The organism is Hyunsoonleella flava (assembly GCF_004310325.1).
GTDB classification, from domain to species: domain Bacteria; phylum Bacteroidota; class Bacteroidia; order Flavobacteriales; family Flavobacteriaceae; genus Jejuia; species Jejuia flava.
Map to the genome: position 1 here is coordinate 57672 of NZ_SIRT01000002.1, position 57671 is coordinate 115342.

49 protein-coding genes (2 of these 49 cut by a window edge) are annotated in these 57671 nt (G+C 37.5%); 18 read left to right on the forward strand and 31 right to left on the reverse strand.

Features of this window, described 5'->3' with window-relative positions; translation table 11 throughout:
• The 3 genes in view from EYD45_RS03420 to EYD45_RS03430 are tightly spaced (at most 36 nt apart) and all read left to right on the forward strand, a layout consistent with a single transcriptional unit that may run on beyond the window.
• Positions 1–585 carry the 3' end of an AAA family ATPase gene (locus EYD45_RS03420; protein WP_130962958.1) on the forward strand. The gene continues 1566 nt to the left of window position 1, outside the view, so 585 of the gene's 2151 nt are visible here — the last part of the coding sequence; its start codon lies off the left edge, out of view; the stop codon is at positions 583–585.
• Position 586: 1 nt separating this feature from the next.
• A complete protein-coding gene (locus EYD45_RS03425) occupies positions 587–1114 on the forward strand; it encodes a hypothetical protein (RefSeq protein ID WP_130962959.1) in 528 nt (175 codons plus the stop codon).
• 36 nt (positions 1115–1150) lie between these two features.
• Positions 1151–2530, forward strand: a complete 1380-nt coding sequence (locus EYD45_RS03430) for an RNA-binding domain-containing protein (protein WP_130962960.1) — start codon at positions 1151–1153, stop codon at positions 2528–2530.
• A gap of 14 nt (positions 2531–2544) precedes the next feature.
• Here the strand turns inward: EYD45_RS03430 and EYD45_RS03435 are convergent, their stop codons facing one another.
• From EYD45_RS03435 to EYD45_RS03475, 9 genes are read right to left on the reverse strand one after another with little or no spacing between them, the layout of a single operon-like run.
• Entirely contained in the window at positions 2545–2907 is a 363-nt protein-coding gene (locus EYD45_RS03435; protein WP_130962961.1) for a nuclear transport factor 2 family protein, read from the reverse strand.
• Positions 2908–2914: 7 nt separating this feature from the next.
• The gene (locus tag EYD45_RS03440; RefSeq protein ID WP_130962962.1) at positions 2915–3745 is read right to left on the reverse strand and encodes a DUF4138 domain-containing protein; all 831 of its coding nucleotides are present in this window, start codon (positions 3743–3745) and stop codon (positions 2915–2917) included.
• Between the two features lie 31 nt (positions 3746–3776).
• Positions 3777–4706, reverse strand: coding sequence for a conjugative transposon protein TraM (traM, locus tag EYD45_RS03445; protein ID WP_130962963.1), 930 nt, complete (start codon positions 4704–4706; stop codon positions 3777–3779).
• A gap of 30 nt (positions 4707–4736) precedes the next feature.
• A complete protein-coding gene (locus tag EYD45_RS03450; RefSeq protein ID WP_130962964.1) occupies positions 4737–5351 on the reverse strand; it encodes a conjugal transfer protein TraK in 615 nt (204 codons plus the stop codon).
• A gap of 20 nt (positions 5352–5371) precedes the next feature.
• Complete coding sequence (locus tag EYD45_RS03455; RefSeq protein ID WP_130962965.1) at positions 5372–6214, reverse strand: hypothetical protein; 843 nt, start codon at positions 6212–6214, stop codon at positions 5372–5374.
• Positions 6215–6216: 2 nt separating this feature from the next.
• Positions 6217–6807 (reverse strand): conjugal transfer protein, encoded by a 591-nt coding sequence (locus EYD45_RS03460; protein WP_130963281.1) that lies wholly within the window; start codon positions 6805–6807, stop codon positions 6217–6219.
• Between the two features lie 46 nt (positions 6808–6853).
• Positions 6854–9256, reverse strand: a complete 2403-nt coding sequence (locus EYD45_RS03465) for a TraG family conjugative transposon ATPase (RefSeq protein ID WP_130962966.1) — start codon at positions 9254–9256, stop codon at positions 6854–6856.
• Positions 9243–9527, reverse strand: coding sequence for a hypothetical protein (locus EYD45_RS03470; RefSeq protein ID WP_130962967.1), 285 nt, complete (start codon positions 9525–9527; stop codon positions 9243–9245). Before EYD45_RS03470 ends, EYD45_RS03465 begins: the two co-directional genes overlap by 14 nt.
• Positions 9528–9563: 36 nt before the next feature.
• Positions 9564–9851 carry a hypothetical protein gene (locus tag EYD45_RS03475; protein ID WP_073243663.1) on the reverse strand — a complete coding sequence of 96 codons (288 nt, stop codon included), beginning with the start codon at positions 9849–9851 and terminating at the stop codon, positions 9564–9566.
• A 189-nt stretch (positions 9852–10040) separates the two neighbouring features.
• Between EYD45_RS03475 and EYD45_RS03480 the strand changes: the two genes are divergently transcribed.
• From EYD45_RS03480 to EYD45_RS16915, 4 genes are all read left to right on the forward strand, one after another.
• On the forward strand, positions 10041–10670 hold the full coding sequence (locus EYD45_RS03480) for an N-acetylmuramoyl-L-alanine amidase family protein (protein ID WP_130962968.1): 630 nt from the start codon (positions 10041–10043) through the stop codon (positions 10668–10670).
• A 236-nt stretch (positions 10671–10906) separates the two neighbouring features.
• A complete protein-coding gene (locus tag EYD45_RS03485) occupies positions 10907–11278 on the forward strand; it encodes an ArsR/SmtB family transcription factor (RefSeq protein WP_130962969.1) in 372 nt (123 codons plus the stop codon).
• Between the two features lie 10 nt (positions 11279–11288).
• Positions 11289–11894 carry a mercuric transport protein MerTP gene (gene merTP / locus EYD45_RS03490; protein WP_130962970.1) on the forward strand — a complete coding sequence of 202 codons (606 nt, stop codon included), beginning with the start codon at positions 11289–11291 and terminating at the stop codon, positions 11892–11894.
• Positions 11894–12100 carry a GDCCVxC domain-containing (seleno)protein gene (locus tag EYD45_RS16915; RefSeq protein ID WP_130962971.1) on the forward strand — a complete coding sequence of 69 codons (207 nt, stop codon included), beginning with the start codon at positions 11894–11896 and terminating at the stop codon, positions 12098–12100. Before merTP ends, EYD45_RS16915 begins: the two co-directional genes overlap by 1 nt.
• Before the next feature lie 75 nt (positions 12101–12175).
• Here the strand turns inward: EYD45_RS16915 and EYD45_RS03500 are convergent, their stop codons facing one another.
• The 22 genes from EYD45_RS03500 to EYD45_RS03605 form a co-directional block, all read right to left on the reverse strand.
• Entirely contained in the window at positions 12176–12838 is a 663-nt protein-coding gene (locus EYD45_RS03500; RefSeq protein WP_130962972.1) for an ATPase, read from the reverse strand.
• Positions 12822–13574, reverse strand: coding sequence for a hypothetical protein (locus tag EYD45_RS03505; RefSeq protein ID WP_130962973.1), 753 nt, complete (start codon positions 13572–13574; stop codon positions 12822–12824). The genes EYD45_RS03500 and EYD45_RS03505 overlap by 17 nt, the downstream gene beginning before the upstream one ends.
• 3 nt (positions 13575–13577) lie before the next feature.
• The gene (locus EYD45_RS03510) at positions 13578–13862 is read right to left on the reverse strand and encodes a helix-turn-helix domain-containing protein (protein ID WP_130962974.1); all 285 of its coding nucleotides are present in this window, start codon (positions 13860–13862) and stop codon (positions 13578–13580) included.
• 320 nt (positions 13863–14182) lie between these two features.
• Complete coding sequence (locus EYD45_RS03515; protein ID WP_130962975.1) at positions 14183–15019, reverse strand: RteC domain-containing protein; 837 nt, start codon at positions 15017–15019, stop codon at positions 14183–14185.
• Between the two features lie 259 nt (positions 15020–15278).
• Positions 15279–16196, reverse strand: coding sequence for a LuxR C-terminal-related transcriptional regulator (locus tag EYD45_RS03520; protein ID WP_130962976.1), 918 nt, complete (start codon positions 16194–16196; stop codon positions 15279–15281).
• A gap of 9 nt (positions 16197–16205) precedes the next feature.
• A complete protein-coding gene (locus tag EYD45_RS03525; protein WP_130962977.1) occupies positions 16206–16691 on the reverse strand; it encodes an asparaginase domain-containing protein in 486 nt (161 codons plus the stop codon).
• A 92-nt stretch (positions 16692–16783) separates the two neighbouring features.
• Positions 16784–18748 (reverse strand): heavy metal translocating P-type ATPase, encoded by a 1965-nt coding sequence (locus EYD45_RS03530; RefSeq protein WP_130962978.1) that lies wholly within the window; start codon positions 18746–18748, stop codon positions 16784–16786.
• The gene (locus EYD45_RS03535) at positions 18748–19119 is read right to left on the reverse strand and encodes a DUF3703 domain-containing protein (protein ID WP_130962979.1); all 372 of its coding nucleotides are present in this window, start codon (positions 19117–19119) and stop codon (positions 18748–18750) included. Before EYD45_RS03535 ends, EYD45_RS03530 begins: the two co-directional genes overlap by 1 nt.
• An 11-nt stretch (positions 19120–19130) precedes the next feature.
• Positions 19131–19487 (reverse strand): SpoIIAA family protein, encoded by a 357-nt coding sequence (locus tag EYD45_RS03540; RefSeq protein ID WP_130962980.1) that lies wholly within the window; start codon positions 19485–19487, stop codon positions 19131–19133.
• A gap of 57 nt (positions 19488–19544) precedes the next feature.
• Positions 19545–19961: a Fur family transcriptional regulator gene (locus EYD45_RS03545; protein ID WP_130962981.1), complete on the reverse strand. Its 417-nt coding sequence runs from the start codon at positions 19959–19961 to the stop codon at positions 19545–19547.
• Between the two features lie 22 nt (positions 19962–19983).
• Entirely contained in the window at positions 19984–21183 is a 1200-nt protein-coding gene (locus EYD45_RS03550) for an efflux RND transporter periplasmic adaptor subunit (RefSeq protein ID WP_130962982.1), read from the reverse strand.
• Positions 21183–25526, reverse strand: a complete 4344-nt coding sequence (locus EYD45_RS03555; protein ID WP_130962983.1) for a CusA/CzcA family heavy metal efflux RND transporter — start codon at positions 25524–25526, stop codon at positions 21183–21185. Before EYD45_RS03555 ends, EYD45_RS03550 begins: the two co-directional genes overlap by 1 nt.
• 124 nt (positions 25527–25650) lie before the next feature.
• Positions 25651–25959, reverse strand: coding sequence for a DUF6660 family protein (locus tag EYD45_RS03560; protein ID WP_130962984.1), 309 nt, complete (start codon positions 25957–25959; stop codon positions 25651–25653).
• 44 nt (positions 25960–26003) lie between these two features.
• Positions 26004–27776 carry an efflux RND transporter periplasmic adaptor subunit gene (locus EYD45_RS03565; RefSeq protein ID WP_130962985.1) on the reverse strand — a complete coding sequence of 591 codons (1773 nt, stop codon included), beginning with the start codon at positions 27774–27776 and terminating at the stop codon, positions 26004–26006.
• Positions 27777–27782: 6 nt separating this feature from the next.
• Positions 27783–28271 carry a DUF305 domain-containing protein gene (locus tag EYD45_RS03570; RefSeq protein ID WP_130962986.1) on the reverse strand — a complete coding sequence of 163 codons (489 nt, stop codon included), beginning with the start codon at positions 28269–28271 and terminating at the stop codon, positions 27783–27785.
• Between the two features lie 26 nt (positions 28272–28297).
• On the reverse strand, positions 28298–30799 hold the full coding sequence (locus EYD45_RS03575; protein ID WP_130962987.1) for a heavy metal translocating P-type ATPase: 2502 nt from the start codon (positions 30797–30799) through the stop codon (positions 28298–28300).
• Positions 30800–30803: 4 nt separating this feature from the next.
• A complete protein-coding gene (locus EYD45_RS03580) occupies positions 30804–31526 on the reverse strand; it encodes an acetolactate decarboxylase (RefSeq protein ID WP_130962988.1) in 723 nt (240 codons plus the stop codon).
• A 6-nt stretch (positions 31527–31532) separates the two neighbouring features.
• Positions 31533–32048 (reverse strand): DUF3347 domain-containing protein, encoded by a 516-nt coding sequence (locus EYD45_RS03585; protein ID WP_130962989.1) that lies wholly within the window; start codon positions 32046–32048, stop codon positions 31533–31535.
• Between the two features lie 15 nt (positions 32049–32063).
• Positions 32064–33284 (reverse strand): TolC family protein, encoded by a 1221-nt coding sequence (locus tag EYD45_RS03590; protein ID WP_130962990.1) that lies wholly within the window; start codon positions 33282–33284, stop codon positions 32064–32066.
• Positions 33281–37027, reverse strand: coding sequence for an efflux RND transporter permease subunit (locus EYD45_RS03595; RefSeq protein WP_130962991.1), 3747 nt, complete (start codon positions 37025–37027; stop codon positions 33281–33283). Before EYD45_RS03595 ends, EYD45_RS03590 begins: the two co-directional genes overlap by 4 nt.
• 118 nt (positions 37028–37145) lie before the next feature.
• A complete protein-coding gene (locus EYD45_RS03600) occupies positions 37146–37565 on the reverse strand; it encodes an HYC_CC_PP family protein (RefSeq protein WP_130962992.1) in 420 nt (139 codons plus the stop codon).
• Positions 37566–37673: 108 nt separating this feature from the next.
• Positions 37674–38888 carry a site-specific integrase gene (locus tag EYD45_RS03605; protein ID WP_130962993.1) on the reverse strand — a complete coding sequence of 405 codons (1215 nt, stop codon included), beginning with the start codon at positions 38886–38888 and terminating at the stop codon, positions 37674–37676.
• 380 nt (positions 38889–39268) lie between these two features.
• Here EYD45_RS03605 and EYD45_RS03610 point away from each other — a divergent pair, with 380 nt between their 5' ends.
• The 11 genes from EYD45_RS03610 to EYD45_RS03660 all read left to right on the forward strand — a co-directional run.
• A complete protein-coding gene (locus EYD45_RS03610; protein WP_130962994.1) occupies positions 39269–42070 on the forward strand; it encodes a helix-turn-helix and ligand-binding sensor domain-containing protein in 2802 nt (933 codons plus the stop codon).
• Between the two features lie 223 nt (positions 42071–42293).
• Positions 42294–45320 (forward strand): SusC/RagA family TonB-linked outer membrane protein, encoded by a 3027-nt coding sequence (locus tag EYD45_RS03615; protein WP_130962995.1) that lies wholly within the window; start codon positions 42294–42296, stop codon positions 45318–45320.
• A 19-nt stretch (positions 45321–45339) separates the two neighbouring features.
• Positions 45340–46872, forward strand: coding sequence for a RagB/SusD family nutrient uptake outer membrane protein (locus tag EYD45_RS03620; protein WP_130962996.1), 1533 nt, complete (start codon positions 45340–45342; stop codon positions 46870–46872).
• Positions 46873–46879: 7 nt separating this feature from the next.
• Entirely contained in the window at positions 46880–48658 is a 1779-nt protein-coding gene (locus tag EYD45_RS03625) for a LamG domain-containing protein (protein WP_130962997.1), read from the forward strand.
• Between the two features lie 99 nt (positions 48659–48757).
• Positions 48758–50113, forward strand: a complete 1356-nt coding sequence (locus EYD45_RS03630; protein ID WP_130962998.1) for a glucoamylase family protein — start codon at positions 48758–48760, stop codon at positions 50111–50113.
• 4 nt (positions 50114–50117) lie between these two features.
• Positions 50118–51488, forward strand: a complete 1371-nt coding sequence (locus EYD45_RS03635) for a glucoamylase family protein (RefSeq protein ID WP_130962999.1) — start codon at positions 50118–50120, stop codon at positions 51486–51488.
• A gap of 11 nt (positions 51489–51499) precedes the next feature.
• Positions 51500–52303, forward strand: coding sequence for a carboxylesterase family protein (locus EYD45_RS03640; protein WP_130963000.1), 804 nt, complete (start codon positions 51500–51502; stop codon positions 52301–52303).
• Complete coding sequence (locus EYD45_RS03645; RefSeq protein WP_130963001.1) at positions 52296–54551, forward strand: glycoside hydrolase family 3 N-terminal domain-containing protein; 2256 nt, start codon at positions 52296–52298, stop codon at positions 54549–54551. The genes EYD45_RS03640 and EYD45_RS03645 overlap by 8 nt, the downstream gene beginning before the upstream one ends.
• A gap of 137 nt (positions 54552–54688) precedes the next feature.
• Positions 54689–55573, forward strand: a complete 885-nt coding sequence (locus EYD45_RS03650) for an alpha/beta hydrolase (protein WP_130963002.1) — start codon at positions 54689–54691, stop codon at positions 55571–55573.
• Complete coding sequence (locus EYD45_RS03655; protein WP_130963003.1) at positions 55570–57234, forward strand: sulfatase family protein; 1665 nt, start codon at positions 55570–55572, stop codon at positions 57232–57234. Before EYD45_RS03650 ends, EYD45_RS03655 begins: the two co-directional genes overlap by 4 nt.
• On the forward strand, positions 57224–57671 hold the 5' portion of the coding sequence (locus EYD45_RS03660; RefSeq protein WP_130963004.1) for a family 43 glycosylhydrolase. The gene runs 1403 nt beyond the window's last position; only the first 448 of its 1851 coding nucleotides appear in the window; the start codon lies at positions 57224–57226; its stop codon lies beyond the right edge, outside the window. Before EYD45_RS03655 ends, EYD45_RS03660 begins: the two co-directional genes overlap by 11 nt.

The window sequence follows — 57671 nt, forward strand, 5'->3', positions numbered from 1 at the left end:
GCAAATTCATTCTTGATTAAAACAAGGAATATATTGCGAGATATTGAAACTATCTTTTTAGATACCAAAGAGAAAAAGTTTGATGAATTTATTGAAAAGCTGCAAACAAAATCTAATAGCTTTTTCAAGAAAATTAATATTGACGCTTTCACAGGTACAATTATTTTCACTAGACGAAATAAAGTAAATCGAACTATAGTTGAAGTCGAGTTGCAGGAGGATGGTAGAGTTTTTTATAAGCCAAATCAATCCCTACTGACTTCAATGCATATCTCAATTCTTTTTGCTATTTCAGAATTAGCCACCGAAACAAAAGAAGAAAATTTCCCAATGATTTTTGATGCGCCCACATCATCGTTTGGGGAAAATAAAACTGCACAGTTCTTGAATTTAATTTTTGAAACCGATAACCAGAAAATCTTACTCATTAAAGATTTCCTTCACACCGACAGAGCGTCAAAAACACTATCAATCAAAAACGAATTTGAGAGCGTTAGACGAGATAAAGCTTTTTGGGTAAAACTAGAAAGACCTTTTGATCCCAATAATTTGAAGACAATTAACTCTCAGGTAATTACATTATAGTATGAATAATTTATTTGAAAAATGGAAAACTAAAATTCCAAAATATAGTGAGGTTCATAAAGATTTGTTCGCTTCGCTTTCTCAAAAGTTTGGGGCAGAAGGCGAAAAAAAAATTAATCTGGGAAAACACTTCAGTACTAACTACGAATTATACACCTACGCCTTTTTTCTAGGACTCTACAATGATGAATATAGTCCAATTCCTGATAAGGAAAAGAAAACGGACTTTAGCCATCATATCCAGCATTGGGGAAGTAAGACAACAATTTCTTCGCGTAAGGACTTTACTAATTTGCAGGAAAATATATTTATAGCACTAGTGGCCAAAACAGATTTAGACTTGATTGATTTGGAGAAAGGAGAACTTGATGAGGACCAGGCAGTCAAATTGATCCTTAAAACAATGGAGTCATTCACAAATGGAGGTCTTATCCTTATTAAAGAAAAGTTAGAGGAAAATCCAAATTATTTCTTGCAACCGACATCATTTTTAAATTTGATTTTGGAGAAAAATGTGATATCACACTAGATGCCAATAGAATTTTAAATTTATTTTTCAACTAGAATGCCAGAAACAAACCGCATAGAATACAAACGAGAATTGACCGATGGACTTGAAAAAGAGGTCGTTGCTTTTCTGAACTACCGTGAAGGTGGCATTCTATACATTGGTGTCGATAAAGAGGGAAATACCTACGGATTGACAGATGCAGATGGCGACCAGTTGAAGATTAAGGATAGACTCAAAAATAATATCCGTCCTTCTGCATTGGGTTTATTTGACATTGTGAGCGAGGAAAGAGATGGTAATGATATCCTGAAAATCATTGTAGCTAGCGGTCCAGAAAAACCATATCATCTTAAAAAGTATGGTATGAGTGAAAAGGGATGTTTCATTCGTTTAGGTTCGGCAGCTGAACCGATGACACAAAAAATGATTGATGAGCTCTTTGCTAAGCGCACCCGAAATTCCATTAACAAAATTAAAGCTGGCAGACAGGATTTAAGCTTTAGCCAGTTGAAAATTTACTATGAGGAATCTGGATATAAGCTAGGAAAAGCATTTTCAAAGAATTTAGAATTACTAACCGAGGATGGCGCGTTCAATTATGCCGCCTATCTTTTAGCAGATAAAAACAATACCTCTATAAAGGTTGCCAAGTATTCCGGCACAACTCGAACAGACCTAATAGAAAGTAACGAGTACGGACACGAATGTTTGATAAAAGCTACAAAACAAGTAATTGATAAAATTGCCGTAGAGAACAGAACTACTACAAAAATTACTTCAAAAGAAAGGCAGCAGGCCAATCTTTGGAATCCCATTGCGTTACGCGAGGCTATCATTAACGCCTTTGTGCATAATGACTACACAAATGAGATTACCCCAAAGTTTGAAATTTTTACCGATAGAATTGAAATTACTTCGGCAGGCGGTCTACCAGAAGGATTAAGCAAACAAGAATTTTTTGAAGGCTTTTCAGTTCCTCGCAATAAGGAACTGATGCGAATTTTTAAAGATTTGGAACTGGTAGAACAATTAGGTTCTGGTATTCCTCGTATTTTAGGACATTATGGAAAAGAAAGTTTTAGTTTTTCTGATAATTTCCTAAGAATGACTTTTGCCGTTAAAGAAGAAACTAATGAAACTGCTGTTAAAGTTGATGATGAAGAAGCTAGTCAAAAAGGTGGTGTAATAGGTGGTGTAATAGGTAGTGCAAAAGGTGGTGCAATTGATGCTACTGAAGCTCTAACTAAAAGACAAAAAGAAGTACTTAAGCTAATTGCTGCTAATCCTTCAATAACATATAATGATATAGCTGAAGCTTTAGGCATTAATGAATCTGCCGTAGGGAAACATATTACAGCAATAAAGAATAAAGGATTTTTAGTACGTCACGGCGATACAAGAGGCTATTGGGAAATCAAACTTGAGAAAAATTGAATTAAAACTTCCTTTTAAAAAGGCCCTTTCTCTCTCGGTCCTTTGCTCGTCACTTTCCATTGACCATCTTCTTTGATGAGTTTAAAGATACCAGGCTTATTATCATAATTAGAACTGTATTTGACCCACGCAGTATCAGTCTCTATAACTTCATCTGATATTGTAACCTTTGCATCATTATCTGCATCTGGCACTAAACCTTGAATCATCATTAAACTATCATAACCATCAGAAGTTGTATGTTTTTTTAAGGTGTTATTATCTTTAGCATAAAAGCTTTCAACAACAATCTTTACAGTTTCAGATGGCGACATATTCTTGGTTTCAGAACAAGAAATGAATAAAAGTACGAGTGAGCAAATGACTAATCTTTTCATAATATTATTAATTTGGGTTATTGATATACCTATGTGATATGTTCAGTTTTATATTGCGCTCGCCATTCTTCTCATTCAATTCCAAAATTGCTCTACGGTCATTGGACAAAGAGAATTTGGGCATTACATAAACCAATCTTACCATTTTACCTTCTGCAATTTTTGACGATAAATGGTGCTTGTAAATAGGTTCTTGATATAAACTCTGTAAGGATTTCCTTTTCCCTTTTTGTCGAGTCTCGATGGAAAGGTTCAAGAAATTCAAATCGTAATCCAACGTAGAATTATTCTCAATCTGGATGACAAAGTAGAGTTCTTCTTTATCAAAAACAATATTATCAACGGTCAAGACGATGCCTTGCGTACGCTTCTTAATCCGACCGACACGTTGGTTTCTGTTAAGAAGATAGGTGCAGAATTTTTGATAATAGTAGGTTCTGTTATCTATATTTTTTTCAGAAGTTACAACCTGAATCGAATCGGCTACGATTGGCTTCTCATTACCAATACTATTTGATAATGGGATAAAATAATTGAGCTTTGACAGCTGCTTTTTATATCTTACAATATACGAAAAAATTGCACCATTTCTATTGACTACCAGTAGATTACTTTCCTTTCCGGGCTTTGCCTGAAGTAATCCAAAATACTGTTCTTTTTCACGATTATAACTAAAGACAAAATTATCCGAACCGGTTATGCCTTGTCTTATGGGTTCTGGAAAAAATAGCGCAACGTTTTTTGTATCGTTTGCATAAATGGTATCTAATGCTACGTTTATTTGTGCTTTCCCGAAAGCGGAAATAATGAGGGCTGAAATTATAATATACTTTTTCATAAGAGTGCGTTTTAAATGCCCATTATGGGTCTCATAATTTTGGTTTTAGAATTAATTTGTAGTTGTTGAGCACAGTTACCTTCACACTTCGATTGCGTCGTCTAAATACCTGTGTAATTCCGCCTACTTGCGGAACAGTTGGGATATTGATATCACCAATTACATCATCCAAAACTTCAGTAGTAGCCTCTGCTCTAAAATTGTTCTGTACATAGATGCCTTCGCTACCATCGAGCAAATCGAATGCCTTTAGTTTGGTAGGATGATGCTTTATGTTCTCAATTTCGATTAAGGCACGATTTGGCTGAAAGCTGATAAAACCAAAAACTGGCGTATTCTTTGGCATCGGCTTACCATTAATAGTAGCCGATTTGGTTAGGCGCATCCGTAATCTAGTGTTCGCTTTGACAATCTGGTCGCCATCGACAACCACATATATCGTTTCATCTGTATTACCAATAATTGAAACTTCATTGGGTTTAGGCGAAGCAGCAAAGAATAACTGATGTTCTAATCCTAATTCTTTGGCTTCAATTTTTTGTTCTCGTATTATTTCGGCTGAATCGATTTGTTGTGCGCTCTTTTGCGCAACTTTCTTTTGCCCTAAGTTTCTGTATTTCTTGTCAGAGTATTGAATTTTACCTGCATTGTATATACTATCCACAATGCGTTTTTTTTCAAGTTCCGGCAAATTAGGATTGTAAAGACCTGTGGAATCCAAAAGCTTTTCATCGTAGATGCTGGGTGCGTTATTCTCGCGCACTTCCTTTAAGTCATTGATGGCATCGAGCTTGGAATCATACTCTTTTTGATTTTCGTCCAAGTCCGGTACTAAGGTCTGTTCAAGGTTTTCGTTCTCGTTTTCATCATCACCCATAACCATCATAGAATAGGAAATAAGGAATATGAAAATTACAGCTAGTACAGCTGCAAAAACTATTTTGTTCTTTTCTACTTTCATAATCGTGGTTTTAAAGTGCCGATTATCGGCTCAACTTTCATCGTTTAATTTTTTTAAGGTGTTCTCGAAATAGTTTGTAATCAACAAACCGTGTGGATTGTTTGGAAAGTTTCTATCAACGGGAATTAAGTTTCCACTAGAAACGAGTTCGTAGGTGTCAATTATTGAACCTCTATTGATTTCAAATACAGTAACCGTTCTAAAGACGTACGTTCCGTTTTGTTCTTCGATTTGTGAATCAATACTTAGTACTTTTTGAACAAGTGAGTATTGCAGCAATCGATTGTAGACACCATCGGCTTTTTTCTGACGATACAAGTTGTCCACGGAACTATTGCCCAACCAAAGCGCCTTTTCAAGATTCCGTTCGTAGTTACTGGCATCGATATTATAGAAGTAGTTGTGGAACAGGTCCAAATGCGCCAATGCCTCTACTTTGAAATTTTCTTTTTGGGTAACAAGCTTCAGCGGAATAATACTGCCATCGGTATTAATGGCAAAGGCACTATTAAGTGCTTCTTTATTTGTCTTAAAAGCCATCCAAAGTGAAAAGGTGCTCGATAGCATCGCAAAAATGACAACTGCCAACACGATAAATCTGTTCAACTTTAAGACGTTGTATATGTTCTTATATGGTGTTTTCATATTTATATGTTTAATCTGCCCTAGGCAGTAAATAATCTGAGGGTAAACGATGTGGCGCGTTTATATAATTTGAACTTTAGAAAAACAATGAAACAAACTGACCCTAGCTGAACCACAGGTGCAAAAAAGCCCTGGCCGACATCTGTCCCAAAAAGGTTTGTCCAGAAATTCGTATTGATTTCAGTATAGAGGGCGTTTACAAATACATTAACCAGAAAGAATGCAGGCACCAACATATAAACCGCGGCATATAACTTGAAAAATGTGTAAGCAAGCGAACGGAATTTTTCAAAAACTGCTAGACTTATAACCAGCGGGAAAAAGGCTTGCATTATACCCAATAAAAAGTAGCGTTCAGCAAGAAACAACGGGTAGATGAACAAATCCAAAATCCAAAGGATAAGGCTAATGATAAATGCAAAGATTTTGAATCCGTAAAGTGGTGTGACAAGAGCTTCATATAATAAGGCCATTGCCGCTTGAGCAGCCTCTAAAAAATTTATTTCTTCTTCTATAGGAATATCCTGCATCTGTAATGGCAATAAAGCTGGTGCTGTACCACGATATTGCGCTTCTATGGAAACCAAGATGCCATCAAAAAAGCCTAAAACCTGCGTTGAAAATATAACCAGAAGTACAATGGCAAAATTCTTGGTCAATTCCCCCGGACTTAATCCCCAAGTATAACCGTCTTTATCCGCAATACCTTCATTATACTTTTTTAGGATATTGACCAGAAAGAACAATACAGCAAGAGTTTTCATTCCTGCAATTGTATATTGCGAGAAACTACTGTTCTGTATGGTTTGAAATACCGCATCGACGTATTCCAGTCCAATTCCTAAAAATATGGTTGCGGTCATTATTAGTAATCTGTTTCTCTATTATTAATTTTGTCCTGCATTTTTCTGAAGGATATAATATCCTTGTAGCGTTTCGTTCTTGTTTGAATATTTGAAACCATTTGCTTTGATTCTAGTTCTTTTTCCTTCAAAACTTCAGCACGTTCAGCATCGGACATTTTTAGATTATCACTAGATAAAATTTCGCCCATAAATTCAACCGTGTCCAAAGAGTTTTGAACTATCGCATCAAATGATTCCGCAACTCGTGTAACTTCCTCTGGTTTGATATAAGGCGAGTTTAAAATATCCTGCAAATCGTTTTGCATTATATTGATAAGGCGTTGATTGTTAGCTGCTATTTCTTCAACTGCCCTAAGTTGTTGGACAACACTTGACACTTTCTCAATTGCCTCTTTCGCATCTTTCAAGAACTTTACGGACTTGATAAGTTGAGAGGTCTGTTTTGCCGATTCCACAAGCGATTTTACCAAACTGATAAAGTTGGTATTGTCATAAACTGGCATTCCCTGAGCGGTAGCACCGCTGGGTAATAAAAGGACAACCGTTAAGAATAGCCCGAACAAGATTGTTTTGATTTTTGTTTTACTCATTGGTAAAAATTTGTTTTGGTATTCGTGAATCTTCGATTTCATAATATTATGTTTTAGATGTGAATTGAATTATTGCTTTTTCCATATCGTGATGCTCATTGTAGAGCTTCATTATTTCCTCATTTTCCTGGCCATCGGTTAAGTAAGCTGCATAGACTTCTTTAGGAACTTCAAGCCGAAAGATGTTGCTTTCCTTCCCAATCTTGATAAACATTTCGGTGTACTTCCGTGGTCCGGAAAGATTATTTTTGATGGACTTTAATTGGTTCAAGTCGTGGCTGGAAAGGTTGAGCCTTTTGACCAATTCGTTATAGCCTTTTTCATTGTTTAGGCTGTAGACTACTTGCGTATTTTCTAGTATGCTGGCTGATGTGGAATTGTTTGGAAGCTGATTGATGGATTGTAGAATAATACCAATCGCACCATTTTGTTTACGGATAGCTTGATAGTAGAATTCGACACTTTCCAGCACATTATCGAACTTCAATTGCTTTGCAAATTCATCGAATAGTATGATACCTTTTTCAGCTCTATTTTTCCATATAGTTCTTTGGATGGCTGACTTAATCAGCTTCAACATTACGGACAAGATTTCCTTATTGTCCTTGACTTCATCCAGTTCAAAAACAATCAATCTTTTATCCTCAATCTTATAGGTCTGGTCTTCGCTAACTTCAAATAGAAAACTATATAGACCATCGCCGACATATTCGGACATTACGTGCAAGAAGCTGGTAATATTGAAATAGTCGGGATGGATTTTTAAGGTGTTCAGAAGGTCTTTCTGATTCCGCTCTATAAAATTGTAAAAACCATCCAGCGAATGATTTTCTGAAGTATTGTTGTAATAATGACGCAGTATCTTTTTAACCGAAACCGATTGTGCTTTGGTCACTTTTAAATCTGAAGCGAACAGTTCAAACAGGAAGACAGACAAGTCTTCCAAACGTTCAGGGGTCAGGTCATTCACATCGCTTATATAAAAAGGATTAATACCCAGATTTTTGCCACTTTCATAACGAAGCACCGTATATTTCTCAGGATAGAGTTTGGCAAATTTGGTGTAGGATCCACCAAGGTCAATAATGACTAGGCGGACACCACTCTCAAAATATTGGCGTAGAATGTTATTTGCCAAAAAGGACTTCCCTTCGCCAGTAGGTGCAAAAATGGCAAAGTTTCGTGCTTTGATACGCTTCTTGCGTTCGTCCCAAACGTCCTTTAGAACTGGAACGTTATGTTCTCTATCATTAAAGATAATTCCAGTAGCATCCGAGTTGTAGTTTGTATTATTAATAAACAAGCATAGTGCGTGTTTTAAATCCGTTACATATAAATCGTTATTTGAAAAGTTGGAAGAAAAACAGCAGTAACTATTTAGTATATAGTTCTTCCGTTCCTCACCTCTTGGATAATATGGGATAATATCCAGTTCCTTAAATTCAGTTTTGATTTTAGAACCGATTCGACTTAAATTTTCAGGGTTTTTATCCCAATAGACGATGTTGAGATGACCACGAATAATCCGTGCATTGTCATCTGCATTGATTTGGTCGAGAATATGTTGAATTTTACCAAGTACCACTTTGTTCTGTGAACCGAAGTTGGAACTTTTGTTGAGTTCTTCAACTTTCTTATCTAGAAGCTTGCGCCACTTTTGTTTATCATCCAAATACAGGATTTGATTAACAATATGATTCTCATTAAGCGTAAGCCCTAAGCCATCAATAAACCCTTGATGAAACACGAAATCGTCAGAAGTGAATTTCTCATTGGTCTTGCTACTCTGTACACTTTCGCCAAAGCACAGTTCGCTATTGATAGCCAGGGCATCAAAATGGTTTTCGCCAATATTGACGCTTTTCTTTTCTAATATGATGTCCGTATCAAAACCTTCATTGAATCCATTGAAATAACCATTTGTGAGGTGCTGAATGTCTTTCGCTTTAAGCTGGACAAAGGTCATTTTTCGGCTATTGTTTATAAAGGAAACCGAATCACTAACCGAGCCAATGAAGCTCTTAACGTTGTCATCTAATTGTTGAACAATCCCTTTAGAAACTTTACGAAAAGGGTTGACATATTTTGAATTATTTAGAGCCTTGTTCTTAGTGAGTGTAAAGAACAAAAAGCAACGATGTTCCATATAATCACGTCCTTTGAAATGCTCGTGTGTAGCTTTTTCTAAAAAAGTTGTTTTCGGCAATTCTTCTGAAGTGTAACTCTTTTTAAGGTAGATATCCTGTTTTTGTACCACCGTGCCAATAGGTAAAGATTTTAAAGCCTGAAACCAAGCGCCGTGTATATCCTCAAAGTCTTTTTCTGATAGGGAATAAATTTCTGGTAGCGTTCCTTTATAGCACAGAACGACATTGCCATTATTGGCAAATATGATATTGTCCTGAACATCTGCAATAGGGTTATATGCCGAAAGATTAATCTTGTTCATAATCGAAGCCCGAATTTCTTTTGTTACTTATTATTCTTGGGAAGGCTTTAGCCATTTGAAATAGTTGTGGGTTAAGTGTTATTCTCGTGAGGGCTACATATAAGGCAGCATTAAAAACGAGAACGCCAATTATTATCCCGAAACTGAAAGAGAAAATGATAATGAGCAGCGAAGCCAAAATAGACACCATCATTAGGGCGAACAGGGAAATAGGCAGCCCAAAAATGACTGCCCTTTTTCTAATGTTTTTATAGACCTCGAATTTCTTCATACAACTTTTTTAATAAAGCCCTCGATGAGGGTTCAATTATACTACGATGCCTATTAAATATGTGAAGATGCCCACAACCGCACCCGCAATCAAAACAAATACAAGTACTCTAGTAATACCTTTTTTAAGGTCTGCGTTTTCCCCAAAGAAATGTCCTGCGTTAAATAGGAATCCAACTAGAAAGATGACACCAAGTAAAATTGGAAATATGGTACGTATGGTATCGCCCACATCATTAACGGAATCTTCAATTCCCCCAATTTGAGCAAAAAGTGATGTTGAGAGCAACGATAAAAAAGTTGCTAAGTAGATTGATTTTTTCATAATAAAATTGTTTAGATTTTTTATTCATTTTCCCTTTCTGAAATTTACATATATTTGTCCATAAATAACTGAAAATCAAATATTTGTGAATAAAATATTATTTGAAATCAATTGAATTTAATTGTTATTATTTGGCATCAAATTCTATGAATTTTTGAAGGGAAGTTGTTGATAACCCGAAAATTGAAAATGAAAAAAGTGCTCAAAAACGTCAGTTTTGTGGTTTTGCTTTTAAAAATGTGCATCATTTTTGGACAGGAAACCAGTACTCAAAAACGAATTATAATTGACGTTGGACACGGTGGAAAAGATGCTGGTGCGATAGGCATTAATAATATCCAAGAAAAGGATGTTGTACTTAATATTGCCAATACCATTTTGAAGCTAAATAACGAACTGGACAGGCCTCTAGATATTTATTTGACCAGGTATAATGATACGCTTATTTATTTATCGGATAGAACAAAACTGGCCAAAATCCTTGATGCAGATTTGTTTGTCTCTTTACATTGTAATCATTCGGATAATTCTAATGCTAGAGGAATAGAAGTTTATGCTTCACGAAAGCAAACAAATTATTCAAAAGAATCTATTTATATAGGTTACCAAATTGAAAAAGCACTTTGCAAAGAGATAGGATATGAAAGTAGAGGCGTGAAGTTTGCAAACTTTCTGGTATTAAAAGACACCATAGGCTATTGTGCTTCCATTCTGTTGGAACTTGGGTTCTTATCAAATAAAGATGAAGGAAACTATATTTCAGATGTTACCAGTGTCCAATTCATTGCCAGCACTATTTTATCATCGATACAAAACTAATACGATTATGAAAGATTTATTTTTAGAGATAACCAAAAGTTTAAAAGCCGTTGTGGTACAATTTATTTCTGAAGTGATTCTACTATGTAAATCGTTCAGAAGTTGAATTATTATAGCATAGCGCCAACGGTATTTTTGATACAATTAAACTCAAAATAACGATAGCAGAATATTTATATTTAAGCATTTGCTTAAATACGCAATTAATTATACCTTTGTTCATCTAAATAGTTATTATGAAAATGGAAATTTCTTGTACGAGAGCTGAAGCTGACCATAAGCAGTTACTAAACTGCAAAACGGTCATTGATGGTATGACTAATGATTTCGATAAAATAACAAAACTACTGTCCATTTCAGGTAATGAAGTACGCTTAAAGGTGCTATTCCTCTTAAATATGGAAAAAGAACTATGTCCTTGTGATTTAGCCGATATTTTAGGTATGAGTATTCCTGCGGTTTCACAGCATATACGAAAAATGAAAGATGCAGATATTATAAGCTCAAGGCGAGAAGGGCAAACCTTATACTATTCATTGAACGAGGATGAGACCGATATTCTAAATAGTATTTTTAAGTCAATTAAATTAAAAAGAAGAACAGCATAAATTTTTAATAATGAGTACTGTAAAAACATCAAAAAATGCAGCTTATACAGGTTTGTTTGCTGCTGTAGCCGCATCATCTTGTTGTATACCACCAGTTATTGCATTGATTGCTGGCGTTGGTGGAGGTGCATCCGCTTTATCTTGGGTAGAACCCTTTAGACCCTATTTAATTAGTATCGCTGTCATAGCACTTGGTTATGCCTGGTATGATTATCTAAAACCGAAAAATGCAGAGGATTGTTGTGAAGTGGATGCAAAGCCAAAGTGGTTTCAAACTAAAGGTTTTTTAATAAGTATTACGCTATTTGCGGCTATATCAATAAGTTTTCCATATTACTCTCACATTTTTTATCCGAATAACAAGAAGGAAGTGGTTATTGTAAATCAATCCAATATCCATACGGTAAATTTTGATGTAAAAGGGATGACTTGTGCAAGTTGCGAAGAGCACGTCAACCACGAAGTAAACAAGCTCGACGGAATTGTAACCTCAAAAGTGTCCTACGAAAATGGGAATGCCATCATTGAATTTGACCAAACCAAAACGAATGAAACGGAAATCGAGAAAGCAATTAACTCAACAGGCTATAAAGTAACCAACAAAAAAGAAAACTAATGGAAGTTCTTTTAAAATCAGAGATTACCTGTCCGAACTGTGGATATCAAAAATTAGAAGATATGCCGACAAATGCTTGTCAATTCTTTTACGAATGTGAGAATTGTAAAATGGTTTTGAAACCAAATGAAGGCGATTGTTGCGTTTATTGCTCATTCGGAACTGTAGCCTGTCCACCTATTCAGGAAAATAAAAGTTGTTGTTGAAAATTTTCCAACTAGACTTTAAGTCAATATATTTAATAACCGTTTGTGCAACGTATTCATAAAAAAGCACTTTAATCATTTCCTTTTATCCCCAGCACCTTTATCAAAGGCAATCAAATTAAACAGTTCTCGCATTCTGCTACGAACTCGATTGCCATAGCGTTCTTCCAATTCTTCAGCATTTAAGTTGGTGGTAGCGTGAGTTTTAATTTTATGTTTGGTATCGAGATAAAGTTCATATCTGGATAAGAGCACTTCGCCCATTACGTTCAAATCTTTTCCATAAAACCGTCCAGCCGGTTCAACGCCCAAATCATCAAAGCAATAGAATTTAGTATTGCCGTATTCTTCAACAGTTTTAAAGCCAAGGTGGTTAAAACCAAAAGTTACATTCCGGCAAGGAATCATTTCGTAAGGGCGTTGCAACGGAACTATGTGGCGAAGTAATTTCATAAGGCTGGTTTTACCACACCCAACAGGTCCAGAAAGTAAAATACCTTTGTCAATGTCAATACCGTAGGTAGCGCAGTTCTCTTTATCCTTAATGAAATATGAACAAAGTTTAAGCAGTATGTTTTTATCTTCTTCATAGATTCTGAATTTCTTGCCAAACAATAGTTTTCCTTTTGCATTCAGGTAAATCAAAATTTTTGGAAAGTCATAGACAACGCTTTTGCCGTCAAATTTTCCCAGTGAATATTCTACGCCACCTTCAATAATTTTAGAGGGGTTGTCCATAATCTTTGTTTTTAGTGGTTCGCAAGTTGTCCTTGATTTGGGACGCTTGGTTTTTGTTTGCTTTGTTTTCTTCTTCGAAAAGCTCAGTTCTATCCATCCAGTTTGTGGCCAAAGCTCGCCAATCACGAATTTGTTGACCATCGCTAGTTTGCCAGTTCCTAGTTTCATAATGCTCGTAGAATTTTTTTCCTTCATCAGCATTAAAACCTTTTTCAACAAAAAAATCAATTACGGCCTGCCAGCCCTTTGGCTGTTTTGTATAGTTTTCTTGTTTGATATTGTTTGTAGTAGATACCAATGCTTGTCCACCTATGGGACGGTATGGGTCTACAACCTGTCCATTTATGGGATGGTGCTGTCCCACAACTGGTTCAGGTATGGGATAGTACTGTTCCGCAAGCTGTTCTAATGTGGGATTGTATCGTCCCATATCAGGTTCATCACTTGTCCCAATAATGGACATCTTGATTTTACTGCCCTTGTATGGATTGTTAGATGGGAAATAGGATAGATAAAGCCACGCGTCCAAATCCGTAACACAACGATGATAGGTGGATTTTGAGCCTATTTTAGCACAACGCATTAAATCCCTACGGTTTACATAAAATTCATCTGCAAACCGACTACTGTTCCATTCTTGAAACAGCGCCATATACAAGCTGATATGTGTGGGATTTAGGCGGTCATCAAAATAGAACTTTTCAAAAGCCGCATTAAGTAGCTTTATATAGTTCATTACTTAAGAATTTGAACCGTGCTGCACACGGTTGGCGGTCATTATATTTTGAATTTCCTCGGCATCGTAGTAGATAATACCGCCTACTTTGGTATAGGGCAAAGTGCCATTGATACGAAGATTTTGCAAAGTACCTGGACTGACTTGTAACAAGTCCATAACCTCAGAAGATTTGAGATACCTTTTCAGTTTTACAGTAGCTTGTTTGGATAATAGTTTTTTGATGTCATCGAGTAATTCCATTTTGAAATCTCGAAGGTCGTCTGTGGTAATAATACTTGTGGGCATAATAGAACGGTTTTAAAGAAAGAGGCTATCGCATCGCTATCAACTAATTTGATAGCCTCTGACCTGATTTGACTTTCGTTCTACAAATTTGAATAGCTTTAATGGATTTTATTCCCCAGTACGACCGTACTACGGTCAAAATTTAACATTTTGAAATTTGATTAGTTTTAGGGTGTTTTGAGGTGTTTGCACTATTAATTGAACTTTAAATTGTACCAAAATTTATGGAAAAGAGGATGAGAATCTAATTACCGTAGGTCAACCGTAGTACGGTCTTATTTTAGCAGATAAAAGGATAGGTAAATGAGAATGGTTAGCGACTATTCCTCGCTTTTATCCATTTCTGAAAGAAGGGAAGCAATCAGCTGGTCAAGGAACAATGTTCGGCTGTTTTTACGATTTTTGATGTCTTGAAAGGTTTTGTAGATGTCTTTGGGTTCAAAATCAAATATCTGTTGCAACTTTCTAGAAAGTTGCATAATACTTTTATTGTCCTGCTTCCCGAGACCTTTTGCGCATAGTGCGTAGAGCAGCTCAACCCAATCTGTATTTGTAAATGGCCAAATAATTTTTTCAGTAGGTTTTATATTCACACTAAAACCATTCAATCTATTTTTAATAGAATGTTTCTTTTGGTCCATATAATTAATAAGGGAAGTATAGGCCTTGAACTTTCCTAAAAGCATATCTCTTGGCGTACAAAAATCAGGGTCTTGAAAATAGAATTTAGAAGTAGTGATGTGATACTTATCGAGATGGTCTCTTGTGTAATATGTCTTATCAAAATGGGTTGCCCCAGATTTTACATATTGGCCAAAGTCAAGATTATAAAGAAAAAAGCGATTTAGTTTACCAATCTTCTTTTTTACAAATTTTAGTTGGGCAGCTCTATCAGCTTTAGGAAATTGAATTTCAAAAGAATGAATCTCTGAGAAGTATATAAGTTTAATTAATGGTACTTGTTTTATTTTTTTAAAGAAATCAATTTCATCATCAACGCTTTTAAAATCATTAGCCAAAATATTTCTTTTAAAAACGGTAAGCAAATTTCTACTTAACTCGATGGAACGATAGGATAGTTCCAAAATCGGAAGATTTTCGAGCCTTATCCCGTCTAATTCTACGAGAAGATTTTCGCCTAGTGATTCTAAATCCATTTATAGCCATAAATACAGTTAAACACCGACATTACTGCGGGTGGTCTTAGTTTGGATGGGTTGTTAGTGGTTGTTAGAATTCTTTAGTTGCGAATGTGTGGGACAGGTACTTGAAAGTAGAAGTTTTTACGACAAAGGGCGGCCAAAGAACAACTGAAATGTAATAACATAATTTTGAAAGAAGGGTATTTTATTCCGTAGATATGTACGGAATAAACCGTATTTTCCTACGGTAATTGCTATGGTATCAGGAACAACGCTACTTCGCCTTTTTTCGATATCGACTAATGAATTGCCTTCTATTTTTTACACCAGTTTTTTTATAGATATTAGAAGCGTGTTTAGAGACAGTACTTTCGGCAATGAATAAATCTTTGGCTATTTGTTTGTAACTAAGATTGCTCAGAATAGATAAAGTAATTTCTATTTCCCTTCGTGTCAAGTTTTCGTAGATTATTTTTGTTTCTGCTGAGTTAATTGCCTGTTCCTTACTCATTGCAAATACTTCATACATTTTGGTCTTGTTTTCCAAAAAATATAAATGTCGGTCTATTTCAATAATCGTTATGGCATAAAAAGCCGCGTTCATAACAGTAAAAGTCAACCATTGAAAATCCCCAATTAAGGTTAGTATAGGTAACAACGCAATACTTGTCACGCTAATCATTGATAACCTATTACGACGTAGGATGTATTCATTTGGATTGTTTGGATGGGAAATTCTTTCATAAAACATACCTAAAAACACAAAGGCAAGAACAGAAATAGGTATGGTAAAAAGTAACCTTGAAGCGTCTAAGGAATAGGTAAAAAAGTATGGGATTAAAAATAGTATAATAAAACTTCCAGAAGACAAAATCGCTAAATTTCTAATAGAAGAATTGTACTTTAATACAATGATATCATATTCTTTATAGAGGTAGTAAACTATATAAACGCATAGAGTTATGGCAACGCCGTAAGTTATGATGTACTGAAGAATGAGAGGACCAGGAAAATTCTTAATTGGCAAAAATCCACCTGTTAAATTATAGGTAATAAATAAAATACCCAAAGATAAAAATCGCTTATAACCACTTGAATCTTTTCGAGTTGAATAGTAGAGTGTGAACAATACAATGACCGTATCTAATAAAAGATAGAAAAAAGTCGTCCAATGTATTGATGTACCAAACATTTATCTTTTTCATCGCTGCTCAAATTTGTTGGTTTCTAAATTTTTTGTCACATTCTTCCAATGAAATATAGTGCCATTCATTGCCACATATACATCTGCTTTTAGAAATTGAACTGAGCATATTGCATAACCTAAATTAAAAGGGGCGTCTGTACCATTGGATGTGCCTAAAACAAATGAGCCAACCAAGACAATCGTTTTATTTAGGTTAAGGTTTCCGATATATTTTGCGGTATCTTCCATAGTGAAAGTACCGTGGGTTAATACTATTTTTTCTGCGCTTGTAGCTTTAATTTTATCTACCAATAGCTGGCGGTCTTCATCTGTTATAGAGCGGCTGTCTTTATTCAAAACACTTTCAATGGTATAGGAAAATGAGACATTCGCCGACCTAAAAAAGTTCTCAATAGAGATTTTGCTTTCTTGGTTCTGGCTATTTTTTTCGCTATAGTCCAACCCCTCAATTGTACCGCCTGTTGTGATTATATGTATCATAAAATAGGACTTGTTGTGACCTACAATATAACGGTTATTATTGGTAATCAATTTTCATTCTGGTAACTTCAATGGGAAAAATTCTATGATTCTTACCACTTCATTTTCTGCAATCGTACCGCATTTAAAATAGCCAACAATGCCACACCCACATCGGCAAATACAGCTTCCCACATTGTTGCCAGTCCACCAGCACCAAGAATAAGTACGATAGCCTTTACACCAAATGCCAAACCAATATTCTGCCAAACAATTTTTCGGGTAGAACGCCCAATTTTAATTGCTCTTGCAATTTTACTTGGTTGGTCGGTCTGGATGATGACATCTGCCGTCTCAATGGCAACATCACTACCCAAGCCACCCATTGCGATACCTACACCACTTGCTGCCAATACGGGCGCGTCATTAATACCATCGCCTATAAAGGCTACTTTCGTTTCAGGTTGTTTTTTGAGCCCTTCAACCTCGTTCAACTTATCTTCCGGTAGTAAACCACCTTTTGCCCAATCAATATTTAATTCTTTGGAAACCTGTTGCGTAATGGAATCTTTATCGCCAGAAAGCATTATGATTTTTGAAATTCCAGCTTCCCTTATTTGCTTAATAGCTTGGTGGGCATCTTCCTTCAGTTCATCGGCAATGGTTACATAACCTGCAAACTTTCCATCAATGGCAACCATTACTATTGATTCTACAATGCTATCGGTTTCAGAGGGTACTTCGATACTGTTCGAAGTCATTAATGCTTTGTTACCGACCAAAACGGTTCTTCCATTGACCGTTCCTTTTAAGCCTTTTCCAGCAACTTCAGAAACTTCAGTTGCTTCCAAGTCAACACCGTCAGCTTTATATTCCAATATTGCCTTTGCGATTGGATGAGTAGATTGTTCTTCCATCGCCATCAAGTATTGCATAAATTCCGCTTCCGCGAAAGCGGATGTATTGACCACTTCCTTAATCTTAAAGACCCCTTTGGTAACAGTTCCCGTTTTGTCCATTACCACGGTATTCACTTTGGTCATTGCATCCAAAAAGGATGCGCCCTTGAATAAAATACCGTTACGTGATGCTGCACCCAGACCACCGAAATAGCCCAAAGGAATGGAAATAACCAATGCACAGGGACAGGAAATAACTAAGAAAATTAATGCTCTGTACAACCAATCACGAAACACGTAATCATCAACAAAGAAATAAGGAAGAAAAGTCAGACCAATAGCTAGAAATACAACGATAGGTGTGTAAATCCGTGCAAACTTTCTGATGAACAATTCAGTCTTTGATTTACGAGCGGTGGCATTCTGGACCATATCCAGAATACGGGCAATGGAACTGTCCTTAAATTCTTTGGTGGTTTCAACTTCGATGACACCATCGAGATTGATACTTCCCGCAAAAACCTTTTCGCCTTTCGCAATGGTATCTGGCTTGCTTTCGCCTGTTAAAGCAGCTGTGTTGAACGACCCTTTTTCTGAAAGTAAAATACCATCAAGTGGTACTTTTTCACCCACCCGAACCTGAATTTTCTCGCCAATCTGGACGGTTTCAGGATTGACAGAAACAAAATCATCATCACGATAAACCAATGCTTCATTAGGGCGCACATCGAGTAGTGCTTTAATATTTCTTTTGGCACGGTTGACCGCTGCATTCTGGAACAGTTCGCCAACGGCATAGAAGAGCATCACCGCCACACCTTCGGGATATTCACCTATGGCAAATGCCCCCAAAGTGGCAATGGACATCAAGAAAAATTCCGTGAAGAAGTCGCCTTTTAAGATGCTGTTCCAACCTTCCCGTATGACAGGAAATCCCACGGGAATATAAGCCACAGTATACCAGACTATGCGAATCCAACCTTTAAAGAAGGGAAAGGCATCAAAATAATCAATGGCAATACCAGCAATCAGCATCACAAAGCTGAAAATGGCAGGTAAATAAGTTCTGAAGTTTGACAATTCTTCCGGACTGCTGTGATTGTGTCCTTCATCGTGGCTGTGCTCGCCCTTATGTTCTTTAGGGTCTAAATCACGTAAGTTTACTTTTTTCTTTTTCATTAGGTTGGTCTGTATTGGTTTAAGATAATTTCCAAGTCGTGAGGAAGTTCCATTCTCTTAAGAGGTGGAACGTTAACACCACCCGTATTTCCTACGGGCACGTGGTCAATAAATGATTTCCACCCGCCAACGACCAATCGAACAACTTGACCTAAAATTTCTTTTGTATTTTTTTGTCTAAAGCCAAATTTGAGCATTAGCCAATGAGAATAGGTATGTTCGTAAGGATAGGACTGCCCAAGTATGTGCGAGCGTTCAAGATGCTTCCAAGCAATTCCATAATCTTTCCGATTCAATGCATTACGATATAGATTCAATTCCTTATCATAGTATTCTTTTAAACCTTTAGGGATGTTGGTATTAAATTTCATCTAACAAGTTTTTATAAATTAATCCAAGTCATAGCCTGTTCCTTATTTTTGGCTTCAAAATATTTGGCCTCGCTTCCCGTAAAGAAATCGGTTGCCTTTGCTGCCCATTCCTGCCATTTTTCATTTCCGACGAATGCTATTTTCCCGTAATCCTTGATATGGGCTACATCAGTCTTGATGTCTTCCCAAAACCCTTTAATAGTATAGCCTTCAAAATCTTCCATTTCAAAATAGAAGTCCACTTTGTGACCCTTGTCGATGATTCGATGGATTTGTTTGTGAACGGTCTTTAAATTTTCTTCGTTCAATTTGCCCGAAAGCTTTGCTGCAATTAGGTTCTCTTTTTTCGTATCTATAAACTGTATCATAAGTTCTTATTTTTCAGCGTTCAAAGTACAGGTTTAAACCGTGCAACGGAAGTGCATTTATCGCCCGCTACACTTTTCGCAAATACCTTTTATAACCAAGTTAGCATCCTCAGCCACATATCCATCTGGTAGATTAACCTGCGGTATCTTATGTTCTGTAAGGCATACGGTTTCATCGCAGTTGTTGCAATGAAAATGCAGGTGTAAATCTTGTTCGATTTCACAATTGCACCCTGGTTCACAAAGCGCATATTTTGAAATATTGGTGCCATCGTCTATTTGATGCACGATTCCCTTTTCTTCAAAAGTTTTTAAGGTTCGGTAAAGCGTAGTTCTGTCCGCTTTCGCGAAAGCATTCTCAATGTCCGTTAATGCAACAGCAATTTCTTTCTCGGCCATATACTTATAAATCAAAATGCGCATTGCCGTAGGTCGCACACTTTTGTTTTCCAATGTTTTTTCTATTTCTTTCATCTAATGATGTTATTAATCAATTTTAATGTGAGTGTTCTGCTTCGCCTTTTTTCATTTCTGCCATTAAATAGTAACCGTTGTTTAAGGCATATTTGGCATTCGATTTTTGTTCCGTTAGAAAATCAATAGGAATCCATTCCCCGTCTTTAGCCCCCTTTGTTATTTCATTAGGTGTAAAAGCCCAATCGTTACCTTCCTTTTCAGCTAAAAACACAAAAAATCGGTTACCATCAGCGGCTATGGCACTTTCGGGTATAGCCAACGTCTTATTGTTATCCGTTTGTATGCGTCCCTGAATGTACATTCCGGGTATCAAGTTGCCTTCCTTGTTCTCAATTTCTGCGTGAACGTGTATCGCTTTCGGGTTCTGCTCAAAAGTTTTTCCTACGGAATAGATTTCCGCGGTCAGTTCCTGCCCTTGATTGGATTGGACATTAAACGTTACTTTTTGACCTTCCTTTACCCTATAGACATCCTTTTCAAAGACCATCAAATCGGCGTGCACGTGGTGGGTGTCCACAATTTCCATTAGGTCAGTCTGGGGTTCTACATACTGCCCTGTTTTGACTTCTACCTTTTGTACAAATCCTTCGATGGGACTTCTAAGCGCCACACGCTGGTAAATCGTTCCGTTTCTTACGCCCGATGCACTAACGTTAAGTTGTTGCAGTTGGGCTTCAAGACCTTTTGCCATACTTCGGGATGCTTGGTATTCAGCTTCTGCCTTTTGGAAATTGGCACCGCTTCCTACACCCGCATCGTAAAGGGTTTTTTGTCGTTCATATTCCTTTTTCAGAAACTGACTATTACTAAAAGCATTTAAGTAGTCTGTCTGTTTCTGAATGATGTTGGGATGCGAGAGGTAAGCGACTGTTTGCCCTTTATTGACCTTATCACCCTCGATAACCTCGATGGAAACCACGTTTGCACCTACAACTGTTGTTATGGTGGCCTCGTTCTGGGGAGGGACTTCCAGTTGACCGTTCGCTTCCACATACCCGCTCATATTTCGCATTTGTAAGGTGTCGATTTTCATTTGTAATGCATCGAACTGTTTTGCTGTGAGCATCACTTCCTCAGCTTCGCCTTCTGCGTGGGCTTCTTCCGTTTCAGAATTTCCTTTACTGTTTTCAGCTGACTCTGATTTAGAATCACCACAAGAGGTTAACCCTAAGAGCATAACCAATAAACCGATGACTGTATATTTAGATAGATTTTTCATTATTGTTTAAAATATTGTAGTTCGAAAACTGATTTTAGATAATTGTCGAGCGCATCCAGCGCATCCATTTCGGTATTTATGGCATCCCTTATTATTTGTGTAAATGCTGCATAGTCCACTGCACCTTCCTTGTAGGCAAGTAGTGCGCCTCTGCGTTGCTCTTCGGCAAGGGGTAAGGCTTTATTTTTATAAAATTGCCAAGATGTTTCCCACTTTTGATAGGACTTTACGGCCTGTTGATATTCGGATTGCAATTGGCGTTGTGTATAATCAGCATTAGTCCTTGCAATTTCGCCGTCAATTTTAGCGGCCTTGGCTTGGCTACGTTCCGTACCAGAAAATAAAGGAATGGAAATACCAGCCTGATAAGTGTAAAACCCGCTATTGCCGTTCACTCTTTGAAGTCCGCCCTGAAGATTAAACTTGGGAAGCAAGTCAGCACGAGCTGCGTCATAATTTGCCTCAGCTTCATCAATTTGCTTTTGCGAAAGTTTCAGTTTGGGATGATTTTCCACTGTTGTGGGTATGCCCAATACGGCAAATTCACTTTCGTCAAGCGATTTAGGTACAGTATAGAAAGTGTCTGAAACTAACCATAGGTTTAGTTTTTGAAGGGCAATGGCGTAATCGCTTTCGGCCTGTTGCAATTTGTTGCGGATTTGCAAGGCTTGATTGGTAGCTGATGAATATTCCAAGCGTGAAATGGCTTCTACCTCATAATTGAGGGCAATGGCTTTTTCAAATTGTGAATAGATAGAATCCAGTTCTTGGTACAGTTCAAATTTTTGCCTTTGCTGATAGGCTTGCGACCAAGCTTTTTTAACTTCCTGTTCTATTTGAAGTTCAGAAAGGTCAAGAGCTGTTTCGGCCAAAGCGATACGTTGCTTTTGCAGACGCTTTTTCGCACCTATGCCGAATAAGTTGATATTCTGTTGCCCTAAGCCAACCAATGTATAAATACCCTGACCATCCGATATTTCCTCGCCACCTGTAAACACTTGGGTGTTGCCAAAGTCGTAAGCAGTCCCCTTTAATGCAGTTTGTCTTTGAATTTCCAACTGTTTCGTTTTCAAGAGCGGATAATTTTCCTTAGAAACTTCTACCGCTTTTTCCAATAATATTACCGGCAGCGAATCATTCTGTGGAACTTGCTGCGCTTTAGCGAAAGCAGAAGTAAATAGCAAACAAACTACTGCCATAGCGGTAGCAAATTTTGGATTCAATTTTGCCTTTCGTTCAGAACGTTTCTCGACCCATTGATAAAAAATGGGCAGAATAAACAGCGTTAAAAGGGTTGAAGTTATCAATCCACCAATAACCACGGTAGCCAAGGGTCTTTGCACTTCAGCCCCTGCGGATGCTGAAATCGCCATAGGCAAAAAACCAAGAATATCGGTAAAGGCAGTAAGCATAATCGGGCGTATCCTACGTTTTGTGCCTTCCACAATCCTGTCTTTTAAGTTTGTTACGCCTTCTTCCTTCAGTTCATTCAGACCGCTTATCATTACCAATCCATTCAGTACAGCTACCCCAAAGAGCACAATAAAACCGACCCCTGCCGAAATACTAAAAGGCATATCCCGAAGCCATAGAGCGAACACGCCACCTATGGTCGCCATAGGTATTGCTACATAAATCATCAAGGTTTGCGGAAAGGATTTTAGGGCAAAGTAAATCAGAATGAATATGAGCAATAAAGCTATTGGCACAACAGTCTGTAACCTACTGCTGGCACGTTCGAGGTTTTCAAAAGCCCCACCATAACGAATGTAATATCCAGGTGGTAATTCAAATTGGGCATCTAATTTATCCTGAATTTCTTCTACTACAGATTTAACATCACGGTCACGAATATTGATACCTACATACGTTCGTCTATTTGTATTGTCTCTACTTATTTGCATTGGACCAGGCTCATAACTCACTTCTGCAATTTCACGTAGCGGAATTTGTGAACCATTTGGAAGGTTTATGAACAGGTTTTTAATGTCAGCAATGCTTTCCCGATTCTCTTTTTGTAGGCGAACTACCAAATCGAACCGCTTTTCCCCCTCGAAAATTACGCCTGCTTTTCCACCTGCAAATGCAGCTTGTAACACACTATTGAGTTGGTTGATTTCAAGACCGTATTGCGCGAGCTTGTTACGATTATAGTTAACCGTAATTTGCGGAAGGCCATCGGTAGCCTCTACTTTCATATCCGCAACACCCGGAACAGTTGCAATGATTTTACCCATTTCTTCCGCTTTGCTTGCCAGTATGTCCAAATCTTCCCCAAACAGTTTAATAGCAACATCTTCACGTACACCCGTAAGTAGTTCGTTAAAACGCATTTCTATAGGCTGGGTAAATTCATAATTGACCCCGGGTACGATGCTTATGGCATCCTTCATTTTTTCGACCAGTTCATCTTTGCTTTCGGCGGATGTCCATTCATCACTTGGTTTAAGGATGACGAAGACATCGGCAATGTCCATCGGCATCGGGTCAGTAGGTACATCGGCCACACCGATACGACTGATGATAGTTTCCACCTCTGGAAATTCCGCCTTAACTATTTGCTCTATTTTTGTGGTTGTTTCTATGGTTTCTGAAAGGGAACTTCCGGGTTTTAGGATGGCGTGAAACGCAATATCGCCTTCATCCAACTGTGGGATAAATTCGCCGCCCATTCTGGTAAAGGCAAAAATGGCAACTGCAAAAAGAGCAATAGCGATACCTATAACCATCTTCCCTTTAGTAAGCGATTTGGTCAACAGCGGCTCGTATTTTCTTTCAATCCAATGGACAAACTTATCGCCGTAAGACTTTTTTTCGGATTTCGGCGGTCTTAAGAATAACGCTGAAATCATCGGAACATAGGTCAGACAAAGCAACATTGCACCAATCATAGCAAAGATGAAAGTTAAAGCCATAGGCTGAAACATCTTACCTTCAACACCTTCCAAAGCTAAAATGGGTAGGAAGACAATAAGAATTATAAGCTGGCCGAAGAAAGCGGCGTTCATCATCTTTTTAGAAGCCTTTGCAGCGATTTCGTCCCTCGTTTCAGAACTCACAGCCTTCTTTTTAACTACATAAGAATACATTAGAAAAACAGTACTTTCTACGATGATGACCGCACCGTCCACAATGATTCCAAAGTCAATCGCCCCCAAACTCATCAGGTTCGCCCATACGTCAAAAACGTTCATTAGTATGAATGCAAACAAAAGCGATAGCGGAATAGTGGATGCTACTATAAGACCACCACGCCAATTTCCCAAGAGCAAAACCAAAACAAAGATTACGATAAGCCCACCTTCCAAAAGGTTTCCAGTTACCGTTCCCGTTGTTTCCGCAATCAATTCACTTCGGTCAAGAAATGGTTTTATACTAACACCTTTAGGAAGTGATTGCTGAATCTGTTCCATACGTTGGATCACGTTTTCGATAACTTCGTTGGAATTAGCCCCTTTAAGCATCAAAATCATTCCGCCAACAGCTTCGCCTTTGCCATCTTTTGTCAGCGCACCGTAACGGACGGCACTTCCTATACTCACCTTACCAACATCTTTAATCTTGATAGGAATACCATTGACCGTTTTTACGACCATATTTTCGATATCCGAAACGGTTCTGGCAAGCCCTTCGCCACGGATGAAATTAGCTTGATGGTTTCGCTCGATATAGGCACCGCCCGTATTCTGATTATTGTTTTCCAAAGCGGAAAACACCTCAGATATTGTAATTCCGATTGCTCGAAGTTCATCAGGGTCAACGGCTACTTCGTATTGTTTTTTATTTCCGCCAAAAGCATTTACTTCCACAACGCCGGTAACCATTGCCATTTGTCTGCGAACTATCCAGTCCTGAATCGTTCTCAATTCCGTTGCAGAATACTCGCCCTTGTGCTCAGCATCGACTTCAAGGGTATATTGGTAGATTTCGCCCAGTCCCGTTGAAATGGGTCCCATAGACGGTTCACCAAAACCCATAGGGATTTGTTCCTGTACCTCTGTCAGTTTTTCCGCAACAAGCTGTCTGGGTAAATAGGTTCCTACATCATCGTCGAAGACAATAGTTACAACGGAAAGACCAAAGCGGGAAACCGAACGGATTTCCTTGACATTGGGCAGGTTGCTCATTGCCACCTCGACAGGATAGGTTACAAATTGCTCAATATCCTCTGTCCCCAGATTGGGCGATTGTGTAATGACCTGTACCTGATTATTGGTAATATCTGGCACGGCATCAATAGGAACTTGGGTCATACTATAGATACCTGCACCAATTAATGCAAGTGTGAGCAGACCAATAATAAATTTGTTATTGATTGAAAAATCAATGATTTTATTAATCATAGATATGGGTGTTAATTCAGTTTAAATTCTCTGTGGGCACATTACAGAAATGCAATGCACTATTTTGACATATCCAAAATAAGGACACGTCAAAACAGGATATAGCTATCCTATGAAAACTGAATTATACCTGTGGGGGCTGTAAAAGGGAATGAAAAAAGTTGTTTTCAAAACCATCGAAATGGTCGAAGTACTCTTGTGAAATCTTAGGTTGATACGGTTCGAATGAAGTTATGCCAAAATCTATAGTGTGAACGTGGCAACAATGACAATGACAAAAGGGCGAACATAATTCACAATCTTGGTCGTGCTCACTATCATAGTCAATTACGGAAACTACTTGGGAATCTTCATTAATGTTTCCTGTATCGCTACAGGGCACACCATTAAGTGCTAAGAAGTAAATTGCTAATATGAGTGTAAAGTATTTCAAGCTACAAAGATAAAAAGATTTTCGTGCAACTGTGTTGCAAAGTATTATTTCAATGAATCAACTACACTTCCACAAGTAAGCATCTGTTCGCCATAATAAGGGTTACTGATGACTTTATCTTTACTTATCCAAAACGCCCCTCTGTTGTTATTTGCCATTGGGCATTTCTGAATATATACCTTTGGGTTCAACCCTTTTATAGTCTTTACAATCGGTATAAAATTTTGGTTCAAAACCACAAAATGGCTACGCTGATTTTCGATGTTATCACTTTCGTTTATTGACTTCAACATTTTTTTGATTTTGGAAATGTGGGCTTGTTCCATTTTACCCAAATCCGAATCAGAAACTGGCTCTAATATTTCTAAGGTTTCCTGTGAGAAAGACGAAACTTTTTGAGCATCACCAGCTACAAAGACATCTTTCATTTTAAGATATGGCGTTAAAGCAGACTGAAACGCAATTTGAACTGTCTTTGGTAGTTCCATTTTCATTGTTGAACTACTAGTGGTTTCGTTACCTGTATTCTGCATACCTAAGTGTCCTTCGTGTCCTGTCATTGTTTTTCCGTCTGATTTATTCATCATTGACTTCTTACCCTGTAATTGTGCAGCTGCATCCACCGTGAAAGTCCCATTAGTTACTATTTCATCGCCTTCTTGTAATCCGGAAGCGACCATAAAAATATCACCAACTCGATTGCCAAGCGTTACTTCCTGCATTTCAAAAATGGGTTCATTTGGATTTGTCTTGATGTAAACTAATGAGCGTTCGCCTGTCCACATTACCGCACTCGCTGGAATGCGAAGTTGTACTTCTGAACTAGTTGATTTGCTTTTGATTTTGCCTGTGACGAACATCCCTGGCTTAAAAATCCCTTTGTTGTTTTTCAAATTGGCTCGAACCACGACAGTTCTCGTTTGAGTATTCAGAACGGGGTCTATGAATGAAACCGTAGCATCAAATATTTCATTGGGATAAGCATTGGTTGTAACCTTGATTTTCTGACCTTTCTTGAATTCTGAAATTTGGTTTTCATAAGCATCGAATTCTGCCCATACCAAATTTAGATTGCTCACCTTTACGATGGGTTGCCCTTGCTTTACGTAATCGCCTTCAGAAGCCATCTTTTCAGATACCGTACCGCTAACCGTTGCGTATATGGGAAAGTTTTCTTTAACCTTCCCTGATTCTTCGATACTATTAATTTGACTTTCCGATAGCTTCCAAAGTTTAAGTTTATTGCGTACCGCTTTATATAATTCTGGTTGCGATGCTTTAAGGGAAGCTGCAGTTATCAATTCTTGCTGAGCCGCTACTAAATTTGGCGCATAAATGGTTGCCAAAAGTTGCCCTTTCCTTACTTCCTGACCCTCAAAGTTGACATTGAGCCGTTCAATCCTACCATCAAAATAACTCGCTTGAATGGCGTTTTCCTCTTCATTCATTTTGATTTTTCCTGAAAGCGAAATCATATTTTCGCTGCCTGCCGATGCATTTCCTACAGTAGTGGTTTGGATGTTTGCCAATGCCATTGCATTTTTTGTCATCTTTATTTCATTCATTGCAAGGCCATCAGCACTAGATTCTGCCGGAATTAAATCCATACCGCATATAGGACAGTCGCCTGGTTCTGGTTGCATAATTTGTGGATGCATAGAGCACGTCCACATTTGTTCAGCACTTTCGGCAGAATGGTCGTGCGTTTCGGTCATTGCCGCCTCGTCTTTTTCGGTAGAATTGCCACCAAAAATGAGCCACCCACCTAAAAGTCCTATCAAAGCTGCGATACCGATGTATAAAATGTTTTTGTTCATATCAAATTATTTATTTTCTAATCGTTCAATCATCTGCTTCATTTCTTCAATTTCCTTCTTTTGTGCCTTGATGATATCCTGTGCCAGTTTCTTCACTTCAGGGTCTTTAATATCAGCACGTTCACTCGTTAAAATCGCAATAGAGTGATGGGGAATCATAGCTTTCATCCAGAGAACGTCCCCAACTGTTGTCTTTTGTTCTCTTACTAAAGTCAAAGCCCCAACAAATAGGATTAGGCTGCCTACCAAAATGGCAATATTCTTCTTTTTATCGGTATACATATTCCGCATAAACAACCACATTATTACGGCCATAGTCGCTATGCCAAGACATACCATATAAAACCGGGTCAAGCTAAAAAATACGTGGTCTAAAGAATATGTGTTTAAGTACATTGTGATGTACATAGCAATGAATGAGCAACCGAGCATCAAGTAAAATTTAGTGTACTTACTTAATCCATTGTTCTCGTTTTTGTGTTCTTGTGAATTCATAAATTTTGGTTTTTATAGTTAAAGAATTATTTAATTGATTTTGTTCTTAATCTTAGTGCGTTAGCAATAACCGATACGGAACTGAAACTCATTGCTAAAGCGGCAATCATTGGGGATAAAAGGATTCCGAAAAATGGGTAGAGTAAACCGGCTGCTATCGGTATACCCAACGTATTATAGATGAGGGCAAAGAACAGATTCTGCTTGATGTTCCTCATAACAACAGCGCTTAGATTTCGTGCTTTAACAATACTGTGTAAGTCGCCCTTAACCAATGTTAGTGCTGCACTTTCAATCGCTACATCTGTTCCCGTTCCCATTGCTATACCAACATCACTTTTTGCCAAGGCAGGGGCATCATTGATACCATCACCCGCCATTGCGACTACGTGACCATTATTCTGCAATTTTTCAACTTCCTGTAATTTATTTTCAGGTAACATTCCTGCCTTGAAATCAGCTAGGTTGAGCTCTTTTGCCACGGCTTGAGCGGTATCGTGATTATCGCCTGTAAGCATTATGACATCAATATTTTTGTCCTGCAATGCTTTGATAGCTTTGGCACTTGTTTTCTTGATTTTATCACCTATAACAACATATCCAACAGTCTTGCCATCAATAGCCAGATAAGAAACTGTCTTGCCTTGCTTTTGATAGGTTTGCGCTTCGTTTTCCATAGCCTCTGAAAGTTTCGCATTTGCTATTTCCATCATTTTAGTATTGCCCAAAGACAATTCTTTTCCGTTGACCTTTCCTTCAACACCCTTACCAGTTACAGCATTGAAACCAGTCGCTTTTAGAAATTCAGCTTGTTGTTCCTTTCCGTATTTAACTGTTGCTTCAGCGAGTGGATGCTCACTTTGGCTGTTCAGGGAAACGATATATTGTAGTACTTCATTTTCAGTAAAGCCATTATCAAAAGCCCCAACTTTTTCAACTGTCGGTTTACCTTCCGTAATTGTTCCCGTTTTGTCAACTATGAGTGTATCTACCTTGTCCATCTTTTCGAGGGCTTCAGCGTTTTTGATAAGCACCCCATTTTGTGCACCTTTACCAACACCTACCATTACGGACATTGGTGTTGCAAGACCTAAAGCACAAGGACAAGCGATTATTAATACAGCGATGGCATTGACCAAGGCATAAACATAGGCTGGCTCTGGTCCCCATATTGCCCAGACCGCAAAGGTTATCAGGGCAATTATGACCACAACTGGTACAAAATATCCCGAAACCTTATCTGCCAAATTCTGGATGGGTGCACGGCTGCGACTAGCATCGTTTACCATATGGATGATTTGGGATAATAGCGTGTCTGAACCAACTTTTTCAGCTTTCATTAAAAAGGACTGATTTCCATTGATTGTTCCGCTACTGACCTTATCGTCTACGATTTTGTTTACGGGAATCGGTTCGCCTGTAATCATCGATTCGTCAACGGAAGTTTCCCCTTCGGTCAAAACACCATCCACAGGAATCTTATCGCCTGGCTTAACTCTTAGAATGTCGCCTAATTCAATGTCGTCAATACTCACTTCTTTTTCTTCGCCATCGACTACTTTAATGGCTTTATTAGGTGCTAACTTCAATAGCTCTTTTACTGCGGAATTGGTCTTGCTGTGAGCACGAGCTTCAAGTAACTGCCCCAAAAGGACTAAAGTGAGGATTACAGTAGCAGCTTCAAAATAGACGTGAACCGTACCTGCTTCGGTCTTAAATTGGTCTGGGAAAAAGTCAGGTGTAAGCATACCTATTACACTAAATAACCAAGCTACACCAGCACCGATTCCAATAAGCGTAAACATATTGAGATTCCAAGTTTTAATACTGCGGTAGGCACGTTCAAAGAACATCCAAGTAGCATAAAACACGACTGGAATGGAAAGCACAAACTGAATCCAATTCCAATACTTCAATTCCAGAATACCATATAATGGATTATTGGTCAGCATTTCGGACATTGCAATCAAAAAGATGGGTAGTGTAAATGCCACGGCAACCCAAAACTTTTTAAGTAGTTTTCTATAGGTCTTTTCTTCTGCGGACATATCGGGTTCCATTGGTACTAAATCCATCCCACAAATTGGGCAGCTTCCAGCTTCATCCTTTACGATTTCGGGATGCATAGGACAAGTATATTGAGTAGCTGAAGAATTGGATAGATTTTGTTCTTCAACCAAATCCATTCCACAGACAGGGCAATCACCTGGCTTATCATAGGTTTTGTCACCTTCGCAATGCATCGGGCAATAGAATGTTCCTGTGCCTTGGCTCTTCGGTGCCTTCTCTTTCTTATCGACAACCTTATGATGTTCGCCCGTTTTGTGAATACTGTATGAGCCCCCATCTTTCTTCAAAGCCTCTTGAAACGTATCTATGGAAATATGGGATTCCATTTCGATGACCGCTTCCGATTTCTCTAAGTTGACGGATGCATTTGTTACGCCGTCAATATTTTTTATTATGTTCTCAACGTGGGTTCTACAACCGTTACAGGTCATCCCGTGTATGTGATATGTATGTTTCATTTTTTTAGCCTTTTGGTAATATTAAAATCATATTACTACTTAATTTTAAGTCATCAACGTGTCCAGCCAATTCTTCATTTTGATTTTTAAAATGCATATGCAAAAAGGTAGTATGATGAGTAAATACCGCTTGATGCGATTTGGAAAAGAAACCTATAATTTCAACTTTCTTATTTTCCTCAACACCCTTTAAACCAGATTCCTTATGCTTTTGATGGGTGTGTTCAGTATCGCCATCCTTCCAATTGATGACGTGCCAACTTAATGATTTCGCCATTCCTTCAATTAAAAACGGAATAGGCTTTTCAGCATCGATACCTAACTGATTTGCCTGTTTTTCAATAAATGTTTCTAATTTCTTCGAAGAATCAATTGCACTTGGAATTTCAATATTCTGCCAACTGGATATTTCAGCATATACAATGAGCGATGCCTTTTTATCGAAGGTTTTATCAAAGACAAGATTTCCAGATTGCACAGTTGAGTTAAATGCCTTGCCGTCAAAAATTTGAATCTCACCTTTCAAATTTTCAAAAGCACCCAATGCGTATAAATGAGGCTTTTTTGAAAGCGAGTCCAAAGAAGCAGTCGCTTGTAAATCACCCGACATCATTGAGCGCAATGCACCTGAGTATTTTACTTCCGTATTCTGATTGCCTGAATTACAACCAACCACTAATAAGGCAAATGACGCTACTACAAGAATTTGTTTTGATAAACGACCCATAGTTGATTACTTCAAAGTTTCTGTGACTTTACCACATTTCAACATCTTATTCCCGAAGTATGGATTGCGGATTTCCTCTTCTTTAGACAGCCAGTAACCGCCTTTATTGTTAAAGGCCATTGGGCAAAATTGTTTATAGACCTCACCACTAGAAAGTGATGCAGCTACCACATCAGTCATCTTTTCCGTAACATCGGAAAATATAGTACGTTGTACTTCGATATCAGTTGTTTCTGAAATTTTAGAGAGCATACCTTTTAAATCTGCATCACCCGTATTTTCCATTAACATTTTTGCCCCGGATTGAGCCTCATTGAAATCTGAGTTTACCAATGCGGTCTTTAAATGAATGTAATGCTGAAATTGTTTTCCAACCTTATCATCATTAAAAGTTAATCCATCTGTCTTGGCATTCTCAGTAACGGAATCTGAATTTTTGTTGTCATTTTTTGTTTCATTTTTACACGAAACCAAACTTGCGATAGCAAGCATTAATACTGTTGTCTTAAATAGTGTTTTCATTGCTATAATTTTAGATTATTGATTTATTAAATAATTGATGACGGCAGATTGTACATAGTACATTTGCACCGACACGATTTGATTAATTTGAAATTTTAGTTGTAATTCTTGAATGTCCAGCACATCGTTAAAATCTATTGTTCCCGTTTCATAATTCTTTATCAGAATTTCTTCAGCATCCTTTGCCTGTTTTAGATTTTTTTCCTGAGTATTGAATTTTATCCGTGCTTGATTACGTTGTGATTTTGCCTTTGCGAAAGCAGTTTCCAACGTGTTCAATCGTTCATTTTTTTGAGATTCTATTTCCTGTTGTCGCAACTTATTTTGCTTAGAAACAGAACTATACTTATTATTGAAAATGGGAATGGAAAGCGTAACCATTGGCATTACTATATCCTTTCCGTTATCGTTAAAGTTCATCGCTGGTCGCTCTGCCACGGGAACATAGTCTAGCCCAAATCCTAGATTTGGCGCACTTTCTTTTTGATTTAAAAGTTCTGATTGCTCTACGGATTTATAGAGCTTGTCGTATTTAAGCAGTTCAGGATTGAGGGACAATCCTTCATCGCTAAAAACAGGGTCTTCCGATGGAATCATCATTTCTGGAACAACATCAACGACAATATCTTCCTCACGATTCAGCAGATTATTGAACACGGTTTGTTCTGCGAGATATTCTTCCTGCAAAACTTCCTTTTGTTGTTGCAGTTCATTCTGACGGATTTGTAAACGTAGGACATCCACAGCCGAGGCTTTTCCAACTTCAACAGATGTCAATGCCAAACGCTCGTAGGTTTTCAATAATTGAATATTATCGTCCAGTACATTTTGTTTCGCCTTATTGGCATACAAAGTGTAATACGATTGGGCGACGGAAAGCGCTAGTTTCCGTTTAGCAATAGCGATTTCTACAAATTCGGTTTCTGCCATTGAACTGGCATAGTTTTCCCTAGCGGTAATTGTTCCGAACCAAGGCAACATTTGGGATATTGAAAAACGCGCACGTTGCGCACCTGTTCGGGTTTCAGGTTCGCTCACAAAATAACCAGCACTAATTGTAGTGTTGGGCAATGTATTGACTTCACTTACCTTTTCTCGGGCAATATTATACCGCAATTCATACGCTTGGATATCTGGATTGTTCGCCTCTGCTTCTTGTATGTAGGATTGCAGTTCTTGTGCTTTCGCAAAAGCGGAAACAAGCAAAAGACATACTATGATTATTATATTTTTCATTTGCTCGCTTGTTTTAGTTGAAACTCTTTTTTCATACTGAATAACACAGGAACAACGAACAGCGTAATTAACGCTATCAGCATTCCACCAAAACTTGGAATGGCCATTGGTATCATAATATCACTTCCTCGGCCTGTTGAAGTCAAAATTGGAAGTAATGCCAATATGGTTGTTGCTGTGGTCATTAGGCAAGGACGAATTCGTTTTTCGCCAGCTTCTACGATGGAATCACGAATTTCATTCTTGTTTTCTGGTGTATTTCGGTCAAATGTTTGTGTGAGGTAGGTCGCCATCACAACACCATCATCGGTAGCAATACCGAACAGCGCAATGAATCCTACCCAAACTGCTACACTTAGATTTATAGTGTGCATCTGAAACAAGTCCCGCAGATTTTCGCCAAAGAAATTGAAGTTTAAGAACCAGTCTTGACCATAGAACCAAATCATTAAGAAACCGCCTGCAAATGCAACGGCAATTCCAGTAAATACCATAAGCGAAGTAGCGACTGAACGGAACTGAAAATAAAGAATCAAAAAGATAATGATGAGTGCCAATGGAACAACTACGGACAATGTTTTTTCTGCTCGTAATTGATTTTCATACGTTCCCGTAAATTGATAGTTGATACCCTTTGGAACGATTAATTCGCCACTATCAATTTTGTCTTTAATCAATGCTTGGGCATTTTCTACCACGTCCACTTCGGCAAAACCGTCCAGTTTATCAAACAGAACATAACCCACTAAAAAGGTGTCCTCACTTTTTATGACTTGTGGCCCTCGTTCATAACGAATATCCACAAGTTCACCGAGAGGTACAGGATTTCCTTTTTCCACAGGTACATAAATATTCTTCAAGTCCGTGGGGTTTTCCCTTAGTTCACGAGGATAGCGCACACGTACGGCATAGCGTTCACGACCTTCCACGGTTTGAGTTAGAGGCATTCCACCAACGGCTACTTGCAAAATTTCCTGAACCTTCATTATTGAAATACCATACCGCGCAAGTTGCTCTCTGTCAATATCAATTAGCAAATAAGGTTTACCTACGATACGGTCTGCAAAAACAGCTTGTTCTTTGACACCTTCCGTCTGTTTTAGAACAGCTTCAATCTGAAGACCAAAATCTTCGATTTCGCTCAAATTCTGGCCTTTGACTTTAATACCCATCGGCGCTCGCATTCCTGTCTGTAACATCACTAATCTAGTTTCAATGGGCTGCAACTTTGGTGCTGAAGTAATGCCGGGTAGTTTTGTGACCCGAACGATTTCATTCCAGATATCATCTGGACTTTTGATTTCAGGACGCCAATTTCGATAGTACTCACCATCATCGTCAATAATCAATTCATCTCGTGTAACTGTTGTCTTTAATTGGGATGCTTCATAGTTTTCACCTTCCTCTATTTCATTATTTGGATTGATAATTAGCCTACCATTTTTGAGAACAAAAAGACCATCATCATTGACTTTGTAACGTTGATGTTTTCCTTCCGAATTCATCATATATTCAGACTTGTACTGAATGATATTTTCATACATCGATAGGGGTGCAGGGTCTAGAGCAGATTCCGTTCGTCCAGACTTACCAACGACCGTTTTTATTTCAGGGATAGTGGCGACTGCCATATCCAATTGTTGTAGAATTCGTTTGTTTTCTTCAACCCCTGCGTGTGGTAAAGATGTTGGCATTAACAGGAACGAACCCTCGTTTAATGAAGGCATAAATTCCTTACCTGTATTCTGCATTATAAGAACACCGAATATGATTATAGCCGTTGGTACGGAAAGAAATAGAAATTTATTCCGTAAAGCCCATCTTAAAATTCTTGTATAATATTTACGGAAGACCCAAAATGTACCAAGCAATCCAAAGCACACGATACTTACAAAAATGAGGTTCATTGCAATACTTCGGTCAAAACCTAATGGTCGCCAGTATTCGGCCAATAAGAAAACAATGGCTACCGATGAAATGATGATATTGACCAAATTAGCTTTCTTTTCGGTCAGCTTTCCTTGTAGTCCAGCGATTCCCGAAGCACCAAAGGCAATCAATATGAGACCTAACCAGAACCCATATATCATTGCGATTATCCCCGCAATTATCAAAGAAATATTTAGGATGTATTTGAATGGATTTTTGAGGCTTTTCTTTCGGAATAAAAAAGCTGCAAATGGTGGGATTAAAAATAGTGCGACGATTATAGATGCCGTGAGTGCCATTGTTTTTGTAAAGGCTAATGGACGGAATAATTTTCCTTCGGCACCTACCATTGTAAAGACAGGAATAAAGCTGATAATTGTGGTTAACACAGCCGTAAGGATTGCACCTGACACTTCTGTTGTAGCATTGTAAACAATTGTATTTATCGGCAGTTTATTTCCTTCGGAATCGGTGTTTTCCATATCCAAATGCCTGATAATATTCTCGGAAAGAATTACGCCCACATCAACCATAGTACCTATGGCAATAGCGATTCCTGAAAGTGCTACAATGTTTGCATCTACATCGAAAAGTTTCATCGCAATAAAAACCATCAATACCGCAACAGGTAACAGTCCGGAAATCAAAACAGACGCTCTTAGGTTAAAGACCATTATGATAATGACAAGAATGGTAATTAAAATTTCGAGCGTTAACGCTTCATTCAGCGTACCTAAAGTTTCTTGAATGAGTTCGGTTCGGTCATAAAACGGAACTATGGTAACTTGTGAAGTGCGACCATCGGCCAATTCTTTAGAAGGAAGTCCTGCACTTAAATCGTTGATTTGGTCTTTAACGTTGTTAATGACTTCCATGGGATTTGCACCATATCGAGCCACAACCACACCGCCGACAACTTCAGCACCCTCTTTGTCAAGAATACCGCGTCGTGTAGCTGGACCTAAATGGACTTTGCCCACATCCTTTATCCTGATAGAAGTGAATTCTTTAGAGGTAACTACCGCGTTTTCTATATCTTCTATGGACTTTACATAACCTAGACCACGAACCAGATATTCAGCCTGATTCATTTCCAAAGTCTGAGCACCGATATCCTGATTACTATGTTTAACGGCTTTTACAATATCAGATAGTCCAATGTTGTACTGGCGCATCAATTCTGGATTCACGTCCACTTGATATTCTTGAACATAACCACCGATAGAGGCAACTTCTGAAACACCGCTTGCAGACGACAAGGCATATTTCACGTAATAATCTTGGATGCTACGAAGTTCCTGTAAGTCCCAACCACCTGTAACATTACCATCCTTATCACGGCCTTCTAATGTGTACCAGAAAATCTGTCCCAATCCCGTGGCATCTGGCCCTAAAGCTGGGTTAACATCATCTGGCAATAGACCGCTTGGAAGTGAGTTGAGTTTTTCAAGAATTCGACTTCGTGACCAGTAGAATTCTATATCTTCCTCAAAAATGATATAGATGCTCGAAAACCCGAACATTGAGGAACTTCTAATGGTTTTTACCCCTGGTATTCCCAATAAGGAAGTGGTAAGGGGATAGGTAATTTGGTCTTCAATATCCTGTGGCGAACGTCCTTGCCATTTGGTAAAGACGATTTGCTGATTTTCGCCAATATCGGGTATGGCATCCACGGCCACAGGGTTACTTGGCAGAATGCCAGTATCCCAACCAAAAGGTGCATTTACAATACCCCAACCCACAAATAGGGCGAGCATTAGTACCGCAACAAGTTTGTTCTCGATTAAAAATTTTATGCTTTTATTGAGCATATAGAATGATAATTAGACAGTTATACAAAAGTTGGTCTTGATGTAGTTCTGAAAAAAGACCACAACAAACAAGCCCAAAACGGAAATACCGCAGAGCGAAAAGGTTACTGTCTAAAAATCAAATTAGATATGTCTCGTAAAGGGTCTGGATTTCCCGTTCGACAAAGGGGGGCGAATAATCCTTGAAAGGGACGATGTTTTCATCAAGTCCTTCAAAGCGATTGATATATGTGTAGAAAAATGTTGCAACAAAAGTTTGTTGCTCGAATGTAAGTTTATCGAAAGATGTTTTTAAGTCTTGGTTGCCTTCCTTAACAAATTGTTGGTCAGTACAACAATCTTTTTCAGTCATCGAAGGATTTTCGCAACTTTTAGCGGGTTGTGCTTTTTCCATACCACAACTTTCCGCTTTCGTAAAAACCGAAAAGTCAACTAAAGAATCCCCACAATAGTGCATATCAACTGTAAAGGACAATGTAGTAAACAATACTACAAAAGCCATCAAAACAGATAATATTTTATGGAAAACCTTTTTCATTAGTGCAAAATTACAAAAATTTAACAGTTTTTATTGGGATTAACAGAACTTTAATTTTGATGTTATGATGAATCACGAAGTAATTTCAACGTTCAATAAATTGTCTAATTAAAAATTGACCACACTCTCTAAGGCATCATCAGCATCTTTATGGATGAAATTTGCTTGGTAGTTAATTGTTGTTTTAAGGTCGGTATGTCGATATAATTTTTGAAGCATTAATGGATGTATATTATCGGCGGCAATATTACCAAAGGAATGACGAGCTATATGCATCGTTACCTTTTTTTGAATACCAGCTCTTTTTGTAATTTTCTTTAAATGGTCGTTGAACTTTTTATTTGCAACTTTCTTTTTTCTGTAGATATCCTTAGCATCGGTCAAATCGGCTTTTTTCATTTCTGGAAACACAAAATCATCATCACTTCTTTTGTCTGAAATATATTGCAGCAAGATTTTTTCCACTTTTTCTGGAATCTTCAAGGATAGTAATTTTGAGTTCTTACCCATTCTATAATGTAACCTGCCGTCATAGATTTGCGACCATCTTGTAAAGAGCACATCGGACACACGCATTCCGGCAAAATAGAAACTAAACAGCCAGACATTCAGCGAATGCTGTTCCATATCGGTAAGCTCAGAAACATTATCGAGTGCTTGTATTTCTTTTCCCGTTAGTCCTGTCTTTGTAGTTTCAGGAAACTTTATTTTAAATTTTCCTGTACCAAACGGGTATAGTTCTTTGCTTACTACTTTATCCTTTATTGCCCGATTGAAAAGTAATCGAATCAAAACCATAACGTTCATAGCAGTAGTTTCCGTAAGTGAACAAGAACCTTTTAGGTAGATTTTAAATTTTTTGAGAAAGCGTTCATCTATTTCTTGAAAAGTGAGGTGTCGCGCTTTGCAATATTTTTCTATATAACTGAGCCAAGCAGAATCTGTAGAATGGCGATTAATTTTATTCTCAGCTTCAAGAGCTTCGAGATGTTCATCCGCAAAATCAAAGAAAGTGAGTTTGGAAGTTGGCTTGTAAATTTCCTTTTTAATTTGCCGTGCGGTTGCATCTTTATTGTTGGTCTGTAAAACAATCAAACCTTTTCTTGCTTCTGAAAGTTTTGATGTCAAAAGGTTGTTTAGACTTTCGGCATTTGGATGTGATTTCTTGACCTTAAGATTTTTTGTGTCCCAATCTTCTAACTCAATATAGTGACCTATGTGTTTGTAAGTGGAACGACGGTCTTTAGTTATCCTTACCGCAAGTGGATATTGTCCCTTAGCGTTAGGTTTTTTGCGAAGTATTATTTTTGCACTTGTTGACATTTTGAACCTGTTTTAGATACGAAAGCCAAATCAGGTACAACATTTTGTCAAAAATTCACTTTAAAGATACGAATTTACTGGAACTTTTGGGTACAACATAGGTACAACAAATGTTGATATTAACTGATATTATATGACTTTAAATAAAATGATTGAAAACATAAATCATTGAAAATGAGTTAATTTATGTTTTATTGGTGCAATATATACCAGACTTAGGATCTAGTGCCGCGAGGTGTGAGAGTTCGAGTCTCTCCGCCCGCACTAAAAAACAAAGCTTTTCAGAAATGAGAGGCTTTTTTTATTTTGTAGTGTTTTTTATAAATCATTTCAAAACTATTGGTTATATTTCAATATAAGGTTGTTTTATAGTTCTGCAAATGATGATTCAAAGTTTAAAGAATGCTTTCATATTATTTTTTTTACTTCTGTGCTGTGTTACAGTTAATGCACAATACACACCCTTTTTTCAAAATTACGCTTTAACCGAATTTGGTGCAGGAAATAAAAACTGGGATATTTCCATTGCTGAAAATGGAAAGCTTTATGCTGCGAATGATAAAGGTTTAATGGAGTTTGATGGTATGAAATGGAATTTCTATCAATTACCTAATAAAACTATTATCCGTTCTGTATTGGCGCACAAAGGTGTAGTCTATACAGGCTCTTATGAGGAGTTTGGCTATTGGAAAAGGAATTCAAAAGGAAGATTGGAGTACACCTCGTTAAGTAGTTTTGAGGAAAGGCAAGAATCATTAGCTGAAGAGTTTTGGCAAATTTTCCAATATAATGATGCTGTTCTTTTTAGGTCATTTTCAAACTTGTATAGCTATAAAAATGGGCAAGTAACCAAAATCCAACCTGAATCTACAGTTTTATCCTGCAGCATAGTGAATAACAAGGTTTACGTAGCCACAGTGAGGCATGGTATTTTTACGTTAGAAAATGAAACATTAGTCCCCATTATTACCCATCCTTTATTGCACAACACCAAGGTAATCTCTATAGTTAAATACCAAGACAAATTGCTTATAACTACAGCCTTAAATGGATGTTTTCTGTATGATAACCTTAAGGGTAGTATTTCACCATGGCAGACTGATATAAACACCGAAATTAAAGAGCAGCAATTAAATAGTTTTAGTATACTTAAAAATGGAGATATGATATTCGGTACCATCAAAAACGGTGCTTATATCACTGATAAAGAGGGGAGGGTGAAATATCTTATCAATAAAGCCAATGGTTTACTCAACAATACGGTTTTAAGCCATGAGCTAGGGAAAGACAACGAAGTATGGCTGGGATTGGATAATGGTTTAGCCAAATTGGATTTGGATTACAACCGTATACTTTTTAATTACAATTCTGGTAAACTGGGTGCTGTTTATGATGTTATAAGTTACAACAACAAACTATATTTAGGAAGTAATACTGGCTTATTCTATTTGAATGATGATGGAAATGAAATAGGCTTTGTAGAAGGGTCTCAAGGACAGGTTTGGGACTTGAAAATAATCGATAATCAACTAATATGTGGTCATAATAGTGGTACGTTTTTAGTTAAAAATGATAAGCTGACTAAAATATCTGATTTCACTGGTGGTTGGGTAATCAAAAAAATCCCAGAAAAAGAGAAGTCATTTATGCAGGGAACTTATGGCGGTATCGTAAGGTTTGATTTTGAGAATCAGAATTGGCGTGTTAACCATATGGGTTCGAGGACTATACCCATTAAATACTTAGTGTTTGAAGACTCCCACACCCTTTGGGCGGCTCACGCCTATAAAGGCTTGTTTAGGGTTCAGTTTGATAATAATCATGATAGTATTTTAAATTTTAAAAATTATAAAGACAAAGGTTTATGGTCTGATTATAATGTAAAAGTTCATAAAATTAAAAATGATATCTGCTTCAAAACAAATAAAGGGTGGCAAAAATATGAAGGTATACTTGATAGTATAGTACCGCATGATATATTAAATGACTCTTTTGGAAATGATACTGAGATTATTTCAGAATCAGATACTGATATTTTAGTCACTAAGAATGACAAAGGTAAAATCAGTTTTGTGTCATTAACTAAAGATGACAATACCTTAAACCTTCCAAATTCCCTATTGCAAAAACGATTGGTGGCTGGTGCGGAAAGTGTTTCAAAATTGAATGATTCTATTTATACATTTAATCTTTATGACGGTTTTATGCTAATAGATAAAACTATTGAAAGTGCAAATGACACATTGCAAGCGCCTGTTATAGAACGGATAGAGTTAGACAAGGTGTTAGTTAATATAGATGATAAAAACGCTTATGAGTTTCCTTTTAACAAAAATGTAGCTGTTTCCGTTTCCTCACCATTGTCCAAAAATTATTTTTTCGAGTATGCTATTGCGGCAAATGGCAAATTGAATTGGTATAAAATGGATAAAGAAAAGTTAGAACTTTCTGGGCTAAGTAATGGTGATTACAACTTACATTTTAGAACATCTAATTTTTCAGGAGATGTATCGAAACCCATCGTTATTAAGATGAAAATTTTACCTCCGTGGTATAAAAATATTCTTTTTTATGTATTGGTATTTGTTCTGGCGGCAGGATTGTTTTATGGTTTACATAGAAGAAAAATAAGCAAGGAGCAAAGGTTGCTTCACGACAAGTTAGTGAAAGAGCAAGAGGCTTTACTTAAAGAAAAGGCAATTGAAAATGATAAAAAGATTGTTGAGTTAAGAAATCAGTCCCTTAAGAATGAAGTGAAGCTTAAAAGTAAGCAGCTTGCCAATACAGCAATGGCGTTAGTGAAGAAAAATGAATCTATGCTTGAAATTAAAAATGAATTAGAGAAGAACAAATCAGGTTTTGCAAATTCATTGGCCTATAAGCGCCTTTTAAGAATGATTGATAGTACAATTGGTCATGAAGATGAATGGGAATTGTTTGAGTACAATTTCAATCAAGTTCACGAAGAGTTTTTTAATCAATTGAAAAACAAACATCCAAAACTTACTCACAAAGATTTGAAGATTTGTGCCTACATCAAAATGAATTTATTGACTAAAGAAATTGCGCCATTGATGAATGTGTCAATAAGAGGCCTAGAAACTCACAGGTATCGATTAAAACGCAAGTTAAATTTAGAAAATGATAAATCTTTAGGTGATTATCTAAGAGATTTCAAATAATATAGTATAAATACCGATTTCTACTAACTCATTTACTACGTCATTATTACGTCATTTTTTATTTAATACTCTTATTTTACTTGATTTCGCTAAGGCTTTTAGTACGTCAAACAGTAAATTTTTAAATTTTTCTTCAATGACGTATTTTATGTGTATCTGTTTTCTTGATAAGATTTCATCTAGTCTGTAATTTAGTAGAAACTAACAATTTAAATAAGACTATATGAAAACAAGATTTACTTTATTGTTTATCCTGCTATTTGCTATTAATGTTTTCGCACAGGAAAAATCCGTTTCAGGTACAGTTGTAAGTGCCGAGGATGATATACCAATTCCTGGGGTAAATGTTATTGTGCAGGGAACTACAAGAGGAGTAAGTACAGACTTTGATGGTAATTATACCATTAACGTAAGCGAAGGCGAAACATTGGAATTCAGTTCCCTTGGTTTTAAAACCTTTACAGTGCTTATCCAAGACCAAACGCAAATTAATGTCTCTCTCGAACCGGATATAGCCGCACTTGATGAAGTTGTAGTAGTTGGTTATGGTACCCAAAAGCGAGCGGACTTAACCAGCGCCATTGTAACCATAGAACCTGAAGCATTACAAAAAGTTCAGGCGGCGCAAGTAGTACAAGGATTCCAAGGTCAAGTTGCTGGTGTGCAAATTAGCAGTCTGGGTTCACCAGGTGATACACCAGAGATTAATATTAGGGGTATCAATTCCTTGTTTGGAAATTCAGCACCTTTATTTGTTGTAGATGGTATGTTCTACAATAATATAGATTTCCTTAATGCATCAGAAATTCAAGATTTATCAATATTAAAGGATGCCTCAGCCGCTGCAATTTATGGTGTGCGTGCTGCAAATGGTGTGGTTTTAATAACCACTAAGGGTGGAAAGTTTAATAGGGATGCGCAAATAGAGTATACGGGAAACTATGGTATACAAAGAGCGCAAAACATTTTAAAAATGGCCAATGCAGAACAGTTCACCACATTTGCTTTGGAGTCTGGCTCTGGTGCTGAAATAGCAAGTATAGATGATGCTATGCAACGTTTTGGTAGAAGCAGGGTTAATCCCAACGTTCCAAATGTAAATACAGATTGGTACAAAGAAGTGCTAAGGGATGCGCCTATGTACAGCCACGATTTGCAAATTAATGGAGGTACGGAATCTATTGCCTACTCCATTGGTGGTAACTATTTGTTGCAAGATGGTATTCTTGATATGAGAAATGATTATAAGCGTTTTAACTTAAGAGCGCGTGTAGATGCCAAAGTTAATAGTTGGTTAAAAGTAGGTGCAAACTTTTTAAACAGTAGAGCCATTAAATATGATGATGAAGGTTCGGCGTGGCAATTAACGTATTATGCAGTGCCAATTTTGCCAGTGTTTGATTCCAACTTTACGGATGCTGATCCTTTTCCATATGCAGATGCAAGAGAAATAGGATATAGAGGAAGCCAAAACCCATTTCCTCTATTAGATAACTCAGATAGGAGAGGAGAACGTCGAAGAAGCACTATTAATGTTTACACAGAGATTAGTCTTGTGCCAGAGAAACTGAATTTTCGAACAACGATGTCATATAACAATAGAAATAATAATGAAAGAATAGTATTGTTACCGTATTTTGTTTCTGATAACTTCCAAAGGCCAATTGAAGAGTCATCCATTACCAGAAACAATTCAGTACAAGAGAATTATATTTTAGATAATGTACTTACCTATAATGATACTTTTGGAGATCATGACCTCACCTTGATGGGAGGTACATCTTATAGAGATGATTATTTTAGAAGTTTTGGCACAAGAGGTAATTTTGATCCAGGAGCAGCTTTTATAAGGGATAATGATAAAACTTGGTACCTGTCAAATACCGCAGAAGATAGTAGGATTTCCTATGACGGTGGAAGTAGAGCTTATGGATTCTCTTATTTTGGTAGAGCATCGTATAAGTTTAAAAATAAGTATATTGCATATGCAACCTTTAGAGCAGAAGGGAGTAATAAATACGAAGAAACTTATGTTTACCTTCCTGCCTTTGGTGCTGGATGGGTGGCATCAGAAGAAAGTTTTATGGAAGGCATTGAGTTTATAGACTTCCTGAAATTTAGAGCCGGTTGGGGTAGATTAGCTAACGACGCTGTTCCTGCTAGTGTTCCTCAGAGTGCGAGCACTATCTCAACAGTTTTTGACGATACCTTAATCAACGGTTTTTCGTTTTCTACAAATGCTGATGATTTAGGATGGGAGTTTACAGAAGAAGCTAACTTCGGGCTTACTGCAAGATTATTTAATAATAGTTTATCTCTGGAAGCTGATTACTTTATTAAGGATACGAAGAACTTGGCTATTCCTGTTTTACCATTGGTTGGAACTGATGTTAGCCAACAAAATGTAGGTAGTGTTAGAAATAAAGGTTTTGAAATTGCGGCTACTTATAGAGGTGAAATTACTAAAGATTTAGGATTTACCGTTTCAGGAAACTTTAGTTCTATCAAAAATGAAATTACAGATTTGGAAGGACAACCTCATATTGATCGTGGAAGTGCAGAATTCAGACAGCGTTTAGCTGTTGGACAACCGATTAATGTGTTTTACGGATGGCAAGTAGATGGCGTTTATCAAAACGATGCCGAAATAGCTTCAGACCCAATAGCTCAAGCCGCAATTGCAGAAGGTGTAGACGTTAGGCCTGGGTATTTTAAGTTCAAAGATTTGGAGCCTGATGGTGTTTTGGATGCAAATGACAGAACTTATATAGGGTCGCCTGTGCCAACCTATTATTACGGAGGTAATATTGGTTTAAATTACAAGAGTTGGGAAGTGTCTGCACAATTTTATGGGCAAGGCGGTAACGTTATACTCAATAGAAACCGTGCAGAGGTAATAAGAACCCAAGGCCGTAATATTGATGCGCAATTAGCTGTAAATAGATGGCATGGTGAAGGTACTACAAACGCATTCCCTTCATCTGAAGGCTACAGACAATTATGGAACCAAAGAATGTCTGAATTCTGGTTGGAAGAAGGAGACTTCTTTAGAATTCAAAATATACAGTTGGCATATACATTGAAATCAAATAATTTGCCACAGATGAGATTTACATTAACAGCTGACAGACCGTTCCAATGGGCTAAAAGCTTTAATGGCTTCAATCCTGAAGTTGGATTTGATGGTATTGACTTAAGGACATATCCTGTGCCAGCCGTCTACTCCTTCGGGGTAAATGTGAAACTTTAATTGCTAAAAAGAAAGAAATATGAAAACACAATCATTTTTAATTAAAATTATGTTGTTGGCACTACCCATTTTCTTTATGGATTGTAGTGAACAATTAAACGAAGAACAAGAACTTGTTGTACAACAAGGTGATATCGACTATACAAGTGCGGAAAGTGCATTTGGTGCTTTGGTTGGATCTTACCGAGCATTTCAGAGTATGGGATGGGAGCAAATACCTCTTCTCGCTGTAAGAGGTGATGATGTAAATTCTGGTGGTTTAGGAGACCAACAGGGGTTTGCAGATACTGATAATTTTATCTACGATAATAATTATTGGATGTATAACTCGCTTTGGAATAATTGGTTTCAAGATGTATTACAAATTACCGTACAAATTGACCAACTGAAAGAGTTCAAGGCCAATGGAGTAAGTGTCGATTTAATAGACCAATATATAGCTGAATCTAAAGCGTTACGTGGTTTTATTACTTTGCAACTGTCACGTGCTTTTGGAGATGTTTATAAAATTGATACACCAGACCAAACCCAAATTGAAGTGCTTCCAAAAGATGAACTGATGCAATGGGTGTCAGATCAAATGGATGAGGCCATACCGCATTTATTGGACGCACATCCAGTTGATAGAAATGATTTGCCTGGAGGTATTACAAGATATACTGCACTGGCAGTTAAGGCAATGGCAAATTTAGAATTAGAAAACTATCAAGGTGTAGCAGATGCAACAGGACAGATTATAAATTCTAATAAGTTTCAATTATTTAATGATTTTTATAATCTTTTTAAGATACCTGGAAAACTCAATAGAGAAAATATTCTGGAAATCCAATATTCAGATTTTGGTCAATCTTCTGGAGATAATGTTGGGCATTTGTATGCATTTTATGGCTCCCAAAACTGGACTCCCGCAGTAGCTGGTGCTAGAAGCGGATGGGGATTCTATGAGCCAAGTTTAAAGTTTATCAAATTTATGTTGGACAGAAATGAGTCTATACGTTTAGAAACAAGCGTATTGTTCACTAACCGTGGTATTGCAGAACTTGAAGCAGCTGGTTATACAAATTTACCTTCGTTTGTGAGTAATACAACTCGTGATGGAGATCGTATTAATGATTATTCTAGAGCGATGTTTGCTAGTGGAAAACATTATCTGCCATCAGTTCAGCTTACACCAGGTAGAACAAATTATGGTACAAATAAAAACTTTACGGTAATTCGTTATGCTGAGGTATTGTTGATGTACGCTGAAGCGCTTACACGTGGTGCTACTGGTAACGCTGGTTCTGCTGATGATGCTGTTAACGAAGTGAGAAACAGAGCTGGACTAACACCAATTAGCGGAGCTACAAGTGAAGATGTATTAGATGAAAAATTTGCTGAATTCTCTATGGAATGGGGCATAAGATATGCTGATATGGTTCGTCTGGGTAAAACGGATGAGTTAAGCTATGATGGAAGAAGCTTTACAATGGAGAAGGCGTTTTTGCCTTATCCTTTGGCACAGTTGGAGCAGAGTTTCATTCTAAGGGAGTATGTGAATAATAACAACTAAAAATATTATGAAGAATATATCAAAAAGAATAACAACGTTATTGCTGTTGATGCTGGTTTTTACCGCATGCGATAAGGATAATATAGATCCAATAACCGAAGTAGATCCAGGGCCTGACGCGGGTGCACCGCTTATTACGATTATGAAACCCACCAACGGGTTCGAAATTCAAGTTCCAGAGCCTGTAACCTCAATAGACATAGAGTTTAAGGCAGAAGATGATATTGAACTGGATAACATTGTAGTAGAATTAAATGGTGTGCAAATAGCTTCGTACGAGAATGAAGTTAATGATACGTTTTTAGATTATCGCATTGTTACCAGAGATTTTAACTACGACAATATTCCAACAGGAGACCATGTGCTTACTGTAAAAGCAACTGATATTGCAGGAAATACTGCGACAGCAATGTCTAGTTTCAGTAAAAAACCACCTTACACACCTTTGTTTAGTGGAGAAATGTTCTACATGCCTTTTGATGGTAGTTTTACAAATTTGATATCCTTCGATGAAGCTACAGAAGTAGGTTCTCCAGGTTTTGCTGGGGAAGCTAAAGTAGGATCTAATGCTTATGCTGGTGCTGCTGATTCTTACTTAACAGTTCCTACTGCTGGCATGCTAGGTGATGAATTTAGTGCTTCGTTTTGGTATAAAGTAAATGCTACTCCAGATCGTGCAGGAATATTGGTAATTGGTCCGGAAGATACCGGTAATGCCAATTTCCCAGATTCTCAAAACAATAGAACTTCTGGTTTCAGGTTGTTTAGAGAGAATGCAGGCGGTATGCAACGTATTAAATTAAATGTTGGTAGAGGGGATGGAGATTCATGGTTTGATGGTGGCGCAGCAGCTGATATTGATCCTTCAGCGAACGAATGGGTGCATATAGCATTTACCATTTCTCAATCGGAAGCGGTAGTATATATTGATGGGCAAGTGGTAAGACAAGGCGCCTTTAGTGGTGTAGATTGGACAGGTTGTGATATTTTATCCATAATGTCCGGAGAGCCAAGGTTTTCAGGATGGAACCATAGATCAGATTCGAGTTTCATGGATGAACTAAGATTATTCAATAAAGCATTAACCCAAAGTGAAGTTACCAATTTAAAGGCTCAGGGTAGTAAAATATTCAACATGTCATTTGATGGAAGTTATACCGAATCTATTAGCAAAACTGATGCTACCGAAGTAGGGTCGCCTGGTTTTGCTGGAGAATCTAAAGCTGGTATCAATGCATACGCAGGTGCAGCAGATTCATATTTAACGTTTCCAACTGATGGAATGCTTGGAGACGAATTAAGTGCGGCATTTTGGTACAAAGTAAATGCTACACCAGACCGTGCAGGTATTTTAGTAATTGGTCCTGAAGATACAGATAATGCTAACTTCCCAGATTCTCAAAATGATAGATCTTCAGGATTTAGACTGTTTAGAGAGAATGCGGGAGGTATGCAACGCATTAAGCTGAATGTAGGTAGAGGTGATGGTGATTCTTGGTTTGATGGTGGAGCAGCAGCAGATATTGATCCTGCGTCCAATGAATGGGTACACATTGCATTTACCGTTTCGCAAACAGAAGCAGCAGTGTATATCAATGGTCAAGTGGTGAGAGACGGAACCTATGGAGGTGTGGACTGGACAGGTTGTGATATTTTATCCATAATGTCAGGAGCACCACGATTCACAGGTTGGAACCATAGATCAGACTCAAGCTTTATTGATGAGTTACAGATATTCAATAAAGCACTTTCTCAGACAGAAATTCAAGCCGTTATGGACAATTAACGATAATGTATTAGTTTAGTTTAAATACAGAGTTTAGTTTATTTAGTTAAGATTTTAGCCACGCTTTTTGGCGTGGCTAAAATTAATGTACTCGTTTTTATGAAGATAAAAGTATATATCCTACCGATTCTTTGCCTTATTTTATTCAACTGTAAAGAGAACAATCAAAAAGACTTGGCGGTTAAAAACAAAGCTAGTTTTGCCATAGACGATGAAGCGTTACTGGACAAAATTCAAAAACAAACCTTCAATTACTTTTGGGATGGTGCCGAACCTAATTCTGGTCTAGCTCCAGAACGTTTGCACATGGATAACATTTATCCTACCTCCCCAAAACATACAGTAACTACTGGAGGAACAGGATTTGGAATGATGGCTATCTTGGTGGGGGTAAAACGAGGTTTTATCACGAGGGAACAGGCATTAAATAGATTCCAAAAAATGATTGATTTTTTGGAGAAGGCTGATAGATTTCATGGTGCATGGTCCCATTGGATAGATGGACAAACAGGTAAAGTGTACCCTTTCAGCAAAAAGGATAATGGCGGCGATCTGGTAGAAACGGCTTTTCTGGTTCAAGGTATGTTAACTGTTGCAGAATACTTCAAAAATGGCAATGAAGAGGAGCAAAAGCTTGTAGAAAAAATTGATAAACTTTGGCGCGAAGTAGAATGGGATTGGTACACCAAAGGCGAGGATGTATTGTATTGGCATTGGTCGCCCGAATATAAATGGGAAAAGAATTTTCCTGTTGGGGGCTATAACGAATGTTTGATTATGTATGTTTTAGCTGCAGCATCACCTACGCATTCTGTAAGTGCAGATGTCTATCACAAAGGCTGGGCACGAAACGATTCAATAATTTCTAAAGATACCATGTATGGTATTCCTACTATTTTGAATTATTATGAGCATAACGATGACAAAATAGGCCCATTGTTTTGGGCACATTATTCCTATTTAGGATTGAACCCTAAAGGATTGAATGACAAGTATGCAGACTATTGGAAATTGGTGCAAAACCACGCAAAAATTCATCATAAGCATTCTATTGAAAACCCAAATGACTACAAAGGTTATGGAGATAGTATTTGGGGTTTAACTTCAAGCTATTCAGTAAAAGGCTATAAAGGGCATAGACCCGATAGGGATTTAGGTGTTGTTTCGCCCACTGCAGCATTATCGTCATTTCCATATACACCTAAAGCTAGTATGAAAATGCTCAAAAAATTATATAAGGATCACGATAGTTTAATTGGAAAATACGGTCCTTATGATGCGTTCAGTTTTGAACACAATTGGTATAATCCACGTTATTTGGCAATAGATCAAGGCCCAATTCCAGTTATGATTGAGAATCATCGTTCAGGAATGCTATGGGATTTATTCATGCAAAACGAAGAAGTTCAAAACGGGTTAGATAAGTTAGGGTTCACGTACAAAAAAAGCGAATAGATTTATGAAGCGATTTGCAGTGATATTATTGTGTCTTGCAATGTTTTCCTGTGGAAAAGATAGTGGTCCAGGATATCAAGAACCTTATATTCCAGGTTCAGATGATGAACCAGAAACCATTGTTCCCTTAAGCGATGAGGAGATGATGGATTTGGTTCAAAAGGAAACATTTAAATACTTTTGGGATTTTGCCCATCCAGCTTCCGGAGGGGCCAAAGAACGGTATCACCCTGACGAACCCTCTCTAAATCAAGAGGTGGTTACAACTGGCGGTACGGGTTTTGGTCTAATGGCAATTTTGGTTGGTATAGAACGTGGCTACGTTACAAGGGCTGAGGCAGTGTCTAGGTTAAACACTTTACTAACTTTTCTCGAAAATGCAAATAGATTTCATGGAGCATGGTCTCATTGGATTAATGGGGATACTGGGACTGTAATGCCCTTCGGAGCCAATGATGATGGTGGTGATTTGGTTGAAACCGCTTTTTTAGTGCAAGGATTAATTTGTGTTAAGGAGTATTTTAAAAATGGTTCGGATACCGAAAAGGCTTTAGCTGAAAAAGCCGATACACTTTGGAAAGGTGTAGAGTGGAACTGGTACACCCAAAACCAAAATGCATTGTATTGGCATTGGAGCCCAAACCATGGTTTTGATATTAATTTGAAGTTAACAGGATATAATGAGGTAATGATTACCTATATTCTCGCAGCAGCATCACCCGAGTATTCCATAGAAAAAGAGGTGTATGAAGAAGGTTGGGCAAGTAATGGCGGTATCATGTCTTCCGCATCACAGTATGGTTTTCCATTGGTGTTGAGGCATGCTGGAGGTTCTAACTTAGGCGGACCTTTATTCTTTAGTCATTATTCGTTTTTAGGTTTGAACCCAAAAACCTTGAGTGATCAGTATGGCAACTATTGGAATGCAGCGGTAAATCATACTAAGATTAATCGGCAATACTGTATTGTAAATCCTAAAAATTATACTGGTTATGGAGAAGACCTTTGGGGCTTAACGGCTAGTTACTCCAGAAATGCTGATGGCTCTAGAGGGTATTCGGCGCACAGTCCCTCAAACGATAAAGGTGTGATTTCGCCAACAGCAGCAATAAGTTCTATACCATATACACCATCGGAATCTTTAAAAGTGATGCACTATCTCTATCAACATAAAGATAAAACACTGGGGCCAGCAGGGTTTTACGATGCCTTGAGTCCTCACTATAATTTCTGGGTAACCAAAACGTATTTAGCCATAGATCAGGGGCCTCAAATCGTTATGATTGAAAACCATAGAACAGGATTACTTTGGAATTTATTCATGCAAAATGAAGATGTCAAGAAAGGATTGGATAAATTAGGGTTTAATTATTAAAAAAGACAGGTATGAATTCATTTTATAAATATGCGTTATCGCTCCTTGTATTCTGCTTGGTAAATTCAGTTGTAGCGCAGCATCAAAAGCTTTACGAAAAAAAAGAGTTTATTCATGAATCAGATACACTATTGTATCGCGTGTTGATGCCCAAGGATTTCGATGAAACAAAACAATACCCAGTAGTGTTGTTTCTCCATGGTGCAGGTGAAAGAGGCAACGATAATAATGCGCAATTGGTACACGGAAGCAAGTTGTTTTTAAATCCGGTTAACCGACGTGTTTTTCCCGCTATAATTGTTTTTCCACAATGTCCTAAAAAATCATTTTGGGCAAATGCCACAGTCGATAGAAACTCAAGGCCTATAAAATTGGAATTTCCTTTGGATATAGCACCAACAAAACCATTGGATTTAGTGATGAAATTGATGGATGACATGGTGTCTAAACCTTATGTTGATGCACAACGTATTTATGTTGGTGGATTGTCCATGGGTGGCATGGGCACTTTTGAAATTGTTTATAGAAAACCTGAATTTTTCGCTGCGGCCTTTTCTATTTGTGGGGCTGGAAACCCTGAAGCTACTAAGTATTATGCTAAAACCACCCCGTTTTGGGTGTTTCATGGTGCTAAGGACGATGTTGTGAATCCCCAATCTTCTGTAAAAATGATCGAAGGTATTTTAAAACATGGTGGGAAACCTAGTTTTTCCTTATATGCAAATGACAATCATAATAGTTGGGATTCTGCTTTTGCTGAATCTGAATTATTACCATGGTTGTTTTCTAACACAAAAACATTAAAAAATGAATAAAACGCTAGCCAAATTTTTTATACTTCTATTTGCTGTTACCACTTTTAGTTGTAAAACAGAATCGAAAAATACAGTCCATCATTCTGAAGAAACTGCCTATGATGCAAAGGTAGATTCATTGATGAGTTTAATGACGTTAAAGGAAAAAATAGGTCAAACCGTAATGTACAGTGGCGGTTGGAGTGTTACTGGGCCAGTAATAAGTTCTAATAATAAGAAGTTCATTAAAGAAGGAAGTGTGGGAGCTATGCTTAATGTATATTCTGTAAAAGGCACCAAAGATTTGCAGAAAATGGCTGTAGAAGACACCCGTTTGGGGATTCCGTTGTTATTTGGTTATGATGTAATTCATGGGTTTAAAACTATTTTTCCTATCAATTTAGGATTGGCAGCTAGTTTTGATTTAGAAGATATTGAAAAAGGCTCTAGAATAGCAGCTGAAGAAGCATCAGCCGAAGGCATTCATTGGACTTTCGCGCCTATGGTAGATATAGGTAGAGACCCACGTTGGGGTCGGATTTCTGAAGGGGCTGGAGAAGATGTGTATTTGGGTAGCGAAATAGCAAAAGCTTATGTAAGAGGATTTCAAGGAGAAGATCTTTCAAAACACAATACCATTTTAGCCTGTGCTAAACATTTCGTGGGTTATGGTGCTGCACAAGCGGGTCGCGATTATCATACCGTAAATATGGGGATGGATGAACTAAGAAATACGTATTTACCGCCTTTTGAAGCTGCAGTTGAAGAAGGCGTAGAAACCTTTATGACAGCATTTAACGAAGTTAACGGCGTGCCTGCAACCGGAAATAAATTTCTTTACAGAGATATTTTGAGAGATGAATGGGGCTTTAATGGTTTCGTGGTAACAGACTACACAGCCATCAATGAGTTGGTGATGCACGGATACGCTAAAGACCGAAAGCACGCTACAGAATTAGCGATAAAAGCGGGTATAGACCAAGATATGATGAGTAGTGCCAATCGTGAATTTTTGGAAGAATTGGTTAATGAAGGAAAAGTAGATGAGGCATTAATTGATGATGCCTGCAGAAGAATTCTGTTGGCAAAATATAAGTTAGGACTCTTTGACGATCCCTATAGATATTGTGATGAACAGCGCGAAAAGGAAACCATTTATAAACCAGAGTATCTGGAAGCTGCCCGAAAATCTGCTGCGATGTGTTCCGTGCTATTAAAGAATGACGATAAAGCATTACCATTAAACAATAACCAAACGATAGCGTTAATTGGTCCACTAGTAAAAGATAAAGAAAACATTCTAGGAAATTGGGGTGCCGCAGGCGATAGAACAGGAAAAGCTATTAGCGTGCATCAAGGCATTCAAGAATATTTAAACGATTCTAAAATTATTTTCGCCAAAGGTTGTGAAATTGAAGGAGATGATACTAGTGAGTTTGGTAAAGCCATTAGTGCAGCTAGAAAAGCAGATAAAGTGGTAATGGTAATGGGAGAAGATTACGATATGAGCGGGGAAGCCGCAAGTAGAACCAATATCAATCTTCCTGGAAGTCAAACCGAATTGATTAAAGCGATTAGAAAGGCAGTACCTAACAAAAAAATTATTTTGGTATTGATGAATGGACGCCCTCTTGATTTATCTGAAGAAGATACTTTGGCAGATGCCATTCTTGAAACTTGGTTTCCAGGAACGAGCGGAGGCCACGGAGTTGCTGATGTGATTTTTGGAGCCTATAATCCTTCCGGAAAATTACCGCTAACCTTTCCAAGAACATTGGGGCAAGTGCCTATTTATTATAATATGAAGAATACAGGACGCCCAATCCCGCCAGATAACCCACATGAAGACTATAAATCTCATTATTTAGATGCACCAAATACACCATTATATCCTTTTGGTCATGGCTTAAGTTATACCACATTTGATTATTCTGATGTAAAACTTTCAAGTAAAACAATCGGGTTTTCAGATACGTTAACAGCATCAGCCACTATTACAAATACGGGCGATTATGATGGTCATGAAGTAGTACAACTCTATATTCATGATAAGGTTGGAAGCTTAACGCGACCAGTAAAGGAACTTAAAGGTTTCAAAAAAATATTTCTTAAAAAAGGCGAAAGTAAAACGGTGAGTTTTGATGTAACGGTTGAAGACTTAAAGTATTACAATGCCAACAATACATTCGATGTAGAGCCAGGTGAGTTTGAAATTGCCATTAAAGGGTCTTCAGATTTTGACTTTAAACAATCATTCATATTGCAATAGAAAATATATTCAAGTCTGTTTAAAGTTAGGTAAAAAAAGGCTTAAATTAAATTAATTAACGTGAACAAAGTAAAGTTTGGTCATTAAGACTGAAACTTAGGTGTTATTGTTTTAATAAAAACCGACAAATAAAACAAATGAAATATAGATTGTTTGTTATTTATCTGCTCTTCACCGTATTTGCTTTTTCGCAAAATAAAACCACCTATACCTATGCCATAAAAAATTCAGATACTTTAAAACTAGATGTTTACAAACCTGATAACTTAAAGAAAAATGATAGCTTACCAGTAGTGCTATGGATGCATGGTGGAGGTTTTGCTGGTGGAAATAGGGATAATCCGGATGAAGTAAAAATGATGAAATATCTAACTCAAAATGGATATATAGGTATTTCAATTTCGTACAGATTATTATTAAAAGGATCAAAAACTGGCTCTGGTTGCAATTGCCCTAAAACCTTTAAATTAGATATATTCAGGCAAGCAGCTATTGATTATTTAGATGCTGCCAAATATGTGGTTAAAAACAAAACGATACTACAAATAGATCCCACAAGAATTATTGCGGGAGGAAGCAGTGCAGGAGCTGAGGGTGTTTTAAACGCTGTCTATCTGAAACACTTTTTTGTGGATGATATCTCAATTTATCATGATGTAGAATTTGCCGGTGTTATATCACTTGCTGGTGCAGTTGTAAATTCAGATTATATTTCAAAAGAAAATGCAATACCAACGGTGTTATTTCATGGTACGGATGATAATTTAGTGCCTTTTGGAAAGGCGCCACACCATTATTGTACACCAGATAGATTAGGCTACTTAATTCTGGATGGTTCAGAAGTTATTGCCAATAAATTACATGGTTTAGATGCATCTTATTATTTCCATAATGTTGTGGGAGGTAGGCACGAATTGTGTCAAATCCCTTTTTCTAAACTGGATGACATATTAGCTTTTTTTGATAAGACTATCAATGATGTTAAAGTAATTCAAACCAAACATACAATCCATAAAAAATGATAAAAAATATAGCATACATTTTGATTTTAGCACTTGCTTTTCAATCCTGTAAAAAGGAAAAGGAGGCAGAGGACGGTATGCAGAAACGTCCAAATATAATTTTTATAATGGCAGATGACCACGCCACCCAAGCCATTAGTGCTTACGGTCACCCTGTTAGTCAACTGGCACCAACCCCTAATATTGATAGGCTAGCCGATGAAGGTGCAATTTTTAAAAATAATTTTTGTACCAATTCTATTTGTGGCCCAAGTAGGGCAGTAATTCTAACGGGAAAACATAGCCATGTAAATGGCTTCAGGATGAATGGAGATCGATTTGACGGCAGCCAACAAACTTTTCCTAAGTTGTTACAAAAAGCAGGCTACAAAACAGCTGTATTTGGAAAATGGCACCTACATGGTTTGCCTCAAGGGTTTGATTATTGGAATATTTTGCAAGACCAAGGCAACTATTATAACCCTAATTTTATAAAAATAAACGAAACAACTAAAAAGGTAGATACCACTATGGTTATGGGGTATGCTACAGATATTGTAACCGAGGATGCTATTCGTTATTTAAATGAGGTTAAAGATGATGAACAACCGTTTATGCTCATGGTCCAGCACAAGGCACCACATAGAAATTGGATGCCAGCACTTCGTCACGCCAATAAATATGATGATGTAACATTTCCTGTACCAGATACTTATTTTAATGATCACGAAGGCTCAACAGCGTCTAAAGAACAATCACAGACGGTTTATGTGGATATGTATGAAGGCCACGATTTAAAAATGACCAAGAAAAAAGGTAGCCCGGAATTGGCACACAATCCATGGAAAACCGATTTTGAGCGTATGACAAAGGAGCAAAAAGAAGCTTGGAACAAAGCGTATCAGCCAAAAAATGATGCATTTCACGATATGAATCTAAAAGGGAAGGACCTAGATTTATGGAAACTGCAACGCTATCTGCAAGATTATTTGGCTACTATAGCTGCAGTTGATGAGGGCGTTGGTCGTATTTTAGACTATCTAAAAGATAATGGTTTAGAAGAAAATACCATAGTGGTTTACACTACCGATCAAGGCTTTTATTTAGGGGAAAAGGGTTGGTTTGATAAACGTTTTATGTATGAAGAATCATTGGAAATGCCAATGTTGATGAAATATCCTAAGAAAATTAAAGCAGGGACAGAAATTTCCGCATTAACTCAAAACTTAGATTTTGCTGAAACTTTTTTAGATTTTGCAGGTGTTACTATCCCAAAAGATATGCAAGGTAAATCCCTCAAGCCTTTACTAACTAATACTATAAAAGATGAAGATTTTAGAGATGCTATCTACTATCATTATTATGATTTCCCTGCATTTCACATGGTTAAAAAAATGTATGGTGTACGCACCAATCGTTTTAAATTAATACACGTTTATGATGATATTGACGAATGGGAATTGTATGATTTAAAAGAAGATCCTTCAGAAATTAACAATGTTATAAATGATGATGCCTACAATGAAATTAAGCAGATTTTAAAAAGACGACTGGCCGAATTACAAAAGCAATATCATGTTACCGAAAAAGAGTTTAAACAAGCCAACAAAAATCAAATTAAAAGAGCTTATAAAGGCTTTGAGCGTTTAAGAGGAAAACCTATGAAAGCTTATGAACACTAAACAACTAAAAATATTTTTTGTGATACTATGCATTACGGGGTTTCAAGCCTGTAAGCGCAGCAATCATAAAGAAGGCAATCAAAGTGTTGTTTCTAGTAGTATAAAAAAACTAGAAACTTATTGTAATCCTTTAGATATAGACTATACTTATATGGTGTATAACTCAAGCAGAAATTTATCCTACCGCTCCGGTGCAGATCCTGCTGTTATCGAGTTTAAAGGAGAATACTACATGTTTGTAACGCGTTCTTTTGGTTATTGGCATTCCAAAGATCTTGTAAACTGGAAGTTTATTAAGCCTCAACAGTGGTTTTTTGAAGGCTGCAATGCGCCTACCGCATTTAACTATAAGGATTCTCTGGTGTATTTTGCAGGTGATCCAGCTGGTTACGGTAGCATTCTTTATACTGAAGACCCAAAAAGTGGTAAATGGACAC

Excerpts from the sequence above, each read along its gene's own strand:
- EYD45_RS03575 (WP_130962987.1), bottom strand. The coding sequence starts at position 30,799 with ATGAAACATACATATCACATACACGGGATGACCTGTAACGGTTGTAGA.
- EYD45_RS03645 (WP_130963001.1), top strand. The coding sequence starts at position 52,296 with ATGAATAAAACGCTAGCCAAATTTTTTATACTTCTATTTGCTGTTACC.
- EYD45_RS16915 (WP_130962971.1), top strand. The coding sequence starts at position 11,894 with ATGGAAGTTCTTTTAAAATCAGAGATTACCTGTCCGAACTGTGGATAT.
- EYD45_RS03440 (WP_130962962.1), bottom strand. The coding sequence starts at position 3,745 with ATGAAAAAGTATATTATAATTTCAGCCCTCATTATTTCCGCTTTCGGG.
- EYD45_RS03515 (WP_130962975.1), bottom strand. The coding sequence starts at position 15,019 with ATGGATTTAGAATCACTAGGCGAAAATCTTCTCGTAGAATTAGACGGG.
- EYD45_RS03640 (WP_130963000.1), top strand. The coding sequence starts at position 51,500 with ATGAATTCATTTTATAAATATGCGTTATCGCTCCTTGTATTCTGCTTG.
- EYD45_RS03465 (WP_130962966.1), bottom strand. The coding sequence starts at position 9,256 with ATGAACAAGATTAATCTTTCGGCATATAACCCTATTGCAGATGTTCAG.
- EYD45_RS03475 (WP_073243663.1), bottom strand. The coding sequence starts at position 9,851 with ATGAAAAAATCAATCTACTTAGCAACTTTTTTATCGTTGCTCTCAACA.
- EYD45_RS03540 (WP_130962980.1), bottom strand. The coding sequence starts at position 19,487 with ATGATACAGTTTATAGATACGAAAAAAGAGAACCTAATTGCAGCAAAG.
- EYD45_RS03480 (WP_130962968.1), top strand. The coding sequence starts at position 10,041 with ATGAAAAAAGTGCTCAAAAACGTCAGTTTTGTGGTTTTGCTTTTAAAA.
- traM (WP_130962963.1), bottom strand. The coding sequence starts at position 4,706 with ATGAAAGTAGAAAAGAACAAAATAGTTTTTGCAGCTGTACTAGCTGTA.
- EYD45_RS03530 (WP_130962978.1), bottom strand. The coding sequence starts at position 18,748 with ATGAAAAAGAAAAAAGTAAACTTACGTGATTTAGACCCTAAAGAACAT.
- EYD45_RS03545 (WP_130962981.1), bottom strand. The coding sequence starts at position 19,961 with ATGAAAGAAATAGAAAAAACATTGGAAAACAAAAGTGTGCGACCTACG.
- EYD45_RS03580 (WP_130962988.1), bottom strand. The coding sequence starts at position 31,526 with ATGGGTCGTTTATCAAAACAAATTCTTGTAGTAGCGTCATTTGCCTTA.
- EYD45_RS03435 (WP_130962961.1), bottom strand. The coding sequence starts at position 2,907 with ATGAAAAGATTAGTCATTTGCTCACTCGTACTTTTATTCATTTCTTGT.
- EYD45_RS03425 (WP_130962959.1), top strand. The coding sequence starts at position 587 with ATGAATAATTTATTTGAAAAATGGAAAACTAAAATTCCAAAATATAGT.
- EYD45_RS03570 (WP_130962986.1), bottom strand. The coding sequence starts at position 28,271 with ATGAATTCACAAGAACACAAAAACGAGAACAATGGATTAAGTAAGTAC.
- EYD45_RS03520 (WP_130962976.1), bottom strand. The coding sequence starts at position 16,196 with ATGTTTGGTACATCAATACATTGGACGACTTTTTTCTATCTTTTATTA.
- merTP (WP_130962970.1), top strand. The coding sequence starts at position 11,289 with ATGAGTACTGTAAAAACATCAAAAAATGCAGCTTATACAGGTTTGTTT.
- EYD45_RS03595 (WP_130962991.1), bottom strand. The coding sequence starts at position 37,027 with ATGCTCAATAAAAGCATAAAATTTTTAATCGAGAACAAACTTGTTGCG.
- EYD45_RS03550 (WP_130962982.1), bottom strand. The coding sequence starts at position 21,183 with ATGAAAAATCTATCTAAATATACAGTCATCGGTTTATTGGTTATGCTC.
- EYD45_RS03555 (WP_130962983.1), bottom strand. The coding sequence starts at position 25,526 with ATGATTAATAAAATCATTGATTTTTCAATCAATAACAAATTTATTATT.
- EYD45_RS03500 (WP_130962972.1), bottom strand. The coding sequence starts at position 12,838 with ATGGACAACCCCTCTAAAATTATTGAAGGTGGCGTAGAATATTCACTG.
- EYD45_RS03510 (WP_130962974.1), bottom strand. The coding sequence starts at position 13,862 with ATGCCCACAAGTATTATTACCACAGACGACCTTCGAGATTTCAAAATG.
- EYD45_RS03450 (WP_130962964.1), bottom strand. The coding sequence starts at position 5,351 with ATGAAAACACCATATAAGAACATATACAACGTCTTAAAGTTGAACAGA.
- EYD45_RS03650 (WP_130963002.1), top strand. The coding sequence starts at position 54,689 with ATGAAATATAGATTGTTTGTTATTTATCTGCTCTTCACCGTATTTGCT.
- EYD45_RS03590 (WP_130962990.1), bottom strand. The coding sequence starts at position 33,284 with ATGAAAAATATAATAATCATAGTATGTCTTTTGCTTGTTTCCGCTTTT.
- EYD45_RS03655 (WP_130963003.1), top strand. The coding sequence starts at position 55,570 with ATGATAAAAAATATAGCATACATTTTGATTTTAGCACTTGCTTTTCAA.
- EYD45_RS03630 (WP_130962998.1), top strand. The coding sequence starts at position 48,758 with ATGAAGATAAAAGTATATATCCTACCGATTCTTTGCCTTATTTTATTC.
- EYD45_RS03455 (WP_130962965.1), bottom strand. The coding sequence starts at position 6,214 with ATGACCGCAACCATATTTTTAGGAATTGGACTGGAATACGTCGATGCG.
- EYD45_RS03605 (WP_130962993.1), bottom strand. The coding sequence starts at position 38,888 with ATGTCAACAAGTGCAAAAATAATACTTCGCAAAAAACCTAACGCTAAG.
- EYD45_RS03625 (WP_130962997.1), top strand. The coding sequence starts at position 46,880 with ATGAAGAATATATCAAAAAGAATAACAACGTTATTGCTGTTGATGCTG.
- EYD45_RS03505 (WP_130962973.1), bottom strand. The coding sequence starts at position 13,574 with ATGAACTATATAAAGCTACTTAATGCGGCTTTTGAAAAGTTCTATTTT.
- EYD45_RS03615 (WP_130962995.1), top strand. The coding sequence starts at position 42,294 with ATGAAAACAAGATTTACTTTATTGTTTATCCTGCTATTTGCTATTAAT.
- EYD45_RS03525 (WP_130962977.1), bottom strand. The coding sequence starts at position 16,691 with ATGATACATATAATCACAACAGGCGGTACAATTGAGGGGTTGGACTAT.
- EYD45_RS03635 (WP_130962999.1), top strand. The coding sequence starts at position 50,118 with ATGAAGCGATTTGCAGTGATATTATTGTGTCTTGCAATGTTTTCCTGT.
- EYD45_RS03600 (WP_130962992.1), bottom strand. The coding sequence starts at position 37,565 with ATGAAAAAGGTTTTCCATAAAATATTATCTGTTTTGATGGCTTTTGTA.
- EYD45_RS03585 (WP_130962989.1), bottom strand. The coding sequence starts at position 32,048 with ATGAAAACACTATTTAAGACAACAGTATTAATGCTTGCTATCGCAAGT.
- EYD45_RS03565 (WP_130962985.1), bottom strand. The coding sequence starts at position 27,776 with ATGAACAAAAACATTTTATACATCGGTATCGCAGCTTTGATAGGACTT.
- EYD45_RS03610 (WP_130962994.1), top strand. The coding sequence starts at position 39,269 with ATGATGATTCAAAGTTTAAAGAATGCTTTCATATTATTTTTTTTACTT.
- EYD45_RS03470 (WP_130962967.1), bottom strand. The coding sequence starts at position 9,527 with ATGAAGAAATTCGAGGTCTATAAAAACATTAGAAAAAGGGCAGTCATT.
- EYD45_RS03620 (WP_130962996.1), top strand. The coding sequence starts at position 45,340 with ATGAAAACACAATCATTTTTAATTAAAATTATGTTGTTGGCACTACCC.
- EYD45_RS03535 (WP_130962979.1), bottom strand. The coding sequence starts at position 19,119 with ATGAAATTTAATACCAACATCCCTAAAGGTTTAAAAGAATACTATGAT.
- EYD45_RS03485 (WP_130962969.1), top strand. The coding sequence starts at position 10,907 with ATGAAAATGGAAATTTCTTGTACGAGAGCTGAAGCTGACCATAAGCAG.
- EYD45_RS03460 (WP_130963281.1), bottom strand. The coding sequence starts at position 6,807 with ATGAGTAAAACAAAAATCAAAACAATCTTGTTCGGGCTATTCTTAACG.
- EYD45_RS03430 (WP_130962960.1), top strand. The coding sequence starts at position 1,151 with ATGCCAGAAACAAACCGCATAGAATACAAACGAGAATTGACCGATGGA.